General features: G+C 64.8%; 41 protein-coding genes and 2 pseudogenes (1 of these 43 running past the window's edge). 20 read left to right on the forward strand and 23 right to left on the reverse strand.

Annotation, left to right across the window (positions count from 1 at the left end; genetic code table 11):
* The 5 genes and pseudogenes from ABH924_RS14670 to ABH924_RS14690 form a co-directional block, all read right to left on the reverse strand.
* Window positions 1-616, reverse strand: the 5' portion of a protein-coding gene (locus ABH924_RS14670; protein WP_404499876.1) for a DUF5666 domain-containing protein. Its footprint begins 2 nt before the window's first position; 616 of the gene's 618 nt are visible here — the first part of the coding sequence; it begins with the start codon at window positions 614-616; only part of the stop codon is in view: it crosses the left edge, with 1 base visible at window position 1.
* A 185-nt stretch (window positions 617-801) separates the two neighbouring features.
* A complete protein-coding gene (gene gatB / locus ABH924_RS14675; RefSeq protein WP_234750787.1) occupies window positions 802-2,310 on the reverse strand; it encodes an Asp-tRNA(Asn)/Glu-tRNA(Gln) amidotransferase subunit GatB in 1,509 nt (502 codons plus the stop codon).
* A complete protein-coding gene (gene gatA, locus ABH924_RS14680) occupies window positions 2,310-3,875 on the reverse strand; it encodes an Asp-tRNA(Asn)/Glu-tRNA(Gln) amidotransferase subunit GatA (RefSeq protein ID WP_404499878.1) in 1,566 nt (521 codons plus the stop codon). The genes gatB and gatA overlap by 1 nt, the downstream gene beginning before the upstream one ends.
* A 4-nt stretch (window positions 3,876-3,879) precedes the next feature.
* Window positions 3,880-4,176 (reverse strand): Asp-tRNA(Asn)/Glu-tRNA(Gln) amidotransferase subunit GatC, encoded by a 297-nt coding sequence (gene gatC / locus ABH924_RS14685; RefSeq protein WP_404499880.1) that lies wholly within the window; start codon window positions 4,174-4,176, stop codon window positions 3,880-3,882.
* 146 nt (window positions 4,177-4,322) lie between these two features.
* Window positions 4,323-5,794 (reverse strand): annotated as a pseudogene (locus tag ABH924_RS14690) (CitMHS family transporter).
* Between the two features lie 227 nt (window positions 5,795-6,021).
* Between ABH924_RS14690 and ABH924_RS14695 the strand changes: the two are divergent.
* Together ABH924_RS14695 and ABH924_RS14700 are read left to right on the forward strand one after the other, a co-directional pair.
* Window positions 6,022-7,818, forward strand: a complete 1,797-nt coding sequence (locus ABH924_RS14695; RefSeq protein ID WP_404499882.1) for an ATP-binding protein — start codon at window positions 6,022-6,024, stop codon at window positions 7,816-7,818.
* A complete protein-coding gene (locus ABH924_RS14700) occupies window positions 7,815-8,489 on the forward strand; it encodes a response regulator (protein WP_404499884.1) in 675 nt (224 codons plus the stop codon). The genes ABH924_RS14695 and ABH924_RS14700 overlap by 4 nt, the downstream gene beginning before the upstream one ends.
* Before the next feature lie 76 nt (window positions 8,490-8,565).
* Here ABH924_RS14700 and ABH924_RS14705 read toward each other — a convergent pair whose 3' ends face one another.
* Both ABH924_RS14705 and ABH924_RS14710 read right to left on the reverse strand, forming a co-directional pair.
* Window positions 8,566-8,946, reverse strand: coding sequence for a RidA family protein (locus ABH924_RS14705; RefSeq protein WP_234750793.1), 381 nt, complete (start codon window positions 8,944-8,946; stop codon window positions 8,566-8,568).
* A 57-nt stretch (window positions 8,947-9,003) separates the two neighbouring features.
* Complete coding sequence (locus ABH924_RS14710; protein WP_404499886.1) at window positions 9,004-9,516, reverse strand: GNAT family N-acetyltransferase; 513 nt, start codon at window positions 9,514-9,516, stop codon at window positions 9,004-9,006.
* 299 nt (window positions 9,517-9,815) lie between these two features.
* On the opposite strand from ABH924_RS14710, the gene ABH924_RS14715 reads away from it, so the two are divergent.
* The gene (locus ABH924_RS14715) at window positions 9,816-11,165 is read left to right on the forward strand and encodes an LLM class flavin-dependent oxidoreductase (protein WP_404499888.1); all 1,350 of its coding nucleotides are present in this window, start codon (window positions 9,816-9,818) and stop codon (window positions 11,163-11,165) included.
* Between the two features lie 23 nt (window positions 11,166-11,188).
* Here the strand turns inward: ABH924_RS14715 and ABH924_RS14720 are convergent, their stop codons facing one another.
* From ABH924_RS14720 to ABH924_RS14760, 9 genes are all read right to left on the reverse strand, one after another.
* The gene (locus tag ABH924_RS14720; protein ID WP_404499890.1) at window positions 11,189-12,388 is read right to left on the reverse strand and encodes an AAA family ATPase; all 1,200 of its coding nucleotides are present in this window, start codon (window positions 12,386-12,388) and stop codon (window positions 11,189-11,191) included.
* 16 nt (window positions 12,389-12,404) lie between these two features.
* On the reverse strand, window positions 12,405-13,232 hold the full coding sequence (locus tag ABH924_RS14725) for an inositol monophosphatase family protein (protein WP_404499892.1): 828 nt from the start codon (window positions 13,230-13,232) through the stop codon (window positions 12,405-12,407).
* Window positions 13,229-15,484, reverse strand: coding sequence for an NAD-dependent DNA ligase LigA (ligA, locus tag ABH924_RS14730; protein ID WP_404499894.1), 2,256 nt, complete (start codon window positions 15,482-15,484; stop codon window positions 13,229-13,231). The genes ABH924_RS14725 and ligA overlap by 4 nt, the downstream gene beginning before the upstream one ends.
* Window positions 15,485-15,541: 57 nt before the next feature.
* Entirely contained in the window at window positions 15,542-16,153 is a 612-nt protein-coding gene (locus ABH924_RS14735; protein WP_404499896.1) for a hypothetical protein, read from the reverse strand.
* A 142-nt stretch (window positions 16,154-16,295) separates the two neighbouring features.
* Window positions 16,296-17,054 (reverse strand): PP2C family protein-serine/threonine phosphatase, encoded by a 759-nt coding sequence (locus ABH924_RS14740; RefSeq protein ID WP_404499898.1) that lies wholly within the window; start codon window positions 17,052-17,054, stop codon window positions 16,296-16,298.
* 2 nt (window positions 17,055-17,056) lie between these two features.
* Window positions 17,057-18,220 carry an adenylate/guanylate cyclase domain-containing protein gene (locus tag ABH924_RS14745; RefSeq protein ID WP_234750800.1) on the reverse strand — a complete coding sequence of 388 codons (1,164 nt, stop codon included), beginning with the start codon at window positions 18,218-18,220 and terminating at the stop codon, window positions 17,057-17,059.
* Window positions 18,210-18,845: a PH domain-containing protein gene (locus ABH924_RS14750; protein ID WP_234750801.1), complete on the reverse strand. Its 636-nt coding sequence runs from the start codon at window positions 18,843-18,845 to the stop codon at window positions 18,210-18,212. Before ABH924_RS14750 ends, ABH924_RS14745 begins: the two co-directional genes overlap by 11 nt.
* Window positions 18,838-19,746, reverse strand: coding sequence for a biotin--[acetyl-CoA-carboxylase] ligase (locus tag ABH924_RS14755; RefSeq protein WP_404499901.1), 909 nt, complete (start codon window positions 19,744-19,746; stop codon window positions 18,838-18,840). Before ABH924_RS14755 ends, ABH924_RS14750 begins: the two co-directional genes overlap by 8 nt.
* Window positions 19,747-19,793: 47 nt before the next feature.
* A complete protein-coding gene (locus ABH924_RS14760) occupies window positions 19,794-20,708 on the reverse strand; it encodes an SDR family oxidoreductase (protein WP_404499903.1) in 915 nt (304 codons plus the stop codon).
* Window positions 20,709-20,919: 211 nt separating this feature from the next.
* Between ABH924_RS14760 and ABH924_RS14765 the strand changes: the two genes are divergently transcribed.
* The 9 genes from ABH924_RS14765 (at window position 20,920) to ABH924_RS14805 (ending at window position 32,791) form a co-directional block, all read left to right on the forward strand.
* Complete coding sequence (locus ABH924_RS14765) at window positions 20,920-22,503, forward strand: acyl-CoA carboxylase subunit beta (RefSeq protein WP_404499905.1); 1,584 nt, start codon at window positions 20,920-20,922, stop codon at window positions 22,501-22,503.
* Between the two features lie 29 nt (window positions 22,504-22,532).
* Window positions 22,533-22,739: an acyl-CoA carboxylase subunit epsilon gene (locus ABH924_RS14770; protein WP_234751055.1), complete on the forward strand. Its 207-nt coding sequence runs from the start codon at window positions 22,533-22,535 to the stop codon at window positions 22,737-22,739.
* A 141-nt stretch (window positions 22,740-22,880) separates the two neighbouring features.
* Complete coding sequence (locus ABH924_RS14775) at window positions 22,881-24,566, forward strand: DUF885 domain-containing protein (RefSeq protein ID WP_404499907.1); 1,686 nt, start codon at window positions 22,881-22,883, stop codon at window positions 24,564-24,566.
* A gap of 229 nt (window positions 24,567-24,795) precedes the next feature.
* Complete coding sequence (locus tag ABH924_RS14780; RefSeq protein ID WP_404499909.1) at window positions 24,796-26,208, forward strand: dicarboxylate/amino acid:cation symporter; 1,413 nt, start codon at window positions 24,796-24,798, stop codon at window positions 26,206-26,208.
* A 110-nt stretch (window positions 26,209-26,318) separates the two neighbouring features.
* On the forward strand, window positions 26,319-26,747 hold the full coding sequence (locus tag ABH924_RS14785; protein WP_404499911.1) for a YbjQ family protein: 429 nt from the start codon (window positions 26,319-26,321) through the stop codon (window positions 26,745-26,747).
* Window positions 26,748-26,784: 37 nt separating this feature from the next.
* Window positions 26,785-27,471: a TetR/AcrR family transcriptional regulator gene (locus ABH924_RS14790; protein ID WP_404499913.1), complete on the forward strand. Its 687-nt coding sequence runs from the start codon at window positions 26,785-26,787 to the stop codon at window positions 27,469-27,471.
* 26 nt (window positions 27,472-27,497) lie between these two features.
* Complete coding sequence (locus ABH924_RS14795) at window positions 27,498-30,020, forward strand: MMPL family transporter (RefSeq protein WP_404499915.1); 2,523 nt, start codon at window positions 27,498-27,500, stop codon at window positions 30,018-30,020.
* A gap of 138 nt (window positions 30,021-30,158) precedes the next feature.
* A complete protein-coding gene (locus ABH924_RS14800) occupies window positions 30,159-30,833 on the forward strand; it encodes a Maf family protein (RefSeq protein ID WP_404499917.1) in 675 nt (224 codons plus the stop codon).
* Window positions 30,834-30,982: 149 nt separating this feature from the next.
* Entirely contained in the window at window positions 30,983-32,791 is a 1,809-nt protein-coding gene (locus ABH924_RS14805) for an acetyl/propionyl/methylcrotonyl-CoA carboxylase subunit alpha (protein WP_404499919.1), read from the forward strand.
* Window positions 32,792-32,882: 91 nt separating this feature from the next.
* Here the strand turns inward: ABH924_RS14805 and ABH924_RS14810 are convergent, their stop codons facing one another.
* Window positions 32,883-34,292 carry an MFS transporter gene (locus ABH924_RS14810; protein ID WP_404499921.1) on the reverse strand — a complete coding sequence of 470 codons (1,410 nt, stop codon included), beginning with the start codon at window positions 34,290-34,292 and terminating at the stop codon, window positions 32,883-32,885.
* 292 nt (window positions 34,293-34,584) lie between these two features.
* Here ABH924_RS14810 and ABH924_RS14815 point away from each other — a divergent pair, with 292 nt between their 5' ends.
* From ABH924_RS14815 to ABH924_RS14825, 3 genes are read left to right on the forward strand one after another with little or no spacing between them, the layout of a single operon-like run.
* Complete coding sequence (locus ABH924_RS14815) at window positions 34,585-35,991, forward strand: MFS transporter (protein WP_404499923.1); 1,407 nt, start codon at window positions 34,585-34,587, stop codon at window positions 35,989-35,991.
* A 1-nt stretch (window position 35,992) separates the two neighbouring features.
* A complete protein-coding gene (locus ABH924_RS14820) occupies window positions 35,993-38,236 on the forward strand; it encodes a molybdopterin oxidoreductase family protein (RefSeq protein WP_404499925.1) in 2,244 nt (747 codons plus the stop codon).
* The gene (locus tag ABH924_RS14825) at window positions 38,233-39,795 is read left to right on the forward strand and encodes an FAD-dependent oxidoreductase (RefSeq protein WP_404499927.1); all 1,563 of its coding nucleotides are present in this window, start codon (window positions 38,233-38,235) and stop codon (window positions 39,793-39,795) included. Before ABH924_RS14820 ends, ABH924_RS14825 begins: the two co-directional genes overlap by 4 nt.
* Window positions 39,796-39,809: 14 nt before the next feature.
* Here ABH924_RS14825 and ABH924_RS14830 read toward each other — a convergent pair whose 3' ends face one another.
* The 4 genes from ABH924_RS14830 to ABH924_RS14845 form a co-directional block, all read right to left on the reverse strand.
* Window positions 39,810-40,577 (reverse strand): tyrosine-protein phosphatase, encoded by a 768-nt coding sequence (locus ABH924_RS14830; RefSeq protein WP_404499929.1) that lies wholly within the window; start codon window positions 40,575-40,577, stop codon window positions 39,810-39,812.
* A gap of 74 nt (window positions 40,578-40,651) precedes the next feature.
* Window positions 40,652-40,879: a nuclear transport factor 2 family protein gene (locus ABH924_RS14835; RefSeq protein WP_234750816.1), complete on the reverse strand. Its 228-nt coding sequence runs from the start codon at window positions 40,877-40,879 to the stop codon at window positions 40,652-40,654.
* Window positions 40,880-41,079: 200 nt separating this feature from the next.
* Window positions 41,080-42,861, reverse strand: coding sequence for a DUF222 domain-containing protein (locus tag ABH924_RS14840; RefSeq protein ID WP_404499931.1), 1,782 nt, complete (start codon window positions 42,859-42,861; stop codon window positions 41,080-41,082).
* Window positions 42,862-42,909: 48 nt separating this feature from the next.
* On the reverse strand, window positions 42,910-43,896 hold the full coding sequence (locus tag ABH924_RS14845; protein ID WP_404499933.1) for a S66 peptidase family protein: 987 nt from the start codon (window positions 43,894-43,896) through the stop codon (window positions 42,910-42,912).
* Window positions 43,897-44,047: 151 nt separating this feature from the next.
* On the opposite strand from ABH924_RS14845, the gene ABH924_RS14850 reads away from it, so the two are divergent.
* Window positions 44,048-44,230, forward strand: a complete 183-nt coding sequence (locus ABH924_RS14850) for a type II toxin-antitoxin system Phd/YefM family antitoxin (RefSeq protein ID WP_404499943.1) — start codon at window positions 44,048-44,050, stop codon at window positions 44,228-44,230.
* Window positions 44,231-44,756: 526 nt separating this feature from the next.
* Here ABH924_RS14850 and ABH924_RS14855 read toward each other — a convergent pair.
* A pseudogene (locus tag ABH924_RS14855) lies at window positions 44,757-45,152 on the reverse strand (SDR family NAD(P)-dependent oxidoreductase); the annotation flags it as partial.
* A 75-nt stretch (window positions 45,153-45,227) separates the two neighbouring features.
* On the opposite strand from ABH924_RS14855, the gene ABH924_RS14860 reads away from it, so the two are divergent.
* Window positions 45,228-45,698, forward strand: coding sequence for a MarR family winged helix-turn-helix transcriptional regulator (locus ABH924_RS14860; RefSeq protein WP_404499935.1), 471 nt, complete (start codon window positions 45,228-45,230; stop codon window positions 45,696-45,698).
* 87 nt (window positions 45,699-45,785) lie between these two features.
* On the opposite strand, the gene ABH924_RS14865 is transcribed toward ABH924_RS14860, so the two are convergent.
* Window positions 45,786-47,201, reverse strand: coding sequence for an NAD(P)H-quinone dehydrogenase (locus ABH924_RS14865; RefSeq protein ID WP_404499937.1), 1,416 nt, complete (start codon window positions 47,199-47,201; stop codon window positions 45,786-45,788).
* Between the two features lie 145 nt (window positions 47,202-47,346).
* Between ABH924_RS14865 and ABH924_RS14870 the strand changes: the two genes are divergently transcribed.
* From ABH924_RS14870 to ABH924_RS14880, 3 genes are all read left to right on the forward strand, one after another.
* Window positions 47,347-48,147, forward strand: coding sequence for a purine-nucleoside phosphorylase (locus ABH924_RS14870; protein WP_372460924.1), 801 nt, complete (start codon window positions 47,347-47,349; stop codon window positions 48,145-48,147).
* A 104-nt stretch (window positions 48,148-48,251) separates the two neighbouring features.
* Window positions 48,252-48,857, forward strand: coding sequence for a hypothetical protein (locus ABH924_RS14875; protein WP_404499939.1), 606 nt, complete (start codon window positions 48,252-48,254; stop codon window positions 48,855-48,857).
* A gap of 117 nt (window positions 48,858-48,974) precedes the next feature.
* A complete protein-coding gene (locus ABH924_RS14880; protein WP_404499941.1) occupies window positions 48,975-49,709 on the forward strand; it encodes a YcnI family protein in 735 nt (244 codons plus the stop codon).
* Window positions 49,710-50,165: the final 456 nt, after the last annotated feature.

The raw sequence follows: 50,165 nt of genomic DNA on the forward strand, positions 1-50,165 counted from the left end.
AGGAAGAGACGCTCCCGTAGCCCAGCCGCCGTCCGCCACCATTGCGCGCTGCGGGCAAGGTACCCCCGATAATCCTTGTGGCCGTGACCGTGGTGCCGCTCTTCGTACCGGAGACTGCGACGGTGTCGCCCGCTTTCAGCTCGGTGGCCTTGATGGTCTGAAGCGATGGCTTCCGGCCTTGCGTGCCTGTTCCGGCGGCAGGGAACCTGACGATGGTGGTAGAAGATGTGATCGCATAGCTCTGCGTGAAGCCGTCATCGCTCTTCACGGAAATGCTCGAATCGCTGACGGACTGCACGGCGCCACGCTGCGTCACCAGGGTCGTGTAGGTGCCGTCGTTGTTCTTGACCGTGAACTCGCCGTGGATCCCCGGGCCCGCGAAGCCGCGTGGAAGTACGGGGAACGGCCGGGCCTTACCGGGCGACGGGGTAGCGGGCGAAGTAGCCCCGGGCGACGGGGTGGCAGGCGATGCCGTACTTGTCGGCGTCGCGCTCACCACGTACGCGGGGATGATCTGGCCGGCAGCCCAGACCGCGGCCACACCACCGCCGCTCAAGACGACGGCGATACCGCCGGCGATGAGGGCCTTGCGAAGCCCCGGAGTCATGGTGGACATGGCCGAATCCTTTCTCCGCTCCTCCCCGGGCCGGTAAGGGCGGGCAGCAAAGAACTGATGACTCCATCATGACCCTTGAAGCTGTGTGACGGCTGTGGATCCAGACACAACTAGGTCGCAGTTGTTGTCGTTTTGACGGCTCATAACGACATTAACTGCGACCTAGTTGGGTGAGGATGTGGGCCTTAGCCTTCGACGCCGAGCCTCTCCAGGATCAGCTCCTTGACGCGGCCAGCGTCGGCCTGCCCACGGGTGGCCTTCATGACTCCGCCGACGATCGCACCGATGGCCTGCAGCTTGCCGCTGCGGATCTTCTCCGCGACGTCGGGCTGGGCCGCCAGTGCGGCGTCGATCGCTTCCAGCAGGGGGCCGTCGTCGGACACGACGGCGAGGCCGCGCTTCTCGACGATCTCGGCCGGGGTGCCCTCGCCGGCGAGGACGCCGTCGAGCACCTGGGAAGCCATCTTGTTGTTGATCTTGCCGCCCTCGACGAGCTTGTTGAGCTCCACGATGGTTTCCGGCGTGACGCCGAGTTCGGAGGGATCGACGTCGGCTGTCTTGGCGCGTCCGACGATCTCGCCCATCCACCACTTGCGGGCCACGGAGGCGCTGGCACCGGCGGCGATGGTCTCCTCGATGGAGTCCATGACGCCGGCGTTCACGACGTCGCGGAACTCGAGGTCCGAATAGCCCCAGTCGGCCTGGAGCCGCTTGCGGCGGGCCGCGGGCGGCTCGGGCAGCGTGGCGCGCAGTTCCTCGACCCATTCGCGGGACGCGAGGACCGGAACGAGGTCCGGCTCCGGGAAGTAGCGGTAGTCGTCGGCGTCGGACTTTGCCCGGCCCGACGTCGTCGTGCGCGTGTCTTCGTGCCAGTGGCGCGTTTCCTGGATGACCGGCTCACCGGAGTCCAAAACGGCAGCGTGGCGCTGGATTTCGTAACGGACGGCGTGCTCGACGGCGCGCAGCGAGTTCACGTTCTTCGTCTCGGAACGGATGCCGAAACGTTCGCGGCCGTGCGGACGCAGCGAGACGTTGGCATCGCAACGGACGTTGCCGCGTTCCATCTTGGCGTCGGAAACGCCGAGGTTCTTGACGATTTCGCGCACTGCGGCAACGTAGGCCTTGGCGAGCTCGGGTGCCCGGCTGCCCGCGCCCTCGATCGGCTTGGTGACGATTTCCACGAGCGGAACACCGGAACGGTTGTAGTCCACCAGCGAGTAGTCGGCACCCTGGATGCGGCCCGTCGCACCACCCATGTGGGTCAGCTTGCCAGCGTCCTCTTCCATGTGTGCGCGCTCGATCTCGACGCGGAATACCGTGCCGTCCGAGAGTTCGATGTCCAGGTATCCGTCGTACGCGATGGGCTCGTCGTACTGGGACGTCTGGAAGTTCTTCGGGGTGTCCGGGTAGAAGTAGTTCTTCCGGGCGAAGCGGCAGTACTCGGCGATCTTGCAGTTCAGGGCAAGGCCGATCTTGATGGAGGACTCCACTGCCGTCTTGTTAACCACAGGCAGGACGCCGGGCATGCCCAGGTCCACCTCGTTGACGTTGGTGTTCGGCTCGTCGCCGAAGACGTTCGGGGCGGAAGAGAACATCTTGGTCTTGGTGTTGAGTTCCACGTGGACCTCGAAGCCAAGGACGGGATCGTACTTCTCCATGGCCTCTTCGAAGCTTAGGATGGCGTCGGTAGACATCAGTTGGAACCTCCGGCGGTGGTGGAGCTGGAACCGAGAACGGGCGCACGGTCCAGCAAGGGGCCGCCCCACTTCTCTTCGAGCAAGGATTCAAGGACGGCACCCACCCGGTACAGGCGGGCGTCCTCGCGGGCAGGCGCCAGCAGCTGGATGCCTACGGGCAGGCCGTCTTCGTCGGCCAGGCCGCCAGGCAGGGACAAGCCGGGGATACCGGCCATGTTCGCCGGGATGGTGGCGACGTCGTTGAGGTACATGGCCAGCGGATCGTCGAGCTTCTCCCCCAACTTGAAGGCTGTGGTGGGAGCCGTCGGCGAAATCAGGACGTCGGCCTGCGCGAAGGCGGCGTCGAAGTCACGCTGGATGAGCGTGCGGACCTTCTGCGCCGAACCGTAGTAGGCGTCGTAGTAGCCGGCGCTCAGGGCGTAGGTGCCCAGGATGATGCGGCGCTTGACCTCGTCGCCGAAACCGGCGGCGCGGGTAGCGGCCATGACGCGTTCGATCGTCATGGGGCCGTCCTCGGGCAGGACACGCAAGCCGTAGCGCACGCCGTCGAACTTGGCGAGGTTGCTGGAGACTTCGGACGGCATGATCAGGTAGTAGGCGCCCAGGGCGTACTTGAAGTTGGGGCAGGAAACCTCGACGATTTCCGCGCCGGCCTCCTTGAGCAGCTCAAGGGACTCGTTGAAACGGTTCTCGACGCCGGCCTGGTAGCCCTCGCCGTGGAGTTCCTTGATGATGCCGATCTTCATGCCCGTGACGTTGCCCGTCTTGGCTGCGGCAACGAGGGTGTCGAAGGGGTCCGTCAGCGAGGTGGAGTCGAAGGGGTCGTGGCCGCCGATGACTTCCTGCAGCAAGGCCGAGTCCAGCACGGTCCTCGAAACCGGGCCGATCTGGTCCAGCGAAGACGCCATGGCGATGGCGCCGTAACGGGAAACGGCACCGTACGTGGGCTTCATGCCGACCGTGCCGGTGACGGCGCCGGGCTGGCGGATGGATCCGCCGGTATCAGTGCCGAGGGCCAGCGGAGCTTCGAAAGCTGCGACGGCGGCCGCGGAGCCACCGCCCGAGCCGCCGGGAATGCGGTCCAGGTCCCACGGGTTGCGGGTGGGGCCGTAAGCCGAGTGTTCCGTGGAGGACCCCATGGCGAATTCGTCCAGGTTGGTCTTGCCAAGGATGGGCATCTTCGCTGCGCGCAGCTTCTTGATGACGGTGGCATCATAGGGGCTGTGCCAGCCCTCGAGGATCTTGGAACCGGCTGTGGTGGGCTGGCCAATGGTGACGATGAGGTCCTTGACGGCGATGGGTACGCCGGCGAGCTCGTGCAGCGCTTCGGCTTCAGCACCGCCGGCGGCGCGGACCGCGTCCACCTCGGCGGCGACGGCGAGCGCCTCTTCGGTGTTGACGTGCAAAAAAGCATGGATGCCATCAGCCCCGCCGTCTACAAGCGCAATTCGGTCCAGGTACGCCTGAGTGACCTCAACGGACGTGACCTCGCGCGCGGCCAGCTTGGCGGCGAGTTGTGCTGCGGACAGGCGGATGAGTTCGGAGTTGTTCAATTCAGTCATTCGCTTAGTCCTCATCCAGGATTGCCGGAACCTTGAAGCGGCCTTCGAAGGAATCCGGGGCCCCGGACAACGCCTGCTCGGCCGTAAACGTGTGGCCCACGACGTCTTCGCGGAACACGTTCGTCAACGGAATCGGGTGGGACGTAGCCGGGACATCGTCCCCGGCAGCTTCGCTGACGGACTTCACCGAATCCACGATGACGGCAAGTTCGCCGGCCATCCTGTCCAGCTCTTCGGCACTCATTTCAATGTGAGCCAGACGCGCAAGATGCGCGACGTCGTCACGGTTGATCGCAGCCATGGATCTCCCCTGCAAAGTTCAAATGGTTTTCCGGACTAGTCTACGTTGGTTGGACAACGAACAACGCGGGGTCACTTACGGCCCGTCCGGAGGTCCGGAATGGGCTGTAAGTGACCCCGCGTTGCCTGGCGCGGGTGGTCGGTTTGTTACCCGATGCCGATGGCTCCTGTCAGCATGCCTACTGCGAGCATGACGACTGAGATGACTGCCGTGCGCCACAGGACCTTCTTGTGGTGGTCTCCCAGTTCCACCTTGGCAAGGGAGACAAGAAGAAGGATCGCCGGGACCAGGGGGCTCTGGAGGTGGAAGGGCTGGCCGGTGATGGAGGCCCGGGCCATTTCTGCGCCGCTGATGCCGTAGTGAGCGGCAGTTTCGCTCAGGACCGGCAGGACGCCGAAGTAGAAGGCGTCGTTGCTCATGAAGAACGTCATCGGGATGCTGAGCAGGCCGGTGATGACTGCCATGAACGGACCCATCTCGGCGGGGATGATGTGGACCAGCCACGCCGACATTTCCTTGACCATGCCGGTGCCGTTGAGGACACCCGTCAGGACAGCCGCCGCCATGACCATGCTGACCACGGCCACGATGGACGGTGCGTGGGCCACCAGCTGCGCGCCCTGTTCCTTGACCTTGGGGAAGTTCACCAGCAGCGCGATGGCGGAACCCACCATGAAGACATACGGCAACGGCACAAGGTTGGCCACGAGCATGACCATGACAGCGACGGTCAGGCCGAGATTGAACCAGAAGAGCTTCGGGCGCAGGGTCTTGCGGTTTGGATCGAGTGCGGTGGCGGTCAAGCCGGTGTCGGCGAGGTCCACGAGGGTTTCGGTGCTTTCCAGGAGTCCGACGCCGGCGCCTCCACCGGTGCCAGGCCTAGCGGCGGTGCGGCCCGGGCCGAAACCGCGGCCCGAGGATCCGGCGCCAGTACCGCCGCGGTGCGTACCGCCGTCGAACACGTCACCGGCGTCGGCGACATCGCCCCAGATCTCGGGGGCCGTGGCGCGGAGGCGGTTGCGTTCCTGCAGGCCCAAGAGCCAGGAGAACACGAAGACGACGACGAGGCCCGCAATGAGGGACGGCACCATCGGAACAAACACGTCATTGACATCGATCTTGAGGGCGGTGGCCGCGCGGGCCGTTGGACCGCCCCACGGCAGGATGTTCATGGTGCCGTTGGCCAGGCCGGCCACGCAGGTCAGGACCACGGGGCTCATCTTCAACCGGAGGTAGACGGGCAGCATCGCCGCGGTGGTCAGGATGAAGGTCGTGGAGCCGTCGCCGTCGAGCGACACTGCGGCAGCGAGGATGGCGGTGCCCAGGACTACCTTGGCGGGGTCGTTGCCCAGCTTGCGGAGGATGAACTTCACCAGCGGATCGAACAAGCGACGTCGATCATGAGTCCGAAATACACGATCGCGAACATCAGGAGGGCGGCCGTGGACGTCATGGACTTCATCGAGTCCATCACCATGCTTCCGATGCCAAGACCGGAACCGGCAAACAGGCCGAAAATGGTAGGAACGATGATCAGCGCCAGAACGGGCGTCAACTTCTTTGTCATGATCAGGACCATGAACACCGCAATCATTGCGAATCCAAGCAATACCAGCACAGCCGGCTCCTTACTACAGTGAACGGCATCACGTCGATCTGATGCGCGATACAGAACGTATAGTGGCGGCGCTCACAGCGGGGTGTTTGTGGGATTTGATGGACATACTGCTGGTTGAGAGCATTTTGCTCATTGTGCTCAATGTTTCAATGGAGATGTAGACCTTGAAGTAAAGCGCCGCTGCTTGCCCCGCTCCAGCCGGCCGTTCCCCATCGGAAGGAGGCAGGATGCCTAGGCTTGCCCTGCGGTTCTCGACGCAGACACTGCTACTGCAGCTCGGCGTCGTCCTCCTGGTAGTGCTGCTGAGCGGCACCGTCCACGCGTGGCTCGTCTCTGGGCGGATCGGCACGCAGGCGGAAAACCAGGCGCTGACTTTGGCGCGAACGGTGGCCTCGGATCCGGTGATCCGTTCCCAGGTCGAAGCCATCAGCAAAGAGTCCGGAACCCCGCCCGCCACGGTTCTCGCGGCCGGGCCCATCCAAGCCGCTGCCGAGGCAGCCAGGAGCCGGACTGGTGCTTTGTTCGTGGTGGTCACCGACGAGACCGGCCTGCGGCTGGCGCACCCGGACCGAGCGCGGCTCGGCGAACGGGTCAGCACTGACCCCTCGGATGCCCTGTCCGGGAAGGAAGTCACCACCCGGAACACCGGAACCTTGGGACCGTCCGCGGGTGCCAAGGTTTCGGTGTACGCGCCGGGTTCCGCAGTGACTGTGGTGGGCGAGATCAGCGTCGGCTACTCCATGGAGTCTCTCGGCCAAAGCCTCGCCGAGGACATCGTCCCCATTGCGTTCACCGCCGCGGGCTCCCTGGTTGCCGGCGTCCTGGCGTCCTTCCTCCTCCGTCGTCGTTTGCAGCGCCTGACCCTGGGCCTCGAACCCGAAGAAATCAGCACCCTGGTACATGACCAGGTTGCCGTGCTTCAGGGCGTGGACGACGGCGTGATCGGCATTTCCGCCGATGGCCGCATCACGGTCTTCAATGCCGCGGCCCGACGACTGCTGGGCATGCCGGAAGCATCTGGACCCCCCGGCTCCCCCGCCACGGCGGGCACCGATGGACATGTCCTGACCGGCAACGATTGGGAAACGGCCGCGGTCCCTGCGCAGCTCAAGGCCCTCACTCAACCCTCAGCCCACGACGCCGAAGCCGTGGAAATCGTTGCGGGCGGCCGGGTCTTGGTTGCCAACGCCCGCAAGGCGCTGCACCGCAAGGAGGATCTCGGCTGGGTGGTCATGCTCAGGGATCGCACCGAGCTGCAGCAGCTGACACGCCAGCTCGACGCCGTCGGCACCATGTCCGCCGCGCTCCGGGCCCAACGCCACGAATTCGCGAACCAGCTCCATACGATCGCCGGCTTTATGAGCATCGGCCAACACGGCCAAGCCAAGGACTATCTCGCCAGGATCTCCGCCACCGGGCCGCTGAAGTTTCCCGTGCAGCAAGCCGAGCTCCTCCAGGATCCTTATCTGCAGGCGTTCGTCGGCGCGAAGAGCGTGGAAGCGGACGAGCGAGGGGTGGCGTTGCGGATCGGCCCGGAGACCCTGGTGCGGGAGCACGTCACCGAGCCGCAGGACGTCACCACGGTGCTAGGCAACCTGATCGACAACGCCGTCAACGCCGCCGTCGCCGGCTCTTCGATGCAACGCTGGGTGGAACTTGAACTGCTCGACGAACCGGGGCCCGACGGCGGCACACTGCACATCGTCGTCGCGGACTCCGGCGACGGCCTCGGCGGCGTCGAGCCCGAGAGGGTTTTCGTGGAAGGATTCACGACGGCGGAGGCCGCCGACGGCGGTACCGCCAGGGCAGGTGGGCAGGGACTCGGGCTCGCGTTGGTCCGGCAACTCGCCCGCCGTCGCGGTGGCGACGTGCGCGTCCTGGAAAGCGGCTCCCCCGGCGGCCCCGGCGCCGTCTTCACGGCCACGATGCCGAAGGTCACCGGCACGCCGGACGATGCCCCGCGAGCGGAACCCTACGCAGCAGCCGAACCACCCGCAGCCGAACGCAAGGAAGGACACCAGTGAGCGAAGACTTCAGGGTGTTGATTGTGGATGACGATTTCCACGTCGCCAAGCTCCATGCCGCCTACGTTGACTCCGTGGCCGGTTTCCTTGCCTTGGCCCCGATGGGATCCACGGCGCAGGCGCTGCAATCCGTCCATAGCCTTCGGCCGGATCTCGTGTTGCTGGACGTTTATCTGCCCGACGGTTCCGGCCTGGATCTGCTGGGGCAACTCGATGTGGATGCCATGATGCTGACCGCGGCCTCCGACGCCGCGTCCATCAGGACAGCCCTGCGCCGAGGGGCCTTGGCGTATCTGTTGAAACCGTTCACTGCTGAATCCCTGTCGCAGCAACTGCGTTCATATGCCAGATACCGGCGGATCCTCGGCCAGCAGCACGCTGTGGACCAGGACATGATCGAACGGGCCAAGCGGGCGCTCGTCGCCGGCGACGTGGCGCCGTCGGGAAAGCCGCGTTCGGCGACCGAAGCGTCCGTGCTGGAATACTTGGCAACGGGGGAACAATACTCGGCCACGGAAGTAGCTGAACGGGTGGGCGTCTCGCGCGCCACGGCGCAACGGTACCTGTCCTCGCTGGCCGATGATGGCGCCGTCGAGATCCAACTACGCTACGGCAGCACCGGCCGCCCGGAACATCGCTACGGCGTCCCCGCGCGGCTCTCCCCCAAGTAGTCCCCACCCAACTGACTCGCAGTAGATGCCGTTATGAGGCGTCAAAACGGCATCTACTGCGAGTCAGTTGGGCTTCTTAGGCGCTTTTCTGGGCTACCAGTTCGATTTCGACCAGCATTTCCGGGTCGAGGAACGGCAGGACATGGACCAGGGATAGGGTGGGACGGATCTCGCCGAAGACTTCGCCGTGCGCGCGGCCGGCGTCTTCCCACTTGCTGATGTCGGTCAGGTAGAGCTTGGACTGCACGACGTCCTCGTAGGCGAACCCGGCGTCGGCCAGGACCGCACCCAGCTTTTCGAGGATGTATTTGGTCTGCGAGTAGAAGTCGTCGCCGACTATGCCATCAGGCCCGGACGCCGCCGTGGCCGAAATGAAGAGTGTGTTGTCCACCTGGACCGCACGGGAATATCCAAGGGTCTGTTCCCAGACCGAGCCCGTGCCGAATGTCTTGCGCATGCCGCGCCTTTCTCAGTTTCCGCACCCGGCCCGATGACCGGGGTTTACGAGGAAACTTTATGGCTGGCGGACATCCTGCCGGTAAACGAACAGCTTTATGTCGGTCCCGGGAACAAACCAATCACGCTCCGGCTCGCGCTCGAATCCGGTCTTGGCGTAGAGGGCATTGGCGCTTTCCCACGTGGCGCCCGTCGTGAGGGAAACGGCGTTGATGCCATCCATGGAGCGGGCTTGGTCGACTACCGCCTGAACGAGGGCGCGTCCCGCGCCCGAGCGCTGCACGTCCGGGTCAACTACCAAGGTGCGCATTTCGAGTTCGTCCGGAAGGCCAATGTCCGAAAAGTCGCCTCCGGCCTTGGCTGACGTGACGGAGCCGATGACCTGCCCATCCCGCTCGGCGACGAAAACGTCGGCATACCGGGCACGGCCGGCCACATCGCGCAGCTTCTCCAGGTACGGGTGGTCCGGGCTGCCGTAGTAGCCAGCGGTCACGTAAGACGCCATCGTGATACGGGCTACGGCGTCGTAGTCTTCGGGCAGGGCGGGACGGACGGTAATCTGCGAATGCACTGATCCATGGTAGTCGCGTCCGCAGGGGCCGGGGTGCCAAACCGGCGTTTCCGTGACCGAACTATCACCCTTGACCCGACGCTCGCTCATATTTACGTGAGCGAGCGTCGGAGGAAAACCCCACATAAGTGAGCGCGCGTCGGGGGCGCCTCAAACATTGCTTCGCGTGGCGCCAGATTGAGTCCGGTTTCGGGCTGTGAAGCCCCGTTTCCTGCTGTTGCGGGAAGATTTCACGGTGCTGGCGCGGGGCGGGTGTCGCGTGGTTGATTGGCGGCCAGGACACAACGAAAGGACCCCGCATGAGCCCCCAGCAACGCACACTCCACCTCAACGCATTCCTCATGAGCACCGGCCATCACGAGGCTTCGTGGCGCCTGCCCGAAAGCAACCCGCGCGCCAGCACGGACATCCGGCACTACCAAAACCTCGCACAAATCGCCGAGCGCGGCACGTTCGACTCCATCTTCTTCGCCGATTCGCCCGTGATCTTCGGCGACGTCGGACGCCGTCCTGCGGGCAAGCTGGAACCGACGGTGCTGCTCACCGCGATTGCGGCTGCGACCGAAAAGATCGGTCTCATCGCCACGGCGTCTACCACGTACAACGATCCCTTCAACCTGGCCCGGCGCTTCGCTTCGGTGGACTTCGTCAGTGGCGGTAGGGCGGGCTGGAACGTGGTGACCACAGCCGGACCGGAAGCAGCACGCAACTTCGGCATAGACGATCAGCCCGCCCATGCCACCCGCTATGAACGGGCGGCCGAGTTCCTGGAGGTGGCCGCCAAGCTCTGGGACAGTTGGGAGGACGACGCCGTGCTTGCGGACAAGGAAGCCGGCGTCTGGGCGGACTCCGCCAAAGTCCGGCCCATCAACCACGTGGGCAAGCATTTCCGGGTTCAGGGGCCGCTCAATGTGCCGCGCTCACCCCAGGGCCATCCCCTGATTGTCCAGGCGGGCTCTTCCGAGAACGGCAAGGGCCTGGCGGCGAGGTATGCCGAGGCCGTGTTCACCGCCCAGCAAACCTTGGAAGACGCACAGGCGTTCTACGCTGATCTCAAGGCCCGGACGGTCGCACTTGGCCGGCCGGCTGAGAGCATCATTATCCTGCCGGGAATTGTCCCGGTGATCGGGTCCACGCAAGCCGAAGCGCTCCGCCTGGAACGTGAACTGGATGAGCTGATCCGCCCCGAATACGCGAGGGCCGAGCTGGCCAAGACGCTCCGCGTGAAGCCTGAAGACCTGCACCTGGACCGGCAGCTCCCCGCGGACCTCCCGGACGAGGACTCCATCGAAGGAGCGAAGAGCCGCTATACCCTCATTGTGGAGCTGGCCCGCCGCGAAAAACTCACGGTGCGCCAGCTGATCGGCAGGCTGGGAGGCGGCCGCGGCCACCTGACCTTCGCGGGAACCCCGGAGCAAGTGGCCGACGCGATCCAGCTGTGGTTCGAATACGGCGCGGCCGACGGCTTCAACATCATGCCGGCAGTGTTGCCCTCAGGCCTTGAGACCTTTGTTGACCAGGTGGTGCCGGTGCTGCGCCAGCGGGGCCTGTTCCGCAGCGAATACACGGGCAGCACGCTGCGGGAACACTACGGATTGGAACGCCCCGCCAACCGTTACGCGGAGGTGGGGTCGCTCGCCGGAGCCTGACATCAGGATGTTCGGTGCACGAGTCACCGGCGGGGCCAGTTCCAGGGCGGTCCTTCCAATGCACCGAGGTCCTTGATCCTTGTCTCCCCCAGGTCCTTGTACAGCTCATGCTGATGAACGCGTCCGCTCTCCCGCAAGGCAGCGATCAGGGGCGCAGAGTGGGAGACCACAATCAGCTGGCTGCGCTCACCGGCTTGAACGATGAGCTGGGCCAGCGCCGGCATCAGATCCACATGCAGACTGGTTTCCGGCTCGTTGAGCACCATGAGCTCCGGCGGCCTCGGCGTCAGAAGTGCCGCAACCAACATGAGGTAGCGGAGTGTGCCATCGGACAGTTCGGCGGCCGCCATGGCCCGAAGCATGCCGGGCTGTTGGAGTTCGACGCTGAAGCGACCATCGACGACGGCGATCCGCAGCCTACTGCCTGGGAAAGCGCTGCCGATCGCGTCGTCGAGCAACCCGTCCTGGCCGGTTTCGCGGAGTGTCTGCAAGGCTGCCGCAAGATCACTTCCAGAATGGTGGAGGACGGGAGTCCTGGTGCCGATTTGCGACCGACGGGCTGGAGCTTCATGGTCGGTACGGAAGTGGTCATAGAAGCGCCAAGACCGCACGATGTCCCGGACCCTGAGTACCTCCGGGGCCCTGTCCTGGTCAGAGACTTCTGTGAGCATGCTTTCGTAAGCGTGCAGGCGACGGGACAGTTCCACCCATTCGCCTTTCTCGCCTCTCAGCCGGGCAACGGCCCCTTTGCGGTCCACTAGCACCGACCCGGGCCTGGCTACAGGGCCGGAAAACACCTGCTCTCGTTTGATCTCCGGATCCCTGTTGAACGCAGACGGGACGGACCTGCCGTCGTCAAAAGCGACACCGGAAACGGGCAGTCCCAAGTCGATCAGATAGCCGAAGTCATCTCCGGAGAAACCCAGTTTCAGGTTGACGGATTCCTTCCGGACTGTTCCCTGCACCGGCGCTGCACCCCGCCGCATCGCATCGCTGATGGTTTCGGGTCCGGCCCATAGCGTTGAGCTGAGTCCTCCATCGCGGGCCAAGGAACCCACCACGTTCGCGGAATCGCTCCCGGCACACTCCGACAAGAGCCGCAAAGCACGGTAAAGCGAGGATTTGCCGCTGCCATTGGAGCCGGTGACCAAGTCCAGGCCATGCAGCTCCATGGTCAGGTCCCGGATGGAGCGGTAGTTCGAAATCGCCAGCGTCCGTATCATCGAAGACTCCGCGATCCTAGAGCGGGAACTTGCCCGAGAGCTCAAGGGTTCCCGCGCAGGTCCACGCTTCCAAACGGTCCGCGTCAGTGGGGCCGCCGTCCAGCGGGCTGGTCAGCCGTGGGCGGCGGACCCAGCATCCGGCTTCCTCGGCGATCAAGGCGCCCGCCGCGTAGTCATGTTCGTTGAGCCCGCGCTCTCCGAAGGCATCGTGGGTTCCATCGGCCACGAGACAGAGGTCCAACGCGGCGGAGCCGAGCCGGCGGAGGTCGGCAAAGCCTTCCATGAGGTTCCCGAGCCCCGCGAACTGCTCGGCCCTCGTGGCGGGATCGTAGCTGAACCCGGAGGCAACGATCAGCCCGGTGCGGCCAAGGAGCGGTCCACTCAGCTGGGTGCGCTGCCCGTTTTCCTCAAGCCACGCTCCCTGGCCGCGTGCCGCCGAATAGATCCGTCCCAGCGCCGGGGCGTTGACGACGCCGGCCAGCCAGACGCCGTCGGCATCCGCAACGGCCACGGACGTGGCGTAGTAGACGATATTCCGGATGAAGTTCGTCGTGCCGTCCAAGGGGTCGATGGACCATCGGTAGCCACTGGGCTGCTCGGGCCGGGTGGTTCCGTGCTCTTCGCCCGTGATGGTGTCGTGCGGGCGGGCCGCGGTAATGGCGCCCCGCACAGCGTTTTCCGCCGCGACGTCGAAGGCCGTCACCCAGTCGCCGGCGTCGCCTTTGTTCACGACGCCGAGGTTCCCCGCCGAGTTGGGGCCGGCAGGCCTGGCGGCGAGCACCTCCGCTCCTGCCGCAGCAGCTGCTCGGGCGACAGCGAGAAGCTCCAAAACATCGGCCGTCATTCGGCGGCGTCCGTTTCCGCCGAAGCAACCGCCACGGCGACGGCTGCGTCTTCATCATCCGGAGCCGTGCCCGCGGCGGGTTCCAGGACGCCGTCGAGCAATGCCTTGAAGCCATCCTCGTCCAACACCCGGATGCCGAGCTGCTCAGCCTTATCCAGCTTGGAGCCTGCGTTCTCCCCGGCCACGACGTAACTGGTGTTCTTGGAAACCGAGCCGGCTGCCTTGCCGCCCCTGATGATGATGGCTTCCTTGGCTTCGTCCCGGCTCAGCGTGGGGAGGGAGCCCGTCACCACGATGGTGAGGCCTTCCAGGTTCCGCTGGATGCCGGCGTCGCGTTCGTCAACCATGCGCACCCCGGCAGCTGCCCAGCTGTCCACGATTTCCTGGTGCCAGTCGACGGCGAACCATTCCTTGAGTGCCGCGGCGATGGTCGGTCCCACCCCGTCAACGTTGGCCAGCTCCTCCTCGGAGGCGGCGCGGATGGCTTCCATGCTCCCAAGGGCCGTGGCCAGGGCCCGGGACGCAGTGGGGCCGACGTGCCGGATGGACAGGGCAACGAGGACGCGCCAGAGGGGTTGTGTCTTGGCTTTCTCGAGTTCCTTGAACAGTTTGTCCGTCGTGGCTGTGGGTTTCGAAGGGGTCTTGGCGGTGGCCTTGGAATAGAAGTAGGGCACCAGTTCGAACGTTCCCGTGCCCACACCTTTGGAGCGCTTCTCGCGGTGGATGCGCACCTCGGCGAGATCCTCCGGTGTGAGGCTGAACAAGGCCGCCTCGCTGCGCAGGGGGGGAGTTTCCGGTTCGGCAGGCTGGGTGAGGGCAATGGCCGCTTCCCACCCGAGTGCCTCAATGTCGAAGGCGCCCCTGCTGGCCACGTGGAAGACACGCTCGCGCAGCTGGGACGGGCACGACTTCGCGTTGGGGCAGCGGATATCGACGTCGCCTTCCTTCGCCGGAGCCAGGGGCGTGTGGCAGGACGGGCATTCCGTGGGCATCACGAACTCACGCACGGGAGGATCCTGCTGGTCACGCAGCGCCAATACCGGCCCGACGATCTCAGGAATGACATCGCCGGCCTTCCGCAGCACCACGATGTCGCCGATCATGACGCCCTTGGCCCTGACCACATCCTGGTTGTGCAAAGTGGCCATCTCCACGGTGGATCCCGCCACCTTGACCGGTTCCATCACCCCGTACGGAGTGACGCGGCCGGTGCGGCCGACGTTGACCTGGATGTCCAGCAGCTTGGTGTGGACTTCCTCCGGCGGGTATTTGTAGGCAACGGCCCAACGAGGCACCCGCGAGGTGTAACCGAGGGCACGCTGCGTGGCGAAGTCGTCGATTTTGACCACGATGCCGTCGATCTCGTGGAGGAGGTCGTGCCGATGTTCGCCGAAGTGCTTGATGAAGTCCAGGACCTCCTCGAAGGAGTCCAGGACCTTCAAGTAAGGGCTGACCGGCAATCCCCACTCTTCCAGCAGCTTGTATGTTTCCGACTGGCTGGTGGAGTCAAGGCCTTCGCGTGCCCCGATGCCGTGGACGAACATCCGCAACGGACGTTTGGCCGTTTCCGCGGGGTCCTTTTGGCGCAGGGAGCCGGCCGCGGCGTTGCGGGGGTTGGCCAACGGCGCCTTGCCGGCCTCGATCAGCGCTTCGTTGAATTCAGCGAAAGCCTTGGACGGAATGAAGACTTCGCCCCGGATTTCCACCTCGGAGGGAAATCCGCTGCCGCTGAGCTGGCGCGGGATCTCCTTGATGGTGAGCACGTTGTGGGTGATGTCCTCGCCCGTGGCTCCGTCGCCGCGCGTGGCGGCACGGACCAGCTTGCCGTCGCGGTAGAGCAGGTTCACTGCCAGGCCGTCGATCTTCAGCTCCGTCAGCCACGCAATGCGGGAAGCCGCCGTGCCCAGCTTTTCGACTGAAGCCTCGGCCTTGCGGACCCACGCTTCCAACTCGTCCAGCGAGAAGACATCCTCCAGGCTGTACATCCTCTGAAGGTGCTCGACGGCGGCGAAAGCAGCCGACACCTCGCCGCCCACTTCCTGCGTGGGCGAATCGTTGGACACAAGCTCGGGATGCAGGGCCTCGAGCTCCTCAAGGCGGCGGTAGAGGGAGTCGAACTCGGCGTCCGAAACCGTCGGCGCATCTTCCTGGTAGTACGCATAGCGGTACTTGCGGACGAGGTCTGCGAGGTTTTCGTACTCTTCCCGTACGGCTTCCGTTGGAACTGCGGTTTCGCTCTCTGCTGTGCTCACGTACCTATCTTGCCGCAAAGCCGCGACAAAACAGGGCCCCCGGACGACACGCAGGAATCAGTGCGAGAAGCGGTGGCGGCTCCACAAAGCGAAGGCAATGCCGCCGGCCGCCACCAAAAGAACCCCGCCCATGATGGCGATCACGGCGAACATGTCCGAACCCGGGCCTTTGGTGCCGCTCACCGAGGCAGCCTGGGTGGCCTTCAGCCCGCCTTGGATGGGGGTATTCCAATTGGACGACGCCGACGGCGAGGCGCTGCTCGTCGTCGGGGTGTCCGACGGGGTCGCCGGGCTGGAGGCCACAACAGCCCCCGACGGCGCCATGCTGGGTTCCGGTTCCACCGTCACCTGTGTCATGGGGGCCTGTGCGGGCGCGGGTGCGACCGGGGCGGGTTGGACCGGCACGACGACGGGTGGCTTGGAGGGCGCTGGATCCACGACTTTCGGCTGGGTCGGCGTGGGCTCGGTTGGTGCCGGGTCCGGTGGCGCCACAGGTGACGGCGAAATTTGTCCCTGGCCGGGAGCCACGACGGTCTCGGCGTGGGCCGAAAGCAACGGGAAAGCGCACATCACCACAGCCATGGCAATGCCCGCAAGGGCAACGGAGAACGGGCGTCGCACGGCGGTACGGGTCGCGCCGCCAGAGCGCGCGGAGGAGCGTTGGGTCATGTTTACCTCTGCAGGACGGCACAGGCCGCCCGGAGTTGGGGTGGTATGACCGGAATCTTCCTACAATGTCCGGGCGTGTCGCAAATCCCGTTCCCCAAAAGCGCCTTCGGCAGGAGCGGGTGCCGGCCCATTCGGCGTCGTTCTACTCGATGCTGGCATCCACCACGATCGCGGTGACATTGTCCCGTCCGCCACTCAGCAACGCCCCCTGGATGAGGGCATCCACGGCTTCCTGGGGCTTCTCCACCGTGCTCAGGATCCGGAACATGTGCTCGTCGCTGAGCTCCCCGGTGAGTCCGTCCGAGCAGATCAGCATCCGGTCCCCATCCTGGATGGGCAGCAACCAGAAGTCCGCTTCGTTTTCGCCGCCGGTGCCGAGGGCACGGGTCACCACATGGCGGCGCGGATGCACCATGGCTTCTTCACGCGTGATCTTGCCGGCCTCCACGAGTTCCTGGACTTCCGAATGGTCCACGCTGATCTGCCTGAAATCGCCCCCGCTCAAGCGATACGTCCGCGAATCGCCAATGTTCATGACCAGCCAATACGGGACGCCCATGTGCTCGGCGACAACGACGCCGGTGAGGGTGGTTCCGGCGCGGCCACCCGTGGCATTCCGGATCTGGGAGTCGGCGGCAAGGATGCACTCTTGCATGGAAACAGCGGTCGCCGAGCGGACTCCCGAGGCCAATTGCGGCATGGAGCCGAGGGTCCGTACGCACAACGCGCTGGCAATCTCGCCCGCCTCATGCCCGCCCATGCCGTCAGCCACCGCGAAGACCGGATCCACCGCGATGAGCGAATCTTCGTTGAGTTCCCGGCTGAGTCCACGGTCCGTGCCGTAGCCATAGCTCAACGTGAATCCCGGCTCAGGGGCGGTCGCTGCGGCGAGTGAATTCATTTTCAGTCGAGAACCAGTCCCTTGCCAAGGCCGCGGGCAAGCCTGACGGGGAGGATTTCCCCGAAGCCACGAACGTTCTCGGCCGTCTGCGGGACCAAGACGAAGCGTTCGTCCTGGCCCAGCGCTGCCGCCGTCATCTCGTCCACGAGGACCGTCCCGGGTTCAGCCAAGGCCGTGAGGCGGGCCGCCAGGTTGACGGTGGGACCGTAAATATCGCCGAGACGGGAAAGGATCCGTCCCCAGACCATCGCCACGCGGGCTTCCGGCAGGATTTCGTCTTCCGTGAAGGCCTGGGCGAGCGCCAAGGAGATCTCAGCACCGGCCGCCGGTGTCTCGGCGATGTACAGGACTTCGTCGCCGACGGTCTTGACGAGGCGTCCGCCGCCGATGGAGATAATCTCCGCGCACTTGTTCTCGAAGCGCTGGACCAACTGGGCCAGGGTTTTCTCGTTCATGCGGCGCGACAGGCTCGTGTAGGAGACGAGGTCGGCAAAGCCCACGGCGCGCGCCAAGGGCAAAGGAGCGTCGTCTTCGTCCCCTTCGCGGCCGGCCTCACTGGCCTGCAAACCTGCCTCTGCACGGACGGCCAGACGCTGCACCCCCGCGTTCATCTGGCGGCGCCAGGAGTACAGCAGGATCTCTTCCATGGCATCCACGAGGTTGGGCAGTTCATTGACCAACTGTTTGCGGGCAACGGCGTCGGGAATGCCTTGCTGCATCACCATGTCTTCGATGAGTGCCTCGACTTGCCACACCACCATGCGGTCGGTCATCTGTCCGATGGCGCGCGTCACGGAAATGGCAGCTTCCTCGGTGAGCTTTCCTGCGCGGACCAGGTCAAGAATGGTGGAAAGCGCCGCGAGGTCGCGCTCGGTGAACGCCACGTCCTGGTCGCCGAAGTTGGGGAAACCCAGCGCACGCCACAGCTTGCGGGCTGACAACAGCGAGACGCCTGCGCCCGCTGCCACTTCGCGTCGCCGGAGTTTGCGTTCGCCGCCCAGGAGCCTGGTTTCCAGGGCCTTGATGGCAAGCCGTTCTGCTGACAGGGCGCCGGTTGGCGGGGACACAACGGGGAGGACCCCGGTTGGTGCTTGGTCCACGGAAGGTTCGGGCACGGCGTCGGGCTCGTGGTCCATGTACTCAGGCTCCTGCTCGTCAACGCTCATCTCTTCCACCTTCTCTCATATCCCAGGGCAACGCGGCATCCGGGTAGTCAACTGGTCCAGCAAAACTGTCGAAATCGCCGGCCGCCGGCACGGCGCCGGGGCCGAACCTGACATTCGTCGGCAGCTCGGCCATGGCATCCAGGATGAAACTCCGAAACTTGCCGACCTCCGGAACGTCCGCGAGGACGGCCTCGGCGGGGTGCCCGGTATCCAAGGATATATTCCCGGAGCGCAATATCCGTTGGAGCAGCGATTGTTTGATCCCCACGCTGCGCACCGCGGCCAGCGGAACCTGCCAGTCGCGCCGCCGAAGCATTCCGAAACGGGCAACTATCCGGCCGCTTGTCAGGATGTACCGTATGCCACGCCAGCGGATGAATCGCGGGAGGCTGTAGCCGAGCAGCACGATCGCCACTATCGCCAGGCACGCGGCCACCAACCATTGGGTCCAGTCGCTCGTGATGACCGGAAGCACCTTGCCCGGCCCGCCCTTGACAATCCATGCACAAGCGAACGCGGCCGCAGCGGGTACCAGTATGAACGCCAGGACGGGACCAAAGAGCATCCTGGGCTGCTGCCGCGTGATCACGATGACTTGCTCCCCACGCAGGAGCTCTTTACGCATAACCGCTTTCGGTAGCCCTTAGGTGGACGACGTCGCCGGCGGTCACGACGTGCTCGCGGCCACCATGGTCCACCACTAAAAGGGAACCATATTCATCCAACCTGGACGCATGCCCCACCAATTCGTGGTCGCCGGGCAAATGCGCTTTCACTTCGCGCCCCAAGGTGACCATGACAGCTTCCACCCGCTTGTGCAGGGAGGAGCCGCCTGACAGTCCCGCTGTAGGGTCGCCGTCGGCATTGCAGAAACTGCGGTAGAGCGCCGCGAATCGGGAGAGATAGTTCCGCAGAAGCAGGGTGCGGTCCGTGGTGGTGGCACCTTCAAGCAGGAGGGAGGTTGCCGTGGGGACAGGCAATTCGTCCTCGCCGAGCGTGACGTTGAGGCCGGTACCCAGGATCACCGCTGGAACCGATCCGTCGCCCATCGGCCCCATCTGGGCCAGGATGCCGGCAATCTTCTTGCCTCGGACGAGGACATCGTTGGGCCACTTGATCTCGGCAGGGAGGCCGGCGGTTTCCAGGAGGGTCTCACGCAAGGCCAGCGCGCCCAGAAGGGAGAGCCAGGAGTAGCTCTGGGTCGGGACGGGCAGGCCTTGGGAATTGACGGGACGCAGGACGACCGAAACGGAAATCGCCGAACGCGCCGGAGATTCCCAGTGACGGTCGAGCCGGCCCCGCGCCGCCGTCTGGTGCTCGGCGGTGAGGACTGCGAGGTCGGCCCATTCCTTGGGCTCCGTGGTGACGGCGCGCAGCAGATCAGCATTCGTGGAGCCGGTGGTCTCCACAATCTTCAATTGCGAAATACCGGCGGCCGCGAGGAAGTCGGGATGAAGCAGTGCATCACGGTCCAGGCCCAAACGCGGGGCACGTGGTTCGCTGCTGGCAGGCTGTTCGACATCCATAGACAGAATCCTATCCAGCCAGGCTGGTCCCGGAAGAAGTTGTCCGCTTAGAGGAAGATATCCGGCACCAGCTTCTCCTCCGGGGCACCCAGACTGTAAGGCCTGAAGTCTGAAACACCCGCAGCCCTGAGCACCTGTTCGTCCGTGTAGAAGTTGCCCGAATTACTTGCCGAAGAATTACTTGCCGAACCACCTGAGTCTGCGGTCAGGTGCGCCCCGGTCAGGACAGCGTGGGCCGCGTCGGCCATGATTTCCGAGCTTCGGGCGGCCTGGATGATCTGTGCCCCTCCGGGCATATTTCGGATGGCAGCAGTGTCGATCAGCGTGCAGGGCCAGAGCGAGTTGACCGACACGCCGTCGTTCTTGAGTTCTTCGGCCAGGCCCAGCGTGGTGAGGCTCATGCCGTACTTGGCCATGGTGTACGCCAAGTGCATGCCGGCCCACTTCGGGTCGAGGTTCAACGGCGGGGAAAGAGTCAGGATGTGTCCGTTGCTCGATTTCCGCAGGGCCGGAAGCGCGAGCTTGGACAGAAGGAAGGTACCGCGGACGTTGATGTCCTGCATGAGGTCATAGCGTTTCATGTCAATCGCGTCAGTGCGGGAGAGATCTATCGCCGAGGCGTTGTTGATGACGACGTCGATTCCGCCAAAGCGTTCGACGGCGGCGGCAACCGCCGCGGCAACGTCGCCGTCGTTGCGGACATCTCCCACGAGCGGCAGCGCCTGGCCGCCGGCTGCTTCCAGTTGCTCGGCGGCCGTGAAGACCGTTCCTTGCAGCTTCGGGTGTGGTTCTCCGGTCTTTGCCATGATGACGATGTTGGCTCCGTCGCGGGCCGCGCGGGTGGCGATTGCCAGGCCGATGCCGCGGCTGCCGCCGGACATCAGGATGGTGCGGCCCTTCAGTGATCCACGCGCCTGATACGGAAGGGCAGGGTTTGCAGAAGCATCGTTGCTTGAGGTCATGAGGACACTGTAGCCCAACTATGTTACTGGCGAGTAACATTGCCCAATGCTCGACTTGAAGTCGGAAAATTGTAGGGTTTCTACAGCGGTCTGTGGCTTTTGCGTCATTAGACTAGCCAACAGGGCCCGCACTTTGTACGGATGCTACTTAAGAGCGCATGCCTAACGAAGCAGTGCCAGCGTAAATCAGCTACAGAGCCGGAGACATTTGATGAGCCACGATCTGACAACGACAGCGGGAAAGATTGCCGACTTCCGCGACCGCCAGGCCCGTGCAGAACAGCCTTCCGGCCCCGAAGCGATCGAGAAGCAGCATGCCCGCGGCAAGAACACCGCCCGCGAACGCATTGACCTGCTCCTCGACGAAGACTCCTTCGTAGAGTTCGACGCCTTGGCCGTCCACCGCTCCACCGCGTTCGGCATGGAGAAGAAGAAGCCTCTCGGCGACGGCATTGTCTCAGGCTATGGCACCGTTGACGGCCGCCTAGTCGCCATCTACAGCCAGGAATTCAGCGTCTACGGCGGCTCCCTGAGCCAGGTCAACGGCGAGAAGATCGTCAAGGTCCAGGAATTCGCCCTCCGCAACGGCTGCCCGATGGTGGGCATCAACGACGGCGGCGGCGCGCGCATCCAGGAAGGCGTCGCCTCACTGGCCATGTTCGCCGACATTTTCCGCAACAACGTCCACTCTTCGGGCGTCGTCCCCCAGATTTCCCTCATCATGGGCCCGTGCGCCGGCGGCGCCGCCTACTCCCCCGCCCTCACCGACTACGTGGTGATGGTGGACAAGACCTCCCACATGTTCATCACCGGCCCGGACGTCATCAAGACCGTCACCGGCGAAGACGTGGACATGGAAACCCTCGGCGGCGCGCGCCAGCACAACGCCACCACCGGCACTGCAACGTACCTCGCCAGCGACGAAGCCGACGCGATCGAGTTCGTCCGCGAACTCCTGGACTTCCTGCCGTCCAACAACCTTTCCGAGGCCCCCGTCCTGGAGCACGAGCAGGAACTGGAGCTCGACGACGACGACCTCGCCCTGGACACGCTCATCCCGGACTCGGCCAATCAGCCCTACGACATGCGCAAGGTCATCGAGCAGATCGTGGATGACGCCCATTTCCTCGAAATGCAGTCGCTCTACGCCCCGAACGTGATCATCGGCTATGGCCGGGTTGAAGGCCACACGGTCGGGATCGTGGCCAACCAGCCCATGCAGTTCGCCGGCACGCTCGACATCTCCGCTTCGGAAAAGGCCGCCCGCTTCGTCCGCCACTGCGATGCCTTCAACGTTCCCATCATCACTTTGGTGGACGTCCCCGGCTTCCTGCCCGGCAAGGACCAGGAATTCCAGGGCATCATCCGCCGCGGAGCCAAGCTGCTTTACGCCTACGCCGAAGCCACCGTGCCGAAGCTGACGGTCATCACCCGCAAGGCCTACGGCGGAGCGTACATCGTGATGGGTTCCAAGAAGCTCGGTGCCGACCTCAACCTGGCCTGGCCGACGGCCCAGATCGGTGTTATGGGCGCCCAGGGTGCCGTCAATATCCTGTACCGCCGCGATCTTGCCGCCGTCGCCGAGGCCGGTGGCGACGTCGAAGGCAAGCGTGCCGAGATCATCCGCCAGTACGAGGAAGAACTCCTCAACCCCTACCAGGCAGCCGAGCTTGGCTACGTCGACGCCGTCATCGTGCCGTCGGAGACCCGCATCCAGATCATCAAGGGCCTGCGTGCCCTTCGCGACAAGCGCGCCAGCCTGCCCACCAAGAAGCACGGAAACATCCCCCTGTGAGCGTCGACCAGAACCCAGACACCACTGACATGGGGCCGGCCGAGCCGTTGCTTTCGGTGGTCAAGGGAAACCCGACGCCGGAAGAGCTCGCGGCGCTTGCCGCCGTCGTCGCTTCGCTTGGATCGCCGGAGGAAGCCGAGGCTCCAAAACCGAGCACGCGGCACTGGCTGCGACGCCAGCAACTGCGCATGGAGCCCACGCCGGGGCCAGGCGCCTGGAAGCGCAGCAGGGGCTGAGTTCCGTGGTGACCCAACTGAGTCGCATTTAATGTCGTTTTGGAGGCTCAGAACGACATTAAATGCCAGCCAGTTGGGTTGGCCTCCGAGACATCTGCAACAACCCTTTCACAAGAGTCTTGTCGCGGTTAGGCTCGTGGGGTGACTACTCCTAACACAGCTCCGGCACGCCTCCAGACTGCCATCGACGCGGTCGCCGACGCCCACACGGACACCCTCCTCGCCCTCAACCCGAGCCTCGCCACCACCCTCGGTCTGCCCGGACACGAAACCGAATACCAGGACTTCTCGCCTGCCGGTGCGGCGGCGTTCGCCAAGGCAGCACGCCGCACCCTCGACGAGCTGGCCGCGCTCGAACCCACGGACGCCTCCGACGTCGTCAACCTTGACGCGATGCGGGAACGGCTCGGCCTGGCCCTCGAGATCCACGAGTCCGGCTGGGATGCCGCGGACCTGAACAACATTGAGTCTCCGGCTCAAACCATCCGCGCGATCTTCGACCTCATGCCTACCGACACGGCCGAACATTGGGAGCACATCGCCGGCCGCGCGGCCAACGTTGCGGAAGCGATTGACGGGTACATCGTTTCCCTTCGTTCGGCCAAGGACGCAAGGAAAGTCTCGGCGGTCCGCCAAGTCAAGATCGTCATCGAACAGACCAGCAAATACGCGGCCGAAGACGGCTTCTTCGCCAAGCTCGCCTCCGAAGCCACCATCGACGGCCAGCCGCTGCCGGCGGAACTTCAGGAAAAGCTCGACGCCGGTGCCGCCGTCGCGCGTTCCGCTTACTTGCGCCTTGCCGCCTTCCTCGAAGCGGAGCTTCTGCCCTTTGCCCCCGAAAAGGACGCCGTGGGCCGCGAACGCTACGCCCTGGCCTCACGCTCCTTCCTCGGCGCAACCGTGGACCTGGAGGAAACGTACGCCTGGGGCGTGCAGGAACTCGACAGGATCATCGCCGAACAGGAACGAGTGGCCGAACAAATCAAGCCCGGTGCATCCATCGAAGAAGCCAAAGCCGTCCTCGACAACGATCCCGAGCGGCAAATCAAGGGCACCGATGCCCTCAAAGCCTGGATGCAGGAACTCTCCGACCGCGCAGTAGCCGAACTGGCGGACGTCCACTTCGACATCCCGGACATCATGAAGACGCTCGAATGCCGCATCGCGCCTACGGACGAAGGCGGCATCTACTACACGGGTCCCTCGGACGACTTCTCCCGGCCCGGCCGCATGTGGTGGTCCGTCCCGGCCGGCGAAGACACCTTCACCACCTGGGCCGAAACCACCACGGTGTTCCACGAAGGCGTACCCGGCCACCACCTCCAGGTGGCCACCGCCGTCTACCGCCGCGAGCTCCTCAACAACTGGCGCCGGAACGTCTGCTGGGTGTCCGGGCACGGCGAAGGCTGGGCCCTCTATGCCGAAAAGCTCATGCTGGAGCTCGGCTACCTCAAGGACCCGGGCGACCACATGGGCATGCTGGACATGCAGCGCATGCGCGCGGCCCGCGTGGTGTTCGATATCGGCGTCCACCTCGAGCTGGAAGTTCCGGAACGTTGGGGCAGCGGCACCTGGACCTCGGACAAGGGCTTCGAATTCCTCAAGGCCAACCTTCCCATCAGTGCGGGCCAGCTCCAGTTCGAATTCACCCGGTACCTCGGCTGGCCGGGACAGGCTCCGTCCTACAAGGTGGGGCAGCGGCTATGGGAAGAAATCCGGGCTGAACTCGAACGCCGCGACGGATTCGACCTGAAATCCTTCCACACGGATGCGCTGAACATCGGCTCGGTTGGCCTGGATACGCTCAAGCGCGCTTTGCTGGGGTGACCCAACTGACTCGCATTTGTTGTCGTTTTGAACGCTCAAAACGACAACAAATGCGAGTCAGTTGGGTTGACCATACGAGATCTTCCCCACATTCCGGCCGGGAATAACTTCATAAATGGGTGGATTGGCGGCGAATTCGTTGGGCTATTGGGGTGTTGAATTTTTCAGTTCCCGTAACATTTCTCAACGTCGGGTCGCGGTGGTATTTGCCGGGGCCTAGTTTGTTCCGGTGAGCAATTCATCCAACACTTTGACTTCCGCCGGAAAGACTTCGTCCCGGCTTCCCAAGTGGGCAACGTCCTTCGGTGTCCAGATCATCGCGGCCCTGATGATCGGCCTGGCCCTCGGCCTCGTGGCCAAAGCCACCGGTAGCACCACGAAGGCTCCCAACGGGCTCGGCGCCACGCTGCAGACCATCGGCTCGAGCTACGTCTCGCTGCTGCAGACCGCCGTCGTGCCCTTGATCTTCACCGCAGTGGTGAGCTCCATCGCGAACCTCCGCCAAGTGTCCAATGCGGCGAAATTGGCGTGGAACACCTTGCTCTGGTTCGCCATCACTTCGCTCATCGCAGTGATGATCGGCATCGGACTTGGAGTGCTCCTGCAGCCGGGCTCCGGCACCGGCATCACCAAGAAGGCCGAGTACGCCGGAAAGACCGGCGATTGGTGGGCGTTCCTCACCGGCCTCTTCCCCAAGAACTTCCTGGGCATTGGCGCCAGCACGAGCGTCACGGACGGCGTCGCCAGCACGTCGATCAGTTTCAACGTGCTGCAGATCCTGGTGATCGCCATCGCCGTCGGCGTCGCGGCCCTCAAGGTCGGCAAGCAGGCCGAACCGTTCCTGAACCTCAACGCCTCCGCCCTGGCCGTCATCCAGAAGGTCCTCTGGTGGATCATCCGTATCGCCCCGCTTGGCACCATCGGCCTGATCGGCAACGCTGTGGCCGTCTACGGTTGGGACACCATTGGTTCGCTCGGCAAGTTCACGGTGGCCATCTACGCGGGCCTGGCCCTGGTGCTCTTCGTCGTGTACCCCATCCTCGTCAAGACCCACGGACTGTCTGTCAAGCAGTACTTCTCCGGCGTGTGGCCCGCCGTTCAGCTGGCATTCGTCTCGCGTTCCTCGATCGGCACGCTCCCGCTCACGCAGCGCGTCACCGAACGCAACCTCGGAGTTCCCCAGGGTTACGCATCCTTCGCCGTGCCGCTCGGCGCCACCACCAAGATGGACGGTTGCGCCGCCATCTACCCGGCCGTTGCCGCGATCTTCGTTGCCCAGTTCTTCGGCATCAACCTGGACTTCAGCCAGTACCTGCTGATCGTGGTGGTTTCGGTCCTTGGTTCCGCGGCAACGGCAGGCACCACGGGCGCCGTCGTCATGCTCACGCTGACCCTGTCCACGCTGGGACTGCCGCTTGCCGGCGTCGGGCTCCTTCTGGCGATCGACCCCATCCTGGACATGGGCCGCACGGCCGTCAACGTGGCGGGACAGGCGCTGGTTCCGGCCATCGTGGCCAAACGGCAGGGAATCCTGGACGAATCGCTCTACAACGCGCCACGCACGGGAACAGCGTTCGCGGCCGAGACCGAGTCTCCGGAGGCATCCGAGGACACTCGCGAGCTCGCTGACGCCAAGGCCTAGCGGCGGTTCACCATCGCACGGACGAATCCCCGGGGAATGCCCTGGGGATTCGTCCTTTTAACGGTGGGCATTAAGGGTGGGAAACGGTGAATTCTGGATAGGCTCTGTCCATGCTGATAGTCACCTCAAACAAGATTCCGGGCCACAGGATCGACGCCGTCTTCGGCGAAGTCATGGGCCTCACCGTCCGCTCCCGGGATCTCGGCTCCCAAATGATTGCCGGTTTCCGCTCCCTCGGCGGCGGCGAGCTGCCCGAAATGACCAAGGCGCTCTATGAAAGCCGCCAGGAGGTCATGGCCCGCATGGTCAGCGAGGCACAGCAGCGCGGCGCCAACGCAATCGTCGCCATGCGCTTCGACACGTCCGAGATGGGCGGCAACTGGACCGAAGTGTGCGCCTACGGCACCGCGGTGTTCGCCATCCCCTTGGCCGAAGGCGAGCCGGGCGCCACTGGCCAGTCAATCTGCCTGACCAGCGCCGCAGCCAAGCAGTCCGAGCAGCCCACACAGCCCACGACCGAAGATTCAACCCGACCTTAACTTGCCCGGAGTGCAAAGTTGCACTTAGTGTAAGTCCGTGACAACTTCCGACACCACCGCCCTCCCCTCGCGCCGGGAACAGAACAAACTGGCCACCCGCCGAGCGATCGCGGACGCAGCCCTCGCCATGTTGCGCAGCAAGGGCGCCGGCAATTTCACCGTGGAAGACATCGCGGAAGAGGCCGGCGTATCCCGGCGCACCTTCTTCAACTACTTCCCGAGCCTCGAAGCCGCCCTGGCCTCAGTGACCGAGGGCTTCCTGGACCATGCCCTCGAACAATTCCGCTTGCGCCCTTCGGATGAGCCCATCCTCGATTCCGCCCGGGCCGCCCTCATGGCGCTGGCTGGCCCCATGACGGTTTCCCCCATGGCCGAGCTCTTCAGCCTGACCCACGACAACCGAGCCTTGGTACGTTCCGAACTGGAAGCCTGGGACCACTGCACCATGCAGATCATCGACGCCGCCCGTCTTCGCCTCGGCCCGGATGTTGATGAGCTCTATTTGCGGGCCTTGGCCGGGTCCATCATTTCGTGCGGCAAGGCAGCCATGAGCGTCTGGTTCGAACAACACGGCCCGGATCTTTCCCCTGAATCCCTGGCGAGCCTGCGGCAGCACTTGATCGACGCAATTGGCCTGCTCGGTTCAGGCTTCGCGGCACCCGCCCCTCAGGGCCCGGCGTCGCGCGGTACTCAGCCCGCGGCTGCCCCACAGCACTCGGCATAACCACACACCGACAGATCGGTTCCGATATGGCACTCCTGCTCTACCGTCTTGGCAAGTTCTCCTACCGTCACCGCTGGCTGGTGATCTCTCTTTGGCTGGCCGTCCTCGTCGCCGTCGGCGGCTCCGCTGCCGCCTTCCACGGCACCATGTCCAACAACTTCCAGATCCCGGGCACCGAGACCCAGCAGATGCTGGACAAGCTCAAGAAGGACCTTCCGGCCTCCTCGGGTGGTTCCGCGGGGATCGTCTTCGAAGCCGGCGACGCCGGATTCAACCAGGCCGGCAAGGACGCCATTGCGTCGGCCCTCGCGCAGCTGGAAAAACTGCCGGATGTGCAGTCCACGGTCAACCCCTTCACGACCCAAGCCACCTTGGACAAGGCACCGTCCGATCTTGCTGCCGCGGAACAAAAGGCAGCCACCGGGCAGGCTGAGCTGGACAAGGCGGGGGCCACGCTCGATGCAGGTGATGCCCAACTGAAGGCCGCCGAGCAGCAAATGACCGCTGCGGGCATGCCCGCTGCGCAGATCCAGGCCCAACTTGCCCCGCAGAAGGCCGAACTCCTGGCCGGGCGCGAAAAGCTCGATGCCGGCCAGAAGCAAGCCACTGATGGTGCCGCCGCCCTTGCGTTGGCCAAACGCCAGGTGACAGCTTCCCAAGGCATGCGTTTCGTCTCCCAAGACGGTAAAGCGGCGATCGCCCAGGTCCAGTTCAAGACCTCCATCAACGGTTTGACCCCCGCCGTCCGGCAGCAAGTCCAGGACATCGTCCACGGAGTCTCCTCGGCAGGTGTCACGGCCCTGGCCAGCAAGGAAATCACCGAGGACGTCTCGCAGCTGTTCGGTGTCTCCGAAATCATCGGCATCGCCGTGGCGGCCATCGCCCTCATCGTGATGCTGGGAACGCTCGTCGCTGCAGGCTTGCCCCTCCTGATGGCTATCATTGGCGTGGCCGTGGGCGTCGGCGGAACCTTTGCCCTCACCGGCGTCATTGACATGAGTTCCATCTCCCCGATGCTCGCGCTCATGCTGGGACTCGCCGTCGGAATCGATTACTCGCTCTTCATCGTCAACCGGCACCGCGGGCAATTGCTTTCGGGGATGGACGCGGAGGAATCAGTGGCCCTCGCCACCGGCACCTCGGGAAATGCCGTCCTCTTCGCTGGCCTCACTGTCGTCATCGCGCTTGCCGCATTGGTCGTTCCCGGGCTCCCGTTCCTTGCCGTCATGGGCCTGTCGGCCGCCGCGACGGTGGCAGTCGCCGTCGTCGTCTCCCTCACACTGACCCCGGCGGTGCTGTCGCTGGTCGGCCGCAAACTGATCTCGAAGCGGGCGTGGGCCAGGGCCGAACGCCACAACGCGGAGCCGGAGCACGCCTCGGCGGACCGCGCAGAGGACCAGCGGCGGAGCAGCCGCGGGTGGGGCGGGCTCGTGACCCGGCACCCGGTGGTCTCGCTGCTTGCCGGCGTCGTGCTTCTCGGCGTGCTGGCCCTTCCGGCCTCCCAGCTGCGCCTCGCTTTGCCCGACGGCGGTTCGGAACCGGTCGACTCGCAAGCGTTCAAGGCCTATGACCTCACACGGAAAAGCTTCGGCGAAGGCATGACCGGTCCCATCGTGGTTGTCGGCACCTTCCCGTCCGGGCTCAGCGACGACCAGGCCAAGGCCAAGCAGTTCGACGTCGCGGACAAGCTGCGCAGCGTCGACAACGTCGTGGCAGCCGTACCGGTAGCCCTCAGCCCGGATCACCGCACGGCCGTTTTCCAGGTCATCCCCAAGGACGGGCCCGCAAGCGCCAGCACCGTCCAGGTGGTCTCGGAACTGCGCGCGAAGGGTTCCGAAATCCAGCAGGCCACAGGCGCCACCATTGGATTGACCGGGCAGACAGCCGGCAACATCGACGTCTCCGCGAAGCTCGGTGCCGCCCTCCCGCCATACTTGGCGATCGTCGTCGGGCTCTCGCTGGTCCTCCTGCTGCTGGTGTTCCGCTCGATCGTCGTTCCGCTGCTCGCCACCGGCGGCTTCCTGCTCTCGCTCGCGGCAGCCTTCGGCGCTGTGGTGGCCGTCTACCAATGGGGCTGGCTGGGCACCGTGTTCGACGTGCCCAATCCCGGAGCCGTGCTGAGCTTCCTGCCGATCATCCTGATTGGTGTCCTGTTCGGCTTGGCCATGGACTACCAGGTGTTCATCACCTCCGGCATGCGCGAATCGTTCATGCACGGGGAGAACGCGAAGCAAGCGGTCCGAAGCGGCTTCAGCCATGCCGCCGCCGTGGTCACTGCCGCCGCCATCATCATGGTCAGCGTGTTTGCCGGCTTCATCTTCAGCCACCTGACCATGGTCCGGCCGCTCGGTTTCGCGATGGCGTTCGGCGTCCTCGTGGATGCGTTCGTGGTCCGGATGACCATCGTTCCTGCCGTGATGTACCTGCTGGGCGAGAAGGCCTGGTGGCTGCCGCGCTGGCTGTCCCGGATCCTGCCCGACGTCGACGTCGAGGGCGCCAAGCTGCAGCGCACGACGGCGGCAGGCGGGGCCAAGGAACTGGTCCACTAAGCGCCTGCTCACTAAGAAACACCCACATACGTGAGCGAGCGTCCGGCCAAACACCCACATAAGTGAGCGAGCGTCCGGCCAAACACCCAGATAAGGTAGCGAGCTTCGGGGGGCGGCGCCGCGTACTACGCTTGAGCCGTGACCCGATTGATCCTGGCTTCCCAGTCCCCCGCCCGCACCAAGCTCCTCACGGAGGCCGGAATCCACCACGAAGTGCTCGTCTCGGACGTGGACGAGGACGCCGTGCAAGCCCGGTATGGAGTAACCGACGCGCATGACACCGCTCTCCTCCTCGCCCGCGCCAAGGCCGAGGCTGTCGCGTCCCTGCCCGACGCCGAGGGGGCCCTGGTGATCGGCTGCGATTCCGTGTTCGAGTTCGACGGCGAATCGCACGGGAAGCCGTACACGATGGACGTGGCCAAGGAACGGATGCTGCGCATGAGCGGATCCAAGGGCGTACTCCACACCGGGCACTGGCTGGTTGACTGCCGCGAAACCGCAGCGGACGTGAACGACGGCGAGACGGCCGTCGGCACCGGAGCAACAGTCGGTGCTGTGTCCAGCGCAGAAGTCCACTTTGCCGAGATGAGCGAGAAGGACATCGACGCCTACATCGCAACCGGCGAGCCCCTGCATTGCGCGGGTTCGTTCACGATCGATGGCTTGGGCGGGGCCTTCATCCGCAAGGTCGACGGCGACCCTCACGCCGTCGTCGGGCTCTCCATCTCGACCCTCCGCGATCTGCTCGGGCAAGCGAACGTTGGAATCACCGAACTCTGGACCCAAAACGGCTCCGAAGCGAGCAGCGAATAGGGGCGGTCCGGGTCGCCGACCCGGCGGCCGGTTTCCGGACTTTGTAGCAACCCTACAAAGACAGGCCGTCTCACACACGGAATCCCCTATCAATATGGGCGGAACCCTCAAAATCACGCTAGGCTCCCTGAAGGACAGAAGGAGTCAACTTGTCAGCTAATCCGGCGCAGCCCATTTCCAGCCCTCTCACCAAGGTCTTGATCGCCAACCGAGGCGAAATCGCGGTCCGCATTATCCGCGCAGCCCGGGACGAAGGCATCGCTTCCGTGGCCGTCTATGCGGACCCCGACCGCGACGCCCTGCACGTCCGGCTGGCAGATGAGGCCTACGCGCTGGGCGGCAATACCGCAGCTGAGTCGTACCTCGTGATGGACAAGTTGATCGAGGTCGCCAAGCAGTCGGGTGCGGACGCCATCCACCCCGGCTATGGCTTCCTCGCCGAGAACGCCGAGTTCGCCGCCAAGGTCATCGACGCCGGCATCACCTGGATCGGCCCGTCCCCGGACGCCATCTCTGCGCTGGGCGACAAGGTGCAGGCCCGCCACATCGCCGAAAAGGTCGGCGCTCCCCTGGTTCCCGGCACGGCCGACCCCGTCGAATCCGCCGACGAGATCCTGGCCTTCGCCAAGGAATTCGGGCTCCCGATCGCCATCAAGGCCGCCTACGGTGGCGGCGGCCGCGGAATCAAGGTGGCCCGCACCATCGAGGAAATCCCCGAGCTTTTCGAGTCCGCAGTGCGCGAGGCCATTGCCGCCTTCGGCCGCGGTGAGTGCTTCATCGAGCGCTTCCTTGATTCCCCGCGCCACGTCGAGACCCAATGCCTGGCCGACGCCTACGGAAACGTGGTTGTGGTCTCCACCCGCGACTGCTCCCTCCAGCGCCGCAACCAGAAACTCGTTGAAGAAGCTCCGGCACCGTTCCTGACCGCCGAGCAGAACGAGCGACTGTACGAGTCTTCCAAGGCCATCCTGAAAGAAGCCGGCTACCTCGGCGCGGGAACCTGCGAATTCCTGGTGGGCCAGGACGGCATCATCTCCTTCCTTGAGGTCAATACACGTCTTCAAGTTGAGCACTGCGTTTCAGAGGAAGTCACGGGCCTCGACCTCGTCCGCGAGCAGTTCCGCATCGCCCGAGGCGAGAAACTCGGCTATGGCGATCCCGAGGTCCGCGGCCACTCCTTTGAATTCCGCATCACCGGCGAAGACCCGGGCCGCAACTTCATGCCTGCACCGGGAACCGTCAGCACCCTGAAGAACCCGACGGGTCCGGGCGTCCGTATCGACTCCGGCATCGAACAGGGCGACGTCATCAGCGGGAACTTCGATTCCATGCTGTCCAAGCTGATCGTCACCGGAGCCAGCCGCGAACAGGCCCTCCAGCGTTCCCGCCGGGCCCTTGAGGAAATGGTGGTTGAAGGCATCCCCACCGTCATTCCTTTCGACCTCGCAGTGGTAACCGATCCCGCCTTCGCTCCTACCGAAGGCCCGTTCAAGGTGCACACGCGCTGGATCGAGACTGAGTTCGTCAACAACATCCCCGCGTGGACGCCCACCGGAACCGGAACAGAAGCCGCCGACGCCGGTGAGCGCCAGCGCGTCGTCGTCGAGGTTGGCGGCAAGCGGCTGGAAGTCGTCCTTCCCGCGACTCTCGGCTCGGTTTCGTCGGTTGCCGGCCCGGGCGCCAAGGGCGCGAAGGTCAAGAAGCGTTCCCGCTCTGCGGGCGCCACAGCTGCGGTTGCAGGCGGCAACGCCCTCACTTCGCCGATGCAGGGCACCATCGTCAAGGTGGCCGTAGCCGCCGGCGACGTGGTTGCCGAAGGCGATCTGATCGTGGTCCTCGAAGCCATGAAGATGGAACAGCCCCTCACCGCCCACAAGGCCGGCACCATCCACGGCTTGGTGGCCAAGGCAGGCGAGACCGTCTCGGCAGGCGCCGTCATCGCGACGATCGAAGACTAAGACGATCGAAGACTAAGCAGCGCAAATGGCTCCGGCCCCGCACGATTGGTGCGGGGCCGGAGCCAGTTAACGCGAGCCTGTTAATACAGGGTCAAGCTACGTTGTTCTCGTAGTCCGTGTCCTTGGTTTCCTTGGACAGGAACAGTGCCACGAGCGTCAGGACTGCCATGGCGCTGAGGTAGACACCCACCAGGACTGTGCTGCCCTTGGCCGATTCCCAGAGCCAGACCGCGATGAACGGAGCCACAGCCGCGCCGAGGATGCTGGACATGTTGTAGCTGACCGCGGATCCGGTGTAGCGGACGTTGGTGGGGAACAGCTCCGGAAGCAGCGCACCCATGGGTCCGAAGGTGAGGCCCATCAACGTAAAGCCGATGATGAGCAACGCCATGGTGCCGACGAAGCCGCCACCGAACAGCGGCACGAAAAGCAAGCCGAACACCAGGATCCCCGCCGTGACGGCCAGGAGCATCTTGCGACGGCCGTACTTTTCGGCAAGCGGGCCGGCCACGAGGGTGAAAATGCCGAAGAAGACGACGCCGGCAATCAGCATCCAGAGGAAGTCGTTCCGGCTGAAGCCCAAGCCCGGGACGAACGCCGCGACGGCCGCGTCAGTCATGGGCTTTCCGGCCTTGACCGCTGCGGCTTGAGCGCCCGCCAGGGTGGGCTTGGTGCCGTAGGTCAGCGTGAACGTGGTCATCAGGTAGAACAGCACGTACGTCGCGAGCATGATGAAGGTGCCGAGGATCAGCGGGCGCCAGCTTTTCTTGAACACGCGTCCGATGGGCAGCTTGGCCACTTCGTTCGACTCGAGCACCTTGGTGAATGCGGGAGTTTCAATGAGCTTGAGGCGCACATAGAGGCCGAGGATCACCATGACGGCGCTGAGCAGGAACGGCACGCGCCAGCCCCAGGCGGCGAAGGCCTCGGGAGTCAGGGTGTAGCTGAAGACCAGGAAGATGATGTTGGCCAGGATGAAGCCGATCGGTGCACCCATCTGCGGAAATGTTCCATAGATCGCGCGTTTGTTGGCCGGCGCGTTCTCGGTTGCGAGCAGCGCTGCGCCGCTCCACTCACCACCGAGGGCCAGGCCCTGGGCGAAACGCAGGACTACCAGCAGCGTGGGGGCCAGGAACGTCCAGCCCGGAACCTGCGCCGTCGGGAGGCAGCCGATCAGGAACGTGGCAATACCCATGGTCAGGAGGGACGCAACCAGGGTTCCCTTGCGACCGAACTTGTCACCGAAGTGGCCGAAAATTATGGAGCCGAGCGGCCGGGCGACGAAGGCCACACCGAACACCGCGAAGGAGCTCAGCAGTTGGGTGGTCTCGTCAGCCGTCGGGAAGAAGAGTTTGGGAAAGACAAGCACGGCCGCGGTGGCGTAAACGTAGAAATCGTAGAACTCGATGGACGTCCCGATGAGGCTGGCGAAGATCACCCGTCCCTGCGAGTTGACCGGCTTGACTGACTCGCTTTCCTTGGATTCAGCGATGGAAGACATGTAGTGGTTGCTTTCCGTTCACGCCGGCCCGGCGTCCCTGAGCCTGCCGGCAAAGATTATTGAGAGTTCAATAATAGTTCCCGGTATCCAACAAATGGACAATCAAGTCCAGTATGCGGACGCTTTGGAAAGTCTCACTCTGTGGTCCGCACCACACAACCTCACCGTCGCCTCACGCACCGGTGACCCCCTCCGATAGGCAAATGTCACAGCACGTTTACAAACCGCGACGGTCCGCGAAACGCGCCGTCCCTAACGTGGAAGTACAACGTCCCCACAAAGGAGGCACTCCGTGACAGTTGACCGAAGCACCGAAATCCTCACCAACGAGCAGGCGCCCACCGCCCTCGTCCCCGAGCTTGAACACCGCCCTGGCCGCTGGATTGCCAACTGGGATGCAGAGAACAAGGATCAGTGGGAAGCTGCTGGCCGTTCCATCGCCAAGCGCAACCTGTACTGGTCCATCTTCGCCGAGTTCCTCGGCTTCGTCGTCTGGCAGCTCTGGTCGATCGTCGTCGTCCAGCTCCCGGCCGCAGGCTTCAAGTTCGACACCAACCAGATCTTCTGGCTCATCTCGATCCCCAGCCTGGTCGGTGCCACCCTGCGCATCCCTTACACCTTCATGGTTCCAAGGTTCGGTGGCCGCAACTGGACCATCGTCTCGGCCCTCCTGCTGCTGATCCCGACGGCGGGCCTCGCCCTGTGTGTCTCGACCCCCGGCACTCCGTTCGGCGTCATGCTGCTGGTAGCTGGCCTTGCGGGCTTCGGCGGAGGCAACTTCGCCAGCTCGATGGCGAACATCACCTTCTTCTACCCGGCCCGTGAAAAGGGCTGGGCGCTGGGCCTGAACGCCGCGGGCGGCAACCTCGGTGCCGCCGTCGCGCAACTCGTCGTTCCGATCGCCGTCACCCTCCTGGCCGCCGGCACGGTCAACCTGCCCATGGCCGGCCTCATCTGGATTCCCCTCATCCTTGTCGCCGCATTCGGTGCTTGGAAGTACATGAACAACCTCACCAGCGCCAAGGGCGACGTGGCAGGCTCCATCGCCGCGTTGAAGGAGCCGCACCTGTGGATCATGGCCTTCCTGTACATCGGCACCTTCGGCTCGTTCATCGGCTTCTCCGGAGTCTTCCCCAAGCTCATCAAGGACTACTTCCCGGCCTTCTCCTCGATGCACCTCGGCGCGGTTGTCCTCTCGCTCGCCTTCCTTGGCCCGCTGGTCGGCTCCCTCGCCCGCCCTTACGGTGGACGCATGGCTGACCGCATGGGCGGAGCCCGGATGACCGTCACGGCGTTCGCAGCGATGGCCATCATCACCTTGACCATGATCTGGACACTCCCGCTCAAGAACTTCTGGCTCTTCCTGGTCCTGTTCCTCTTCCTCTTCACGGCAAGCGGCTTTGGAAACGGCGCCACCTACCGCATGATTCCGGTCATCTTCGCCACGTCCAGCCGGGCCGCACGCTCGGGGGCCAGCGCCGCGAGCACGGCACGCCTCGCGTCTTCCTCCCTCGGCCTGATCTCGGCAATCGGCGCCTACGGCGGATTCGTCATCCCCCAGGTGCTCAACGCATCCAGCGCTTCCGGCTCCTACACCCCCGCGTTCTACGGCTTCGTCGGCGCCTACGTGCTGATGCTCATCGTCTGCTGGGTCTGCTACCTCCGGAAGGCCAACCGTAACGCGATGGGACACATCTAATATGCCCAATGGCGCCAACACCCACTGCCCGTATTGTGCGCTGCAGTGCGCCATGACCCTGACCCCGGCTGCGCCCTCGGCGCAGTCGGGGTCAGACCCCGTTCCCGCGGCAATGGCACTTCCGCCACTGGAAGTATCCGGCCGCGACTTCCCCACCAACCGGGGCGGGCTGTGCCGCAAGGGCTGGACATCGCCGTCGTTGTTGAACCACACCGGACGCGTCACGGAACCCCTGCTCAAAGGGCCCGACGGCGTCCACCGGCCGGTCACGTGGGACCAGGCACTCACGCTGATCACCGGAGCCGTCAAGCAGACCCGCGAGCAATACGGGCCCGACGCCGTCGGCGTGTTCGGCGGCGGCGGACTCACCAATGAGAAGGCCTACCAGTTGGGCAAGTTCGCCCGACTGGCCCTGGGAACCTCTCGCATCGACTACAACGGACGTTTCTGCATGTCTTCCGCTGCGGCAGCCGGTAACCGCGCGTTCGGTGTGGACCGCGGCCTCCCGTTCCGCGTGGAGGACCTTGATTCGGCAAACGTTATTTTCCTTCTCGGCTCCAATGTTGCCGAGACCATGCCGCCGTTCGTCCAGCACCTGCAGGGCGCGCGCGATTCCGGCGGGTTGATCGTGGCCGATCCCCGCCGTTCCGCGACGGCCGCATTCACGGGCGACGGCGGCGGCATCCACTTGCAGCCGACCCCGGGAACGGACCTCGCCCTGCTGTTAGGTATCTCCCACGTAGTGGTCCACGAAGGCCTCGCCGACTCCGAATACCTCCTGGACCGCACCACCGGGTACCCGGCAATCGTTCGTAGCCTCGCCGCCTTCTGGCCGGAGCGCGTCCAGTCGATCACCGGCGTGCCCGCCACGCTCATCCGGGACACCGCCCGCCGCCTCGCCGACGGCGCCCGGCGCGGCGGCAGCTACATCCTGACCGGCCGCGGAGTCGAGCAGCACGTCGACGGCACGGATACCGCCACAGCCGCGATCAACCTCAGCCTCCTCTTGGGCCTGCCGGGTTCCGCCCGCAGCGGCTACGGCACACTGACGGGCCAAGGCAACGGCCAGGGTGGCCGCGAGCACGGCCAAAAGGCCGACCAGCTCCCCGGCTACCGCAAGATCACCGATCCCGCCGCCCGCGCCCACGTCGCCAAAGTGTGGGGCGTGGACGAATCACTCATCCCCGGCCCCGGGCTGCCGGCCGTGGAGTTGTTGAAGTCCTTGGGACAGCCCGACGGCGTCCGTTGCCTTTTCGTGCACGGCGCCAACGTGGCGGTGTCAGCTCCCGACGCCGGTGCGGTGATCGAGGGCCTGCGCAGCCTGGACTTCCTGGTTGTCTGCGATTTCTTCATGTCCGAGACCGCGCTTGAAGCCGACCTCGTCCTCCCGGTCACCCAATGGGCCGAGGAAGAAGGCACCCTGACCAACCTCGAGGGCCGCGTGCTCCGCCGTCGGAAGGCGCTCACTCCTCCCCCGGGCGTCCGCAGCGAATTGTGGCTCATGGCCCGGCTCGCCGAATCGCTCGACGCACCCTCCACGTTCAGCGACGATCCTGAGACGGTCTTCGAGGAGCTCCGGCTCGCCTCGGCAGGCGGCTTGGCCGACTACTCCGGAATCGACTACGCCATGCTGGATCGCGGAGAAGCCGCGTACTGGCCCTATCCCACCGGCAGTTCGGGAACCCCGCGACTCTTCCTCGATAGCTTCGCGCACGCCGGTGGACGCGCGGTGATGGTCCCGGTGGCACCGCAGAAGCGGTCCCGGCGCTCCGCCGTCGTCGGCTCTGATCCCGATCCGCTGACGCTCGTCACCGGGCGATTGCTGGAACATTACCAATCGGGCGCCCAGACCCGCCGCGTGGCCGAACTCGCGGCCGCGCAGCCGGAGCCGCTCTTGCAGATCCACCCCGCGACGGCGGCCGTCAGGGACATCTCCAGCGGCGACTTTGTCCGGGTCTCCAACGAGCGCGGTGAGGTCCTGTGCAAGGTGGAGCTCAGCAACAGTATCCGGACGGACACCGTCTTCCTGCCTTTCCATTTCCCAGGACTGGGCAGCGCCAACCGTCTCACTGAGGCGGTCACGGATCCTATCTCCGGAATGCCGGAGTTCAAGACCAGCACGGTCTGGGTCCGGAAGGCGGCACTAGCAAATGTCGAATCGGCGTTGGCTGCCCAGTTGGCTGTGCTCTCCACAGCTGTACCAGCGGGAGCCGGCTTGTCAATGCAAGTCAAGGAGGCATCGTGAGCGAGCGCATTGTGGTGGTCGGGTTCGGACCGGTCGCGGCCAGGCTGGTGGACGAGCTGTTGCCCGCCGTGCGCAGCGGCCTGGTCCAGCTGCTCGTCGTCGGACAGGAAGCCGAAGCCGCGTACAACCGCGTCATGGTGGCGGAACTCGGCGTGGGGCGGACCACCGCGGAGGCACTCGCGATGGTGGACGCTAGCGATTTGGCGGCCGACGGCGTCGAGGTCCGGCTGGGCGTCACCGTCAAACGCATCGACCGTGCACGCCAGCAGGTTGTCCTTTCGGACGGAACCGCGCCTGGCTACGACCGCCTGGTGTTCGCCACCGGATCGAGGCCCGTCATTCCGAACCTCACGGGTATCAACCCCGCTCCGTCGCACCCTGTGCTCCCTTTAGGGGTGACGGCACTCCGCGACCTCCGCGACGCAGGGCAATTGCGCGACGCCGTGACTGCCGGCAAGCGCGTGATCGTCCTCGGTGGCGGCGTGCTTGGCCTCGAAACGGCCCTGGCCGCGGCAGAAGAAGGCGCCCTGACCACGGTGGTGCACAACGGTTCCTTCCCACTGGGCGGCAATATCGACCGCGGCGGTGGAGCCGTTCTCGCGGCCAGCTTGCGCAACAGCGGGATCACCATGGTGGGCAACGCCCGCTCCACGGCTGTGGAACACAACGGTCCGGATGGCATGTTTTCCGCCCTTGTGCTCAACGACGGGTCACGGATCGAAGGCGACCTTCTTGTCCTTTCCTGCGGCGTTCGCCCACGGATCGAACTGGCCGAGGGGTGTGGGCTGCCTGCAGCCACCGGCATCCTCGTGGATCACCACCTGCGGACCTATCACGAGCCGCACATGTTCGCGATCGGCGACTGCGCCGAAGTCCGCTGCGCCGATGCCGAGTGCGCCGAATGCCGCACCGCACTGGGCCCGTCCGGGCTGGTGGGTCCGGGCTGGCGCCAGGCCGAGTGGCTTGCCGAGTACCTGATCCTCCTCGCCGAGGGCGGCCAGGAGGCTGCCGACAGCTTGGCGCCCCTGCCGCAGGAGAAGCCCGGCGTCGTGGTGTTGAAGGCGCGAGGCATGAACCTCGCGGTCGCTGGCGACAACAGCGCCGAGCCCTGGGATGACGAGTTGTTGTCCGTCGGTGTCTCCGAGGGGACGCCCCGGCGCCAAGTTGCCCAATGGGCCGATCCCGAACACGGCCGCTACGTCAAAATGACGACGCGGGGCGGCGCGCTCGAGGGACTCGTCACCGTAGGCATGCCACGCACGGCCGCGGAGCTCGTGATGCTGTTCGAACGCGGCTCCGAGCTGCCCGCAGACCGTTCACTCCTGCTGCGCCTGGACGGCCCGGACCAGCTCGATTCTTCTGCTTCGAATGATGATCCGCAGCGCACGGTGTGCCGCTGCGCGGGTGTCAGCGGTGCGAGCATCGAGCAAGCCGTGCTGGATGGCTGCTCTTCCGTGCCGGAGGTGTCCAAAGCGACCCGCGCGGGAACGGGGTGTGGAGGCTGCCACGGGGACATCAAGGGGATTATTGAACGGCATTTCCAGGGGGTTGCGGCGTAAGTGGTTTGGGGGGCTCAGGCTATCCCTTCCCGGTTTGGGGGTGTGGTGGTCGCGCCGCGCCAAGTGAACAGGCCCTCCCGGTCCTCGTCGGTGAGCGCTGCGGCGTCGAGCAAGCCTTTAAGATCGAATTTTGCCAAGGTATCCCGGAACGCGCCTTCGGTTGTTGTACCGTGTTGCCGGCACAGTTCCTCAAGCCTTGGTTCGGCGTTGTTTCGTTTGCTGTTGGCTGCCCGTGCATCACCCAGCCTGACTGTTTCCAGATAGTCATCGACGATGCATTCGGGGTCGGCGCCGATCGCATGAAGCAGGGCCATGGCGAGTAGGCCCGTCCTGTCCCTGCCTCCCACGCAATGGAAGAGGACCCCTCCTGCAGGCGCGTTGACCACAGCGGATATGGCGGCGCCGGCCCGTTCGGGCATGGCCGCAAGGTGCGGGAGGAAGTAGAGAGCTGTACCGACCAGCCCGTTGTCCCAGTAGTCGGCCCAGAACTCTTTGTTTTCCAAACCGTCAAGGTCAACGTGGATGGTGGTGAGCCAGCCAGGCCGTTCCCGCACGTCTGTGTTGCGCTCGCCTTGCTGACGAAGGTCGACCACGGTGCGGATCCCGGCATCATGTATCTGCTGCCATCCGTTGCCAGTGATCCAATCGACGTTCTCGCTCCGGAAGAACACGCCCCTTGGAGTGACCGTCCCATCTACGCGCCGTAGACCGCCGAGGTCGCGTCCATTGACCAAGCCGTCAACTTTGAGTGTGCGATCTTCCTTTCCTCTCGGACCCCCCATGGCCCTAGTAAACCAGAGAGCGCCCAAGGGCAGAGCAGCTACTTGGGTTGTCGTGCGGACTGGGAAAGGCTCGGTCAGCTGTCCGGCATAGACCGAGTTGAATCGGCTGTCAGTTGTTCGTGGACAATCTGCCAGCCTTCGTGTGTGCGCATGAAGACGTTGGTGCCGCGTCCTCTTCCGACGTGTTGCTGCCCGTCGATAATTCCCGTCCAGGAGAATCGGTAGCGGCACACGGCGGCTTCCTCCTGCACCAGCACCCACGTCAATTCGTCGACGACGTATCGCTCGTCCCGAATTGCCAAGGAAGGTCGCCTCGATGGCTGCCCAGACCTCATCCCGCCCCTCGTGAGATCCGTCTGAGAACCAGTAGGTAGCGTCCCTGTCTCTGTACGGAAGAACCCGCTCGATGTCGTGCGTGTTGTTGGCCGCCTCATACCCGCGCCTTACAGCTGTGAGTTCATCGACGTACTCTCGCACAGGCAGGTCACACCGAAGCACTAGGTCACACGTGGAAGTAGTGGTTTTTGCGTGGCTGTTGCCGTGGGTCGATGTGGGGTGGCGGGATGAACCAGGGCACGCCTGCCTGGACCTGGATCTGCCACTCTTCCTTGTGGATGAGGTGGTGGTGGTGGCTACAGAGGAGCGTGCCGTTCTCGACGCTGCTTGGTCCACCCCTGGACCAGTACGTGATGTGGTGGGCTTCGCACCACGGGGCCGGCATCGTGCATGAGGGGAACGCGCAGCCTTTGTCCCGGGCGGTGATGGCCTTACGGATGTGGGCGGGGAAGATCCGGGAGGCCCGGCCGATGTCCAGCACCTGGCCTTCCCCGCCCAGGACGACGGGAATGATGTCCGCATCGCAGGCGATCTTCCGCAGCGTGGCCGCCGGTACCGGACCGCTGAACGTAAAACTCCCTGTGCCCTGTTGCGGTCCGCCGGAGCGCCCCGGTTGTCCGGATTGCCCGAGGAACGTGAGCTGCCCGGCTTCCTTCAGTGGTGCCAGCAGGTCGCGGTGGTCGATGGTGGCCATGATCTGGGGGCGCTGGCCTCCGGCCGCGGGCAGCGCCCCGGTGGCGAGGGAAATCTTGCAGGCGCCCAGCAACCCGTCCAGGAGTTTCTGCGCCCTCGTGCGGCGGTCCAGGGACGCGGCATCATCGTCGCGCGAATCACCCGGCCGGCCGTCTGCCGGAGCGTTTGACGACTCGCTCCCGCCGCCCGCGTCCGCCTGCTTGTCCCCGGGTCCTGGCTCCCGGGACGCGCGGGTCCGGGGATTGGTGGCGGTGTTCATCACGGTGAGCAGGTGCTCGTATTGGTCCTGGGTGGCGAAGATTTCCACATGCTGCAGCCCGTGTTTGGGTTTGCGGAGGAAGGCGCCCTGGAGGTGGCGCAGGGCTTCCTCGCCGGGCTCGGCACCGTCCTGGTCGATGGCTTCGGTCCAGCGGCGGGCGATCCTGGCCAGGAAATCGGCATCGTTCTCGACCGCTGTCATCGTCAGCGCGTGTTCCATGTCCGCGGCCGCCTCGGGGCTGCACAGGGGCCGGACGCGTTCCAGCGCCATGGTGATCGTGGTGGCCGGACGGGACGCGATGCTCCCGCAAGCCAACGCCGCGGCCACTTCCCCGTACCGCGGCCGGATCCCTTGCCCCGTCAGGGAGCGGCCGGGCAGCAGGTCCTCCGCCAGGGCAAGGCGGCGGCGGGCCTCGGCCGTGCTGATCTGCAGCAGCGAGCGCAGGTGCTCGCCCGTGTTCCTAAACTCCCGGACCCCGGTGAGAACGGACCCCGCAGCGAGACCGCCGCTCTCGACATCGGCACAGGCACCGGCTGCCCCGGCTTCAGTTCCGGGGCCGCCGGCACCATTGATGGAGCCGTCCGCCCGGGCTTCGGCTCCCCAGCCGCTCGTCCAGCCGGACCCGCCGGCCGGCTCCTGCTGCCGCACCTGGTGCAACTGCCCCGCAGCGACGACCTGCAAATAGTCCAGGGTGCGGGAGAGTTCCTCCACACCGAAGGCAAACGCCGCGGAGTCCTGCAACCCCAGCGGCCCGACGTCGTCAACCGCCGTCCGCGCCAGCGACTGCAACGCCGCAAGAGCCCCCTCCAGGACCCGCTGCGGAGCACCGCGATCGCCGCCGTGATCTTCACCCGGATCCAGCAGAGCGAGCCGGCGCGGCACCGGCGCGTGACCAACCGCAGTCACCGCCCGCGCCGGCCTCACCCTTTGGAACACCGCGAACCGGCCAGCGGGCGCGGCGCCCTGGCGGCTGGTGAGATGTCCGATCGCTTCCATGGATTAACTCTGCCAGCAGGCACTGACAAAATAACCCACCCTCCCACGTCAGTGGCGCGTAATCCTCAAAGCACTCAATTCACCGACCGAGACTTCGGCCTCGCCACCGATCGCGAAAGTGAGCATTGGCGAGGTGTGGCCAAAATCGGCATTGGCGAGAACGGGCAAGCCTGCCAGAGCAGGTTGTTTGGCCACGATCAACGCCAGCAGATCCCGGCTCATTCGGCTTGCCTGCTGAAAGCGGCCTATCACGAGACCCCGAATGCCCCCTGCCCCTGGCATCTGCAGCAGCGACGCCAGGTCCCGCGCAAATGTGGCTGGGTGGCTTTCGAAGTCGTCCTCCAAGAAGAGGAGTGCCCCTTCCAAAGACGGCATGTTGGCCGTTCCCTGCAGAAGATTCAGGGTGCAGAGATTTCCGCCCACGATCCGCCCGCTCGCCGTACCGTCTTGCAACGGCCACCAACCATCGCTCGGAATCAGCGTCCGAGCGTCTTGGTCTCGGAACCACGCGTCGTCGGTCCAAGCCGACGCCGGACGCAGTTCCATGGGAGCTTCGGCAAACAGCGCGTCCAGGAACCAGGCCTGGGTCTCCTCGAGGTGGTCCCGCATGCCGAACGTGGACCAGTGCGGCCCGGAATAGGTCGCCAGTCCGGTTCGGGCATGGATCGCGTTTTGAAGAGCCGTGATGTCCGAGTAGCCACACAGTATCTTCGGGTTCGCCGCGATGAGCTCCCAGTCGAGATACGGAAGCAATTCGTTGCTGCCGAATCCACCTATCACGGTCAGGACTCCCGCTACTTCCGGATCCGAGAAGGCCGCATGAAGATCATCGACGCGTGACTGCACCGACGACGAAAGAAGCCCATCCATTTCGTCAACGTGCTCTCCGAAGGAAAGACGCAGACCCATTTCCGCGAAGCGCCTCTCGATGTGGCTCGTGTTGTCGTGTTCCATGACCACAGCGCGGCTCAGCGCGGGCGCGACGACGCGCACCAAGTCACCCCGACGAAATTTGGGTGGGTAGATAGATGGCATGCCCTCGAGGCTAACAAACCGGATCCCGGCCAACTGCCCGCCCTGCCACGCAATCGACGTACTCAATTTTGGCTATGAGTGAAATCTCGTGGAGCGAAGCGCGAACCCGCCGCCCCAAGTGGTTGATCAGGCGCGCGCAGAGCACGATCCTGTGTACCTCACCGACCGCGACCGTCGCGTCGCCGCGATCATTGACACCGACGACCTTGAACTTCTGATTGAATTTGCCGCGGATGCCCTAGATATCCGGGCCGCCCAAGAAGCAGAGGAAGCCATGACGGCTGGTGAACAAACCATCCCTTGGGAGCAAGTGAAATCCGACTTGGGTCTCTGAGATCTGACGATGCCCGGTCCCGCTCCACAACGGTTGATTTATGAGCCGCTGAGAAGTTCTTCAGTGCCTGCCCAAAGGCGCGCCTGCATCGCTGAGTCACCTCCGGGATGGACAGGGGTGAGAGTCGGCGGGTGTTCTTGACGGTGTAGTAGCCACCGGACTGCCCGGCAAAAACGGGGTCTGTGGCTAGTTTCACGATGAGGCCGGCGCCACGGGCCGGGTCGCCGATGTGGAGCGCGGAGAGGATCTTCTCGAGTCTCGCGGCGAAACCGAGTTCGCGGCCGAGTCCGGTGACATTGAAACCCGGGTCCAGGCAGTTGGCGGTCAACCCAGTCCCGTCGAGGCGGCGAGCGAGTTCGAGGGTGAACATGATGTCGAGGAGCTTGCTCTTGCCATAGAGCCGAGACGACCCCCGCGCGGTGAAAGGAACTGTGTCCGTCAGGTCCGACGGGAGGGTGAGTGTTCCGTGCCGCCGGGAAGCCTCGGACGCGACGTTGACGATGCGTGCGCCCGGAGTTGCCTTCAAGGTGGCGAGGAGTTCCTGGGTGAGGATCCACGGGGCGAAGTAGTTGACGGCGACCATTTCGGGATAGCAGTCCGGGGTGATTCTCTGTTCGAAGGCGTGGACGCCGGCGTTGTTGATCAACACGTCGATCCGCGCGTAGTGGGCGGCAATTTCGCGGCCGACGCGGCGAACGTCCGCAGTCCGAGCGAAGTCGGCCATGAAGATCTCGACTTCTGTCCCAGGCGCGGCCATTTCGATGCATGCTGCGGTTGCGGCGGCGCGCTCAGGGCTTCTGGCAGTGAGCCCGAGGCGCGCGCCCTGTTTAGCGAGTTCGATCGCCGCGAGGCGTCCGAGGCCGCTTGTTGCTCCGGTGATGACGATTGTCGGTGCTTCGGACGGCGACCCGGGTACGGACATGGACACTCCTCGAGGGCAGACTTACCCCACTCAGATATAGTGGGTATTTCCAAATCATAAGAAGTTGATGGGTAAATGTCTACTAAATTCGCTGATCGCATGTCGGACGATCCGTCACGTCGAGACCTCGAGCTGGCACTCGGCGTCGAGCTCAACGCGCTCCTCAGCGCTTCCCGGGCGCTCACCGAGCGGAGCGCGGCCGCATTCCACCCGGCGCTGCAGCCTGCCGCGTTTCACCTAGCACGTTGGCTTTACGCCTACGGCCCCGCGAAGCCCAGCACACTTGCCGAAGCCGTCGCTATGGACAGGAGCTCCACCAGCAGCCTCATCGGACGCATGAAGGACCTCAAATTGCTCGAGAGCACGCCGGACCCCGACGACAAGAGAGCGGTGACCATCGCACTAACGCCCGCCGGGGAAGCGCAAGTGCGCAAAGCACTCGACCTTCGCGGAACGACATTCTTCGAACGCACCGCGCACTGGTCCACTGATGACCTCCACACATTCACCGCCCTGCTTCACGCTTTCAACTCCCCTCAGGGATAAGCGGACCGCAGGCGAGATGGTGGGGCCGAAGACAGCGAAAGGGTCCAACGGCAACTCACCGTCGAACCCTTTTCACCTCAGAAAGGCTTACATATGCACGTGCAGCCGTCGCGCCGCTTCGGAGATGGACCCGGTCAGCGAGGGGTACACCGTAAAGGTGCTCGCGACGTCGTCGACGTGCAGTTTCTGCTTCACCGCAACGGCGATCGGGAAGATCAGCTCAGAAGCGTTCGGCCCCACGACGACGCCGCCGATCACAGTGCCCGAACCCTTGCGCGCGATGATCTTGACGAAGCCGTCCTTCGAGTTGCGCATCTTGGCGCGGGCGTTGCTCAGCAGGGAGAGCATGACCACGTCGCCCTGGTACTTGCCCGATTCGAGGTCTGCCCCGGAGACGCCCACAGAGGCGATCTCAGGTGAAGTGAAGATGTTGGAGGCCACTTGCCGGAGCTTGATCGGCATGACGGCATCGCCCAGGAAGTGCGCAACCGCAATGCGGCCCTGCATGGCAGCGACCGAGGCGAGGGCCAGGATCCCCGTGCAGTCGCCTGCGGCGTAGATGTTCGGCGCGGTGGTGCGGGAGACGCCGTCGACCTTGATGTGACCGGACTCCGTGACAGCCACGCCCGCCTCTTCCAGCCCGATTCCGGCCGTGTTGGGGATGGAGCCAACACAGACGAGGCAGTGGCTGCCCGACACGGTGCTGCCGTCGCCGAGCGTCACCTTCACGCCGGCGTCGGTCCTTTCGACGGCCTCCGCGCGTGAGCGCGACAAAACGCGCACGCCGCGGCGCTTGAAGACACCTTCAAGGACCTGGGCCGCGTCGGTGTCCGAGCCGGGCAGAACCTGGTCGCGGCTCGAAATCAGGGTGACGTTCGAGCCAAGGCCGTTGTAGGCAGAAGCGAATTCGGCGCCGGTAACGCCGGAACCGACGACGATCAGGTCTTCCGGAAGTTCCTCAAGGTTGTAGATCTGCGCCCAGTTCAGGATGCGCTCACCGTCGGGCCTGGCCGTGGGCAGTTCGCGGGGGTGGGCGCCGACGGCGAGAAGAATGGCGTCGGCCGTAATCGTCTTGACGCCGTCCGCCGTGATGACCTCGATGGTGTGGTTGTCGAGGAGCTTTCCGGAGCCCATCAGGATCTCTACGCCAAGGTGCTCAAGGCCCACCCGGATGTCGTCGGACTGCTCCCGCGCGAGGTGCAGGACGCGGTCATTGATGTGGCCCAGGTCCGCGCGCATGCGGGGCACTACATCGCTGCCGTCGACGGCGAACTTGACTCCCAGCTCCCCCGCCTCGCCGACGCGGGTCATGAGATCCGCCGTCGCGATGAGGGTTTTGGAAGGTACGACGTCGGTGAGGACGGCTGAGCCGCCGAGCCCGGCGCGCTCGATGAGGGTTACCCGCGCTCCCAGGTGCGCCGCGACCATGGCCGCTTCATACCCGCCCGGACCTCCGCCCAGGATCGCGATTCGTGGTGAGCTGAAGTCAGGATGCATGGTCACAATGTTCAATTCTCACTTAATGCCGGCGGACCTGCCACTAAGTCCCACCTGAGAACGCCCGCAGAGGCCGTTTGCTTGCCCCACAGCGCCCTGTTCAACAGCGCGCGCGGCACTGTAGTTTGTACCAGTGAGTAACACAGAGCTGATCAAAACAGACCCATTCGAGGCCGCCAAAGCTGCGGCCGACTACATCGCGGCGGAGACCGGCGTCGAATCCCACGACGTCGCGCTCGTGCTCGGCTCAGGCTGGGGCGCGGCTGCGGATCTCATAGGCGAAACGACGGCGACCCTCACGGCGTCGGAAGTTCCCGGCTTCCACGCTCCTGCCGTTGAGGGGCATGTGGGCACGATCCGCTCGGTCCTGACGAAGGAAGGCAAGCGGGCCCTCGTTCTCGGCGCGCGTACCCACTACTACGAAGGCAAAGGCGTTCGCGCAGTGGTCCACGGCGTTCGCACAGCCGCGGCAGCCGGATGCAAGACCCTCGTGGTGACCAACGGCTGCGGCGGCCTGAACGAAGCCTGGACCCCCGGCACTCCCGTTCTGATCAGTGACCACATCAACCTGACGGCGGCTTCTCCGCTTGAAGGTGCCACCTTCGTGGACCTCACGGACCTGTACTCCTCGCGTATCCGCGGCCTGGCCCGCGAAGTGGATCCCACGCTCGACGAAGGCGTCTACGCCCAGTTCACAGGCCCGCACTACGAAACTCCGGCTGAGGTCCAATACGCCAAGCGAATCGGCGCGGACTTGGTGGGCATGTCCACCGCTTTGGAAGCCATCGCCGCCCGGCACGCAGGCATGGAGGTCTTCGGCATCTCCCTCGTGACCAACCTCGCCGCAGGCATCAGCCCGGTACCGCTGAGCCACCAGGAAGTCATCGAGGCGGGCCAGACGGCGGGCGCACGCATTTCGCGCCTCCTGGCGGACATCATCGCCAAGCTCTGATCGAATAGCCGGGGAGCCAAGGCTCCCCGGCTATTCCGGAGTTCGTCGCACAGTAGAATTTGAGTGATTCTCCGCCGTAGCGCTCGAACCGGAAAGGACCGCCGATGACGACATCCGCGCCTTTCCGGGTTTTGCGAACGGGCCTGATCGGTTCAATCATTCTGGGCTTCGCCGCGGGTGGGCACTTGGCCGGTGGCGGAATCCTCCCGGCGCCGGCCATTTTGACGGCGCTTTGTGCCCTGACAATCCTCCCTGTCGCCATACTGACGCGCACCCGCCTTTCGCTGCCCGTCGTCGCGGGGCTGCTGGGGGCCGGGCAGCTCTGCCTTCACTGGGCTTTCTGCGCCCTGTCCGGGACTTCCTCCGCAGCGCAGCTTCAGTCCGGGCATGCAGGACATATTTCCTTGGGGCCAGCTCCGGAAACCGTAAGCGCCATCGCCTCGACCCACTCCGCGGCAAGCGATTGGCAAATGCTCGCGGCGCACACAGTCGCAACCTTGGGCACGGCGCTGGTGCTCGCACGGGGCGAACAAGCACTATGGGCCCTGGCGACGTGGCTGCGCCCGTTGGTCCACCTGCCTGCTCCAACAGCGGTCCAGCCACTTCGCACCCCCGCCCCCTGCTCGGCCCCGGCCGTGCGTCCTCGTGCCCTTCCCGGCCTTCGGCTTCCCTCCCGGCGCGGTCCACCAGCCCTGGTTTCCGCCGCCTAAGACTCTCCCCTTTCACCTACGGGCAGGGACAGGCGGCAACCCGCTGCCTTCACCGGGCCGGACTTACGTCCACCCCGGTCCCTCACCGCTTTTCCTTTGTGAAAGGGCACCATTGCCATGAAGACCTCCCACCGCCGCACCCTAAAAACCGCCTGCGCCGCCACGATGGCCGCCGGGCTGCTCGCGTTCGGCGTCTCAGCCGCCTCCGCACACGTCAACGTCAATCCCGACGACCCCGCAGCGGGCGGCTACACCCACCTGACCTTCAACGTCCCCAACGAGTCCCCGACGGCCAAGACCAGCAAGCTCGAAGTCTCACTCCCCACGGACACACCCTTCAACTCGGTGTCAGTCAAACCGGTCGAGGGCTGGACGGCCGAGCTGGTCACCACCGCCCTGCCCAAACCCGTCACGGTCGCAGGGGCAACAGTGACCAAGGCGGTCAGTTCGGTGGTGTGGACCGCGGACGCCGCACACCAGATCGGGCAGGACCAATACCAGGCGTTCTCGATCTCCGTGGGTGTGCTGCCCGACGCCGGCACCACCATCACCTTGCCAGCGACCCAGACGTACACCGACGGCACAGTAGTGAAGTGGGACGAGAAGACCGTCGAGGGACAGCCCGAGCCCGAGCACCCGGCTCCCTCGTTCGTGACGACCGCCAGTGACGCAGCCGCATCGGCGGCGACCACGTCCTCCCCGTCCGTGACCCCGGCTCCGTCAGCTGCGGCATCGACGACATCCAGTGACGCCGGATCCACGGCCGGCTGGTTCGGCCTCGCGGCCGGCCTCATCGGCCTGGCCGCGGGCGTCACCGCCCTGGCGCGAACCCGCTCCACGAAGACCAAATAGCGTCACCACGAAAACCCGAACTGCCCGCGCCGGATCCCGGCGCGGGCAGTTTTGCATCCCCCGCCAGATAACAAACCTGGACATGGGACCGCAAGAACGAGCCCGGGGGGCGCGTTCCGCCGGGGGCCTCGTCGGATTCTGCTGGATCATTCCGTCCGTTGCAGGCTGCAGCCGCGAGATTCCAGAGTGCCGCAGTTTGTCCATTCGAATGATTGAGCAAAATCCGACGCGACGCCACCGAAGAGAGAGTAGGAGCAGTCCAGGGTTGCTGCCCAGCTCACGCGCCCCCGATCCAGCAGATCACGCAGCACGCGACAAACGTCGTCGCGCCAATTTTCCGACTCCTGTCAAGTCAATTCGCCCTAGTACTACAGTCGCGTTTATAGGGTGTGTCCGCGGGCCTTGTAATGACTATGTCGTGCGCGGTGTTGGTGTTTTCGCCGCCAGGTTGAGTGT

Source organism: Arthrobacter sp. GAS37, assembly GCF_044908325.1.
Classification (GTDB): domain Bacteria; phylum Actinomycetota; class Actinomycetes; order Actinomycetales; family Micrococcaceae; genus Arthrobacter; species Arthrobacter ramosus.

Excerpts from the sequence above, each read along its gene's own strand:
- gatB (WP_234750787.1), bottom strand. The coding sequence starts at position 2,310 with ATGTCTACCGACGCCATCCTAAGCTTCGAAGAGGCCATGGAGAAGTAC.
- gatA (WP_404499878.1), bottom strand. The coding sequence starts at position 3,875 with ATGACTGAATTGAACAACTCCGAACTCATCCGCCTGTCCGCAGCACAA.
- gatC (WP_404499880.1), bottom strand. The coding sequence starts at position 4,176 with ATGGCTGCGATCAACCGTGACGACGTCGCGCATCTTGCGCGTCTGGCT.
- ABH924_RS14695 (WP_404499882.1), top strand. The coding sequence starts at position 6,022 with ATGCCTAGGCTTGCCCTGCGGTTCTCGACGCAGACACTGCTACTGCAG.
- ABH924_RS14705 (WP_234750793.1), bottom strand. The coding sequence starts at position 8,946 with ATGCGCAAGACATTCGGCACGGGCTCGGTCTGGGAACAGACCCTTGGA.
- ABH924_RS14715 (WP_404499888.1), top strand. The coding sequence starts at position 9,816 with ATGAGCCCCCAGCAACGCACACTCCACCTCAACGCATTCCTCATGAGC.
- ABH924_RS14720 (WP_404499890.1), bottom strand. The coding sequence starts at position 12,388 with ATGATACGGACGCTGGCGATTTCGAACTACCGCTCCATCCGGGACCTG.
- ABH924_RS14725 (WP_404499892.1), bottom strand. The coding sequence starts at position 13,232 with ATGACGGCCGATGTTTTGGAGCTTCTCGCTGTCGCCCGAGCAGCTGCT.
- ABH924_RS14735 (WP_404499896.1), bottom strand. The coding sequence starts at position 16,153 with ATGACCCAACGCTCCTCCGCGCGCTCTGGCGGCGCGACCCGTACCGCC.
- ABH924_RS14740 (WP_404499898.1), bottom strand. The coding sequence starts at position 17,054 with ATGAATTCACTCGCCGCAGCGACCGCCCCTGAGCCGGGATTCACGTTG.
- ABH924_RS14745 (WP_234750800.1), bottom strand. The coding sequence starts at position 18,220 with ATGAGCGTTGACGAGCAGGAGCCTGAGTACATGGACCACGAGCCCGAC.
- ABH924_RS14750 (WP_234750801.1), bottom strand. The coding sequence starts at position 18,845 with ATGCGTAAAGAGCTCCTGCGTGGGGAGCAAGTCATCGTGATCACGCGG.
- ABH924_RS14755 (WP_404499901.1), bottom strand. The coding sequence starts at position 19,746 with ATGGATGTCGAACAGCCTGCCAGCAGCGAACCACGTGCCCCGCGTTTG.
- ABH924_RS14760 (WP_404499903.1), bottom strand. The coding sequence starts at position 20,708 with ATGACCTCAAGCAACGATGCTTCTGCAAACCCTGCCCTTCCGTATCAG.
- ABH924_RS14765 (WP_404499905.1), top strand. The coding sequence starts at position 20,920 with ATGAGCCACGATCTGACAACGACAGCGGGAAAGATTGCCGACTTCCGC.
- ABH924_RS14770 (WP_234751055.1), top strand. The coding sequence starts at position 22,533 with ATGGGGCCGGCCGAGCCGTTGCTTTCGGTGGTCAAGGGAAACCCGACG.
- ABH924_RS14785 (WP_404499911.1), top strand. The coding sequence starts at position 26,319 with ATGCTGATAGTCACCTCAAACAAGATTCCGGGCCACAGGATCGACGCC.
- ABH924_RS14795 (WP_404499915.1), top strand. The coding sequence starts at position 27,498 with ATGGCACTCCTGCTCTACCGTCTTGGCAAGTTCTCCTACCGTCACCGC.
- ABH924_RS14810 (WP_404499921.1), bottom strand. The coding sequence starts at position 34,292 with ATGTCTTCCATCGCTGAATCCAAGGAAAGCGAGTCAGTCAAGCCGGTC.
- ABH924_RS14820 (WP_404499925.1), top strand. The coding sequence starts at position 35,993 with ATGCCCAATGGCGCCAACACCCACTGCCCGTATTGTGCGCTGCAGTGC.
- ABH924_RS14830 (WP_404499929.1), bottom strand. The coding sequence starts at position 40,577 with ATGGGGGGTCCGAGAGGAAAGGAAGATCGCACACTCAAAGTTGACGGC.
- ABH924_RS14840 (WP_404499931.1), bottom strand. The coding sequence starts at position 42,861 with ATGGAAGCGATCGGACATCTCACCAGCCGCCAGGGCGCCGCGCCCGCT.
- ABH924_RS14845 (WP_404499933.1), bottom strand. The coding sequence starts at position 43,896 with ATGCCATCTATCTACCCACCCAAATTTCGTCGGGGTGACTTGGTGCGC.
- ABH924_RS14860 (WP_404499935.1), top strand. The coding sequence starts at position 45,228 with ATGTCTACTAAATTCGCTGATCGCATGTCGGACGATCCGTCACGTCGA.
- ABH924_RS14875 (WP_404499939.1), top strand. The coding sequence starts at position 48,252 with ATGACGACATCCGCGCCTTTCCGGGTTTTGCGAACGGGCCTGATCGGT.
- ABH924_RS14880 (WP_404499941.1), top strand. The coding sequence starts at position 48,975 with ATGAAGACCTCCCACCGCCGCACCCTAAAAACCGCCTGCGCCGCCACG.